51 protein-coding genes and 1 tRNA gene (2 of these 52 running past the window's edge) are annotated in these 57,671 nt (G+C 60.6%); 27 read left to right on the forward strand and 25 right to left on the reverse strand.

The genetic code is table 11. From position 1 onward, the window contains the following. On the reverse strand, window positions 1-439 hold the 5' portion of the coding sequence (locus PZ897_RS00600; protein WP_275748941.1) for a hypothetical protein. The gene continues 20 nt to the left of window position 1, outside the view; 439 of the gene's 459 nt are visible here — the first part of the coding sequence; it begins with the start codon at window positions 437-439; its stop codon lies off the left edge, out of view. Window positions 440-537: 98 nt separating this feature from the next. Between PZ897_RS00600 and PZ897_RS00605 the strand changes: the two genes are divergently transcribed. Next, window positions 538-807, forward strand: a complete 270-nt coding sequence (locus PZ897_RS00605; protein WP_275748942.1) for a glycine zipper domain-containing protein — start codon at window positions 538-540, stop codon at window positions 805-807. A 132-nt stretch (window positions 808-939) separates the two neighbouring features. Here the strand turns inward: PZ897_RS00605 and PZ897_RS00610 are convergent, their stop codons facing one another. Continuing rightward, window positions 940-2,046, reverse strand: coding sequence for a hypothetical protein (locus PZ897_RS00610; RefSeq protein ID WP_275748943.1), 1,107 nt, complete (start codon window positions 2,044-2,046; stop codon window positions 940-942). Between the two features lie 260 nt (window positions 2,047-2,306). Between PZ897_RS00610 and PZ897_RS00615 the strand changes: the two genes are divergently transcribed. From PZ897_RS00615 to PZ897_RS00635, 5 genes are all read left to right on the forward strand, one after another. Beyond that, window positions 2,307-3,497, forward strand: a complete 1,191-nt coding sequence (locus PZ897_RS00615) for an NAD(P)/FAD-dependent oxidoreductase (protein ID WP_275748944.1) — start codon at window positions 2,307-2,309, stop codon at window positions 3,495-3,497. Window positions 3,498-3,519: 22 nt separating this feature from the next. Next, window positions 3,520-4,404: an NAD(P)-dependent oxidoreductase gene (locus tag PZ897_RS00620; protein ID WP_275748946.1), complete on the forward strand. Its 885-nt coding sequence runs from the start codon at window positions 3,520-3,522 to the stop codon at window positions 4,402-4,404. Window positions 4,405-4,893: 489 nt separating this feature from the next. Next, on the forward strand, window positions 4,894-7,560 hold the full coding sequence (locus tag PZ897_RS00625; RefSeq protein WP_275748947.1) for an EAL domain-containing protein: 2,667 nt from the start codon (window positions 4,894-4,896) through the stop codon (window positions 7,558-7,560). A gap of 399 nt (window positions 7,561-7,959) precedes the next feature. After that, window positions 7,960-8,036, forward strand: a tRNA-Arg gene (locus PZ897_RS00630). Between the two features lie 97 nt (window positions 8,037-8,133). Beyond that, complete coding sequence (locus PZ897_RS00635) at window positions 8,134-8,538, forward strand: tyrosine-type recombinase/integrase (protein WP_275748948.1); 405 nt, start codon at window positions 8,134-8,136, stop codon at window positions 8,536-8,538. 318 nt (window positions 8,539-8,856) lie between these two features. Here the strand turns inward: PZ897_RS00635 and PZ897_RS00640 are convergent, their stop codons facing one another. Then, window positions 8,857-9,723 (reverse strand): SMP-30/gluconolactonase/LRE family protein, encoded by an 867-nt coding sequence (locus PZ897_RS00640; RefSeq protein ID WP_275748949.1) that lies wholly within the window; start codon window positions 9,721-9,723, stop codon window positions 8,857-8,859. A 147-nt stretch (window positions 9,724-9,870) separates the two neighbouring features. Between PZ897_RS00640 and PZ897_RS00645 the strand changes: the two genes are divergently transcribed. The 4 genes from PZ897_RS00645 to PZ897_RS00660 are packed head-to-tail and all read left to right on the forward strand — an operon-like array spanning window position 9,871 to window position 13,401. After that, on the forward strand, window positions 9,871-10,851 hold the full coding sequence (locus PZ897_RS00645) for a C4-dicarboxylate TRAP transporter substrate-binding protein (protein WP_275748950.1): 981 nt from the start codon (window positions 9,871-9,873) through the stop codon (window positions 10,849-10,851). A 53-nt stretch (window positions 10,852-10,904) separates the two neighbouring features. Continuing rightward, window positions 10,905-11,342: a TRAP transporter small permease gene (locus PZ897_RS00650; RefSeq protein WP_275748951.1), complete on the forward strand. Its 438-nt coding sequence runs from the start codon at window positions 10,905-10,907 to the stop codon at window positions 11,340-11,342. 15 nt (window positions 11,343-11,357) lie between these two features. Further along, the gene (locus tag PZ897_RS00655) at window positions 11,358-12,641 is read left to right on the forward strand and encodes a TRAP transporter large permease (RefSeq protein ID WP_275748952.1); all 1,284 of its coding nucleotides are present in this window, start codon (window positions 11,358-11,360) and stop codon (window positions 12,639-12,641) included. Window positions 12,642-12,684: 43 nt separating this feature from the next. Beyond that, on the forward strand, window positions 12,685-13,401 hold the full coding sequence (locus tag PZ897_RS00660) for a GntR family transcriptional regulator (RefSeq protein ID WP_275748953.1): 717 nt from the start codon (window positions 12,685-12,687) through the stop codon (window positions 13,399-13,401). 29 nt (window positions 13,402-13,430) lie between these two features. On the opposite strand, the gene PZ897_RS00665 is transcribed toward PZ897_RS00660, so the two are convergent. Then, window positions 13,431-14,156, reverse strand: a complete 726-nt coding sequence (locus PZ897_RS00665; protein ID WP_275748954.1) for a GntR family transcriptional regulator — start codon at window positions 14,154-14,156, stop codon at window positions 13,431-13,433. 129 nt (window positions 14,157-14,285) lie between these two features. Between PZ897_RS00665 and dctP (PZ897_RS00670) the strand changes: the two genes are divergently transcribed. From dctP (PZ897_RS00670) to PZ897_RS00695, 6 genes are all read left to right on the forward strand, one after another. Continuing rightward, entirely contained in the window at window positions 14,286-15,308 is a 1,023-nt protein-coding gene (gene dctP, locus PZ897_RS00670) for a TRAP transporter substrate-binding protein DctP (RefSeq protein WP_275748955.1), read from the forward strand. Window positions 15,309-15,379: 71 nt separating this feature from the next. Next, window positions 15,380-15,901 (forward strand): TRAP transporter small permease, encoded by a 522-nt coding sequence (locus PZ897_RS00675; RefSeq protein WP_275748956.1) that lies wholly within the window; start codon window positions 15,380-15,382, stop codon window positions 15,899-15,901. Beyond that, a complete protein-coding gene (locus PZ897_RS00680; protein WP_275748958.1) occupies window positions 15,882-17,207 on the forward strand; it encodes a TRAP transporter large permease subunit in 1,326 nt (441 codons plus the stop codon). The genes PZ897_RS00675 and PZ897_RS00680 overlap by 20 nt, the downstream gene beginning before the upstream one ends. A gap of 10 nt (window positions 17,208-17,217) precedes the next feature. Continuing rightward, window positions 17,218-17,385: a hypothetical protein gene (locus tag PZ897_RS00685; RefSeq protein ID WP_275748959.1), complete on the forward strand. Its 168-nt coding sequence runs from the start codon at window positions 17,218-17,220 to the stop codon at window positions 17,383-17,385. A 4-nt stretch (window positions 17,386-17,389) separates the two neighbouring features. Next, window positions 17,390-19,123 carry an L-arabinonate dehydratase gene (gene araD / locus PZ897_RS00690; protein WP_275748961.1) on the forward strand — a complete coding sequence of 578 codons (1,734 nt, stop codon included), beginning with the start codon at window positions 17,390-17,392 and terminating at the stop codon, window positions 19,121-19,123. Window positions 19,124-19,132: 9 nt separating this feature from the next. Then, window positions 19,133-19,858 (forward strand): ribonuclease activity regulator RraA, encoded by a 726-nt coding sequence (locus PZ897_RS00695; protein WP_275748963.1) that lies wholly within the window; start codon window positions 19,133-19,135, stop codon window positions 19,856-19,858. A gap of 507 nt (window positions 19,859-20,365) precedes the next feature. Here PZ897_RS00695 and PZ897_RS00700 read toward each other — a convergent pair. The 6 genes from PZ897_RS00700 to PZ897_RS00725 all read right to left on the reverse strand — a co-directional run bounded on the left by PZ897_RS00700 (window position 20,366) and on the right by PZ897_RS00725 (window position 28,134). Next, a complete protein-coding gene (locus tag PZ897_RS00700) occupies window positions 20,366-22,837 on the reverse strand; it encodes an arsenate reductase (azurin) large subunit (protein WP_275748964.1) in 2,472 nt (823 codons plus the stop codon). An 11-nt stretch (window positions 22,838-22,848) separates the two neighbouring features. Then, window positions 22,849-23,370, reverse strand: a complete 522-nt coding sequence (locus PZ897_RS00705) for an arsenate reductase (azurin) small subunit (protein WP_275748966.1) — start codon at window positions 23,368-23,370, stop codon at window positions 22,849-22,851. A 152-nt stretch (window positions 23,371-23,522) separates the two neighbouring features. Next, complete coding sequence (locus PZ897_RS00710) at window positions 23,523-24,860, reverse strand: sigma-54 dependent transcriptional regulator (protein ID WP_275748968.1); 1,338 nt, start codon at window positions 24,858-24,860, stop codon at window positions 23,523-23,525. Next, window positions 24,853-26,301, reverse strand: coding sequence for a HAMP domain-containing sensor histidine kinase (locus tag PZ897_RS00715; protein ID WP_275748970.1), 1,449 nt, complete (start codon window positions 26,299-26,301; stop codon window positions 24,853-24,855). The genes PZ897_RS00710 and PZ897_RS00715 overlap by 8 nt, the downstream gene beginning before the upstream one ends. Before the next feature lie 2 nt (window positions 26,302-26,303). Continuing rightward, the gene (locus PZ897_RS00720; RefSeq protein WP_275748972.1) at window positions 26,304-27,203 is read right to left on the reverse strand and encodes a PhnD/SsuA/transferrin family substrate-binding protein; all 900 of its coding nucleotides are present in this window, start codon (window positions 27,201-27,203) and stop codon (window positions 26,304-26,306) included. 262 nt (window positions 27,204-27,465) lie between these two features. Beyond that, window positions 27,466-28,134 carry a GntR family transcriptional regulator gene (locus tag PZ897_RS00725; RefSeq protein ID WP_275748973.1) on the reverse strand — a complete coding sequence of 223 codons (669 nt, stop codon included), beginning with the start codon at window positions 28,132-28,134 and terminating at the stop codon, window positions 27,466-27,468. A gap of 145 nt (window positions 28,135-28,279) precedes the next feature. Between PZ897_RS00725 and dctP (PZ897_RS00730) the strand changes: the two genes are divergently transcribed. The 7 genes from dctP (PZ897_RS00730) to PZ897_RS00760 all read left to right on the forward strand — a co-directional run bounded on the left by dctP (PZ897_RS00730) (window position 28,280) and on the right by PZ897_RS00760 (window position 37,154). Beyond that, window positions 28,280-29,275 carry a TRAP transporter substrate-binding protein DctP gene (gene dctP, locus PZ897_RS00730; protein WP_275748975.1) on the forward strand — a complete coding sequence of 332 codons (996 nt, stop codon included), beginning with the start codon at window positions 28,280-28,282 and terminating at the stop codon, window positions 29,273-29,275. Window positions 29,276-29,351: 76 nt separating this feature from the next. Then, window positions 29,352-29,849, forward strand: a complete 498-nt coding sequence (locus PZ897_RS00735) for a TRAP transporter small permease subunit (RefSeq protein ID WP_275748977.1) — start codon at window positions 29,352-29,354, stop codon at window positions 29,847-29,849. After that, window positions 29,846-31,162, forward strand: coding sequence for a TRAP transporter large permease (locus tag PZ897_RS00740; protein WP_275748979.1), 1,317 nt, complete (start codon window positions 29,846-29,848; stop codon window positions 31,160-31,162). Before PZ897_RS00735 ends, PZ897_RS00740 begins: the two co-directional genes overlap by 4 nt. After that, the gene (locus tag PZ897_RS00745) at window positions 31,159-32,496 is read left to right on the forward strand and encodes a malonyl-CoA decarboxylase (protein ID WP_275748981.1); all 1,338 of its coding nucleotides are present in this window, start codon (window positions 31,159-31,161) and stop codon (window positions 32,494-32,496) included. Before PZ897_RS00740 ends, PZ897_RS00745 begins: the two co-directional genes overlap by 4 nt. Beyond that, window positions 32,486-34,033 (forward strand): malonyl-CoA synthase, encoded by a 1,548-nt coding sequence (locus tag PZ897_RS00750; RefSeq protein WP_275748983.1) that lies wholly within the window; start codon window positions 32,486-32,488, stop codon window positions 34,031-34,033. The genes PZ897_RS00745 and PZ897_RS00750 overlap by 11 nt, the downstream gene beginning before the upstream one ends. A 347-nt stretch (window positions 34,034-34,380) precedes the next feature. Continuing rightward, complete coding sequence (locus PZ897_RS00755) at window positions 34,381-35,676, forward strand: 4-aminobutyrate--2-oxoglutarate transaminase (RefSeq protein WP_275748985.1); 1,296 nt, start codon at window positions 34,381-34,383, stop codon at window positions 35,674-35,676. Beyond that, a complete protein-coding gene (locus PZ897_RS00760; RefSeq protein WP_275748986.1) occupies window positions 35,676-37,154 on the forward strand; it encodes an NAD-dependent succinate-semialdehyde dehydrogenase in 1,479 nt (492 codons plus the stop codon). Before PZ897_RS00755 ends, PZ897_RS00760 begins: the two co-directional genes overlap by 1 nt. Before the next feature lie 145 nt (window positions 37,155-37,299). Here PZ897_RS00760 and PZ897_RS00765 read toward each other — a convergent pair whose 3' ends face one another. Continuing rightward, a complete protein-coding gene (locus PZ897_RS00765; protein ID WP_275748988.1) occupies window positions 37,300-38,379 on the reverse strand; it encodes an endonuclease/exonuclease/phosphatase family protein in 1,080 nt (359 codons plus the stop codon). Next, entirely contained in the window at window positions 38,376-38,657 is a 282-nt protein-coding gene (locus tag PZ897_RS00770) for a hypothetical protein (RefSeq protein WP_275748990.1), read from the reverse strand. The genes PZ897_RS00765 and PZ897_RS00770 overlap by 4 nt, the downstream gene beginning before the upstream one ends. Before the next feature lie 158 nt (window positions 38,658-38,815). Between PZ897_RS00770 and gntA the strand changes: the two genes are divergently transcribed. Both gntA and PZ897_RS00780 read left to right on the forward strand, forming a co-directional pair. Further along, window positions 38,816-39,475 (forward strand): guanitoxin biosynthesis heme-dependent pre-guanitoxin N-hydroxylase GntA, encoded by a 660-nt coding sequence (gene gntA, locus PZ897_RS00775; protein WP_275748992.1) that lies wholly within the window; start codon window positions 38,816-38,818, stop codon window positions 39,473-39,475. After that, window positions 39,475-40,065, forward strand: coding sequence for an urea carboxylase-associated family protein (locus tag PZ897_RS00780; RefSeq protein ID WP_275748994.1), 591 nt, complete (start codon window positions 39,475-39,477; stop codon window positions 40,063-40,065). The genes gntA and PZ897_RS00780 overlap by 1 nt, the downstream gene beginning before the upstream one ends. 6 nt (window positions 40,066-40,071) lie before the next feature. On the opposite strand, the gene PZ897_RS00785 is transcribed toward PZ897_RS00780, so the two are convergent. The 7 genes from PZ897_RS00785 to hutI all read right to left on the reverse strand — a co-directional run bounded on the left by PZ897_RS00785 (window position 40,072) and on the right by hutI (window position 48,535). After that, a complete protein-coding gene (locus tag PZ897_RS00785) occupies window positions 40,072-41,622 on the reverse strand; it encodes a TRAP transporter large permease subunit (RefSeq protein ID WP_275748995.1) in 1,551 nt (516 codons plus the stop codon). Continuing rightward, window positions 41,619-42,131: a TRAP transporter small permease subunit gene (locus PZ897_RS00790; RefSeq protein ID WP_275748997.1), complete on the reverse strand. Its 513-nt coding sequence runs from the start codon at window positions 42,129-42,131 to the stop codon at window positions 41,619-41,621. The genes PZ897_RS00785 and PZ897_RS00790 overlap by 4 nt, the downstream gene beginning before the upstream one ends. 64 nt (window positions 42,132-42,195) lie before the next feature. After that, the gene (locus tag PZ897_RS00795) at window positions 42,196-43,293 is read right to left on the reverse strand and encodes a TRAP transporter substrate-binding protein (RefSeq protein ID WP_275748998.1); all 1,098 of its coding nucleotides are present in this window, start codon (window positions 43,291-43,293) and stop codon (window positions 42,196-42,198) included. A 22-nt stretch (window positions 43,294-43,315) separates the two neighbouring features. After that, on the reverse strand, window positions 43,316-44,998 hold the full coding sequence (gene hutU / locus PZ897_RS00800; protein WP_275749000.1) for a urocanate hydratase: 1,683 nt from the start codon (window positions 44,996-44,998) through the stop codon (window positions 43,316-43,318). After that, complete coding sequence (hutG, locus tag PZ897_RS00805; RefSeq protein WP_275749001.1) at window positions 44,995-45,795, reverse strand: N-formylglutamate deformylase; 801 nt, start codon at window positions 45,793-45,795, stop codon at window positions 44,995-44,997. The genes hutU and hutG overlap by 4 nt, the downstream gene beginning before the upstream one ends. After that, window positions 45,792-47,333, reverse strand: coding sequence for a histidine ammonia-lyase (hutH, locus tag PZ897_RS00810; protein WP_275749002.1), 1,542 nt, complete (start codon window positions 47,331-47,333; stop codon window positions 45,792-45,794). The genes hutG and hutH overlap by 4 nt, the downstream gene beginning before the upstream one ends. Beyond that, complete coding sequence (gene hutI / locus PZ897_RS00815) at window positions 47,330-48,535, reverse strand: imidazolonepropionase (protein WP_275749004.1); 1,206 nt, start codon at window positions 48,533-48,535, stop codon at window positions 47,330-47,332. Before hutI ends, hutH begins: the two co-directional genes overlap by 4 nt. A 63-nt stretch (window positions 48,536-48,598) precedes the next feature. On the opposite strand from hutI, the gene PZ897_RS00820 reads away from it, so the two are divergent. Further along, complete coding sequence (locus PZ897_RS00820; protein WP_275749006.1) at window positions 48,599-49,963, forward strand: formimidoylglutamate deiminase; 1,365 nt, start codon at window positions 48,599-48,601, stop codon at window positions 49,961-49,963. After that, entirely contained in the window at window positions 49,960-50,661 is a 702-nt protein-coding gene (locus PZ897_RS00825) for a GntR family transcriptional regulator (protein WP_275749008.1), read from the forward strand. The genes PZ897_RS00820 and PZ897_RS00825 overlap by 4 nt, the downstream gene beginning before the upstream one ends. A 19-nt stretch (window positions 50,662-50,680) precedes the next feature. Here PZ897_RS00825 and PZ897_RS00830 read toward each other — a convergent pair whose 3' ends face one another. From PZ897_RS00830 to PZ897_RS00855, 6 genes are all read right to left on the reverse strand, one after another. After that, window positions 50,681-51,463, reverse strand: coding sequence for a carnitinyl-CoA dehydratase (locus PZ897_RS00830; protein WP_275749010.1), 783 nt, complete (start codon window positions 51,461-51,463; stop codon window positions 50,681-50,683). Continuing rightward, entirely contained in the window at window positions 51,460-53,532 is a 2,073-nt protein-coding gene (locus PZ897_RS00835) for an acetate--CoA ligase family protein (RefSeq protein WP_275749012.1), read from the reverse strand. The genes PZ897_RS00830 and PZ897_RS00835 overlap by 4 nt, the downstream gene beginning before the upstream one ends. 6 nt (window positions 53,533-53,538) lie before the next feature. Next, window positions 53,539-54,702, reverse strand: a complete 1,164-nt coding sequence (locus tag PZ897_RS00840; protein WP_275749014.1) for an acyl-CoA dehydrogenase family protein — start codon at window positions 54,700-54,702, stop codon at window positions 53,539-53,541. 104 nt (window positions 54,703-54,806) lie between these two features. After that, window positions 54,807-56,240 carry a carnitine 3-dehydrogenase gene (locus PZ897_RS00845; protein WP_275749016.1) on the reverse strand — a complete coding sequence of 478 codons (1,434 nt, stop codon included), beginning with the start codon at window positions 56,238-56,240 and terminating at the stop codon, window positions 54,807-54,809. Then, on the reverse strand, window positions 56,237-56,857 hold the full coding sequence (locus tag PZ897_RS00850; RefSeq protein ID WP_275749017.1) for an HD domain-containing protein: 621 nt from the start codon (window positions 56,855-56,857) through the stop codon (window positions 56,237-56,239). Before PZ897_RS00850 ends, PZ897_RS00845 begins: the two co-directional genes overlap by 4 nt. 21 nt (window positions 56,858-56,878) lie before the next feature. Next, window positions 56,879-57,671 carry the 3' portion of a 3-keto-5-aminohexanoate cleavage protein gene (locus tag PZ897_RS00855; RefSeq protein WP_275749018.1) on the reverse strand. The gene runs 125 nt beyond the window's last position, so the window shows 793 of its 918 coding nt (coding positions 126-918); its start codon lies beyond the right edge, outside the window — the gene reads right to left on this strand; its stop codon occupies window positions 56,879-56,881.

The raw sequence follows: 57,671 nt of genomic DNA on the forward strand, positions 1-57,671 counted from the left end.
GCGCGATCCGTCCCCTTCTCAACGCCACACCAGCACGCCTGCTCCGGTGGGCTGTATGCGGTTCAGTTTTGCCAACTGGAACCATGGCGCCATCGCCGAGCTTTCGCGTGTCCGGCCTGATCATCGTAAAAGCCACGCGCCGGCGCAAGTGGCTTTTGCTCGGGTGGACAGGCTCACGGCATTCGCCGTCACCTCCGGTGGGGTCGCAGCCGCTTTGTCGGGTTCTCGTGCACAAAGGCTTGATTTCGTGCAGCGCAGACTGCACCAGGCCCGGCCTGAATGGCAGCCACGCAGTTTGAACCGCTGCATGCCAAATGGAACCAAATCCGGATTGCGACGTTGATCCTTTGAAATAATGACAGATCGACGCGAAAGGACTGACCATGTTGATTTCAACGCTTGCCCTCGCAATGAGCATCGCCATGATGGTGTCGGCCATCGTTATCCTGTATAATGAATCGGTGGCCGGAAAGCACCGGTCCGCGTTTGAGTAAACCTGCCTCCGCTTAGCTGGTGCGCATCATTATGGAGCCTTTGATGACTAAACTCATTCTTTCCACCGTAGCAGCGGTAGCCCTTCTCGCGGCATCTGGCTGCACAACAACTGAAAAGCGGGCAGGAACCGGTGCGGCTGTCGGCGCAGGAACGGGTGCCCTGATCGCCGCGGCGACAGGCAGCAGCGGTCGCGGCGTAGCTACCGGTGCACTGATTGGCGGCGCGGCAGGCGCATTGATCGGGGCTGCCACAACTCCGGGCCAGTGCCGTTATCGCGACGCCTATGGCCGGATTTACGAAGCCGCCTGCTGATTTCGTAACGGGTCAGACTTTCAGGGCCGTATCCCGGTGCAAGCCATGGGATACGGCCTTTTTGATTCTGGAGCAGGCTGTTGGACAAAGCCGTGCCCGGAACACCTTCAATGCGCCTTGCGATTGATGGGATCAGCCAGCGAGAAACGCGGAATCGTAGCTCAGACGGCGTATGCGGCCATTGCCAAAATGCAGTGTCAGCACGTCCGTGTCGGCCGCCACCTTGAGCACGCGGCCCTCCCCCGGCTCGGCTGAACAGGCCCCGACCACCTGCCGGATCACGATTTTCCGCTCGGCGGCGAGATCAAATGCAGTGGCAATTCCTGCGCGGGTAAAATCATTCTCGCGGCAGGATTCGGCATGGCCAAGCGGCGACGCGCGTGCATCCTCAATCCCGAGAACACCTTTGTGCCGGCCCGACCATGGCGCGTAATCGCGTCCGCCATTGCTCATCCACAGCATGGTAAGCGGCAGCACCTCAGGACGCTTGAGCACGATGACATGATCGCGTTCGGCCCTGCGGCTGACCACCGTCCAGCCCAGCGCGTCGGGTGCAGAGCCGCGCCGCTTTTCGGCCAGGACAACAAAATCCTCGTGATTGAGGCCGATCGGATAGGCTGTGAGATCCGCTGTTCCGCCATCGGCCAGCGGGAAGACTGTCAGGTCCGAACCCGACGCCGGATAGGCAAGAATGGAGCGGCCGCGGGCGGGATCTGTTTCCAATGGCTCAGCCGGCGACTGAGCGTTTTGCTTGGGCGAGAACGCCAGTGAACCTCCAGCGGCCATGTGCACCATGACGTGATGGGCAGCGGAGACAGCCCCTGCCCCGCCGGTAAAACTGTGCTCCTGATAGAGGAATGGATGACCGGTAACGAGCGTGAGCCGCTTTTCAACGCGGGCACCCATGACCCGCTTGCGGAGCCGGAACACCAGGCTCGCCCGGCCATCCTGGCTGACAGTCTCGATGTGATCCCATTCGCTGTTGGCGGGCCACCCGTGCGACGGCGCCGGTTCGAGATCGTTGCGCCCGAACGGGGCGCAGAAGAAATCGCCCGACAGATGCTTTACATTCGGGGCCGTTGCATGGGGAAACTCAGCATTCGCGTCATCCACCCAGGCTGCCCGATGCAGCGGGGTGAGAGTCCGATCGCCGTCCTGGATCTTCAACTCCGCGATATGGCCAACGCTTACGTCAATGCTCACGGCAACAGGGCCAAGATCGAGAGTGGGATTGGTCATCGTGAATTCCGCCGTGAACTTCTCACTTACTACAGCTCCATCCGTAACCGTGGCAACCGCAGTCTCTGCGCCAGGGTTGGCCTGGACAGGACCCTGGGCTGGATATCAAGGGTTTGTAGTCCGAGCCGGATCTGGTATTGGCTGCCTCTTGCCGAATACCTGTCGCCGCAGACCGTCGTCGGGCGGACGATCTGCTGCTTGCATAGATCCACAAAGATGCAGCATCCGCATGATCGGGACGGGGCCAAACCGGAGTGTTTATGACACCAGTGCTCAAATCGGACGTCGTGGTGCTGGGCGCAGGTGCTGCCGGCATGATGTGTGCCATCGAAGCCGCCCGCCGCGGCCGCTGCGTAACCGTGATTGATCATGCGCGCGCACCCGGCGAAAAAATACGGATTTCCGGTGGCGGCCGCTGCAACTTCACCAACATGCACTGCACCCCGGCCAATTTCATCTCCAGCAACCGGCATTTTGCCATCTCGGCGCTTGCCTCGTTCACCCAGCATGATTTCATCGACCGGGTCAGAGCCCGCGGCATTGCGTTTCACGAAAAGACACTGGGGCAGCTGTTTTGTGACGGATCGGCGCGCGACATCATCACCATGCTGACCGATGACATGCGTGATGCCGGGGCGCGGCTGGAACTGGCGACTGATATTCACGAGGTCGGCAGGCTGGACACCGGCTTCGAGATCCGGACCAGCGGCGGCACCTGGCAGGCACAATCGGTGGTTGTCGCCACAGGCGGCAAATCGATCCCGAAGATGGGAGCCACCGGCTTTGGTTATGACATTGCCAACAAATTCGGACACGCCATCACCGAGACCCGCGCCGGGCTGGTGCCTTTCACCTGGGCTTCGAACATGCATGACAGCTGGGGCGGCCTGTCCGGTGTATCGCTTGACGTGCACGCCGCGTGCAACGGCACCTCGTTTGATGAGGCGATGCTGTTCACCCATCGGGGCCTGTCCGGCCCGGCAATGCTGCAGGTCTCATCCTATTGGCGCGAGGGTGACAGCGTTACCATCGATCTGTCTCCCGGCTTCGATCTGGCGGGCCACGTGAAGGCCGAGCGCGCCAACCGGCCGAAAGTCTCGATCTGGACGGTGCTGAGCGAGGTCCTGCCCAAGAGACTGGCGCAGCAACTGGGCGCAAAGGCGGGCACGGAAGCATGCAGGCTGGCGGACTTGAGCAATGCTGCGATTGAAGAGATAGTGGACGGAGTCCGGGCGTTCAGCATTGTTCCCGGCGGCACCGAAGGTTACCGGACGGCGGAGGTGACGCTGGGCGGCGTCGACACTGCCCAGATCAATCAGAAGACCATGGAAAGCCGGCACGTTCCGGGCCTGCATTTCATCGGTGAAGTCATGGATGTGACCGGACATCTGGGCGGACATAATTTTCAGTGGGCGTGGTCCTCAGGGGCCGCTGCAGGGCGGAGTGTGTGACCGCACGATCAAGGAGACGAAAATGCGCATATTGTTCACCGGAGGTTCCGGCAAGGCCGGACGGCATGTGGTTCCCTATCTGGTTGACCGCGGCCACCATGTGGTCAATGTCGACCTGACACCGCTTGACCATCCCGGCGTCGACAATCTGACCGCCGACATCACCGATTCCGGACAGATGTTCAACGTCATGTCGAGCTACGCCAATTTCGAAGAGCTGGAACCGGGAACCGGCGTCCCGAAATTTGATGCAGTGGTGCATTTTGCCGCCGTGCCGCGCATTCTCATCCGCCCGGACAACGAGACATTCCGGATCAACACCATCGGCACCTACAATGTGCTCGAAGCGGCGGTGAAACTCGGCATCGGCAAGATCATCATCGCCTCATCGGAAACAACTTACGGCGTCTGCTTCGCTGACGGAGAGGCGAGCCCTCAATCGCTGCCGGTCGAAGAAGACATGGATGTCAATCCGATGGATTCCTACGGCATGTCCAAAGTCATCAACGAACAGACAGCACGCGGCTTCCAGCGTCGATCGGGGTTCGACATCTATGCGCTGAGAATTGGCAATGTGATGGAACCGGACGAATATGAGCGGTTCCCCGGCTTCTTTGCCGATCCCGGCGTCCGCCGGCGTAACATCTTCTGCTATATCGATGCGCGCGATCTGGGCCAGATTGTTGACCGGTGCCTGACCACGGACGGGCTCGGGTTCCAGATCTTCAACGCCGGCAACGACACCAATTCGGTTGACATGCCGACAGCCGAAATCGCCCGGCAGTTTTTCCCCGGCGTGCCATTCAGCCGCGAGATGGGCGAACATGAAGCGCTGTATTCAAACCGGAAGATCCGCGAGATGCTCGGGTTTTCCGAGGAGCACAACTGGCGCAAACACGTGAAGTGACGCATGCGGCCAGCGCCCACGCCTGCGATGGCAAGGGGACGTCCAGGGCAAGCCCGGGACGCTGGCCCACCTGCACCGCCGGGCGTCGACGCCGGAGCATCGAGCCCTGACTGCCAAGGGCGTCTGCCAACAAGGCTGCCGAGAAAACCGCGCTCACAGCCAATTCCCGCGGACGCTCCATCAGGAACACGGTGATTGCCGTTTCTTGCGCGTGAACGCGCGGTCAAGCGGCCGGACTTGCGGCCAGCGCCAGTTTCCTCAGGCGCGATGACCGCTTGAGCTATGTAATCCTTGGCTGATTGAGCCCGCACTTCCGACAGGCAGGCAGACACGTGCTTTGATGGCATGATCAAACGCGTCTGCCCCCTGACTTCTGGGTGCCGCCTTTAGGTGTTTATTACGTATTTCGAATTTACTGTTGGCCGGAAACCTCGTCCGCTCACGCCATGGGCGATCCATGGCCACCCATAGCCACACCATTGGAATGCTATGCCAGACAAGTCCCCACCCAGTTTCAACCGCGGTCTCTTCCTGCTAAGGCCGAGCGTCCTTGCCGCCGGCATTGCCCTTGTGGTCACGGTGGCCACCGGCATTTTCGCCGAACACCAGAATCGCCTGGTTCACCACCAGAGTGCCCGGGCTCAGGTCAGCGAGCAGCTTGGTCTGGTGCGCGCCAAACTGGAAGGCAATATCACCAGCAATATTCAACTTGTCCGCGGCCTCGTTTCAGTCATCGGCACCCAGCCGGACATGGACCAGGCACAGTTCAGCAGGATCGCCGCAGGCATTGTGGGAAAGCATTCGCAGCTGCGCAACATCGCGGGCGCCCCTGATCTGGTCATCAGCCTGATGTACCCGTTCAAGGGCAATGAGAAAGCCATCGGTCTGGATTATCGCCAGAATGAAAAGCAGCGTGACACCGCCCTGCAGGCAATCTACTCGCGCGAATTGGTGCTCGCCGGACCTGTCAACCTCCTGCAGGGCGGACAGGGGTTCATCGGCCGCTTTCCAGTGTTCATCGACGGCGCTGGCGGTGAGAGCAGACTGTGGGGTCTGGTGTCTGCGGTCGTCGACGTTGAACGTCTTTATGAAGAGAGCGGCCTGCTCTCGCCCGATCTGCCCATCAGCATTGCCATCGTCGGCGACAGTTCGACCGGCAAGGATGGCGAGGTGTTCTTTGGATCAGAGACGATCCTTGACGCAGACCCGGTGGTCTCGCAGGTTTCGCTGCCGAACGGCAGTTGGAAAATCGCCGCCATTCCCGACGCTGGCTGGGCCGAAACACCTCCAAATACCTGGCAGATAAGACTGCTCATCCTGACCGGCGGTCTGCTGGTCATTCTGCCAATCTCCATTGCCGGGCATCTCTATGATCAGCGGCGGGCCTATATTCAGGAACTCAACCGCCGTCAGGGCGAAATGGAGAGGCTGTCGCAGCGGCTCGAACTGGCGCTCAGCACCTCCAAGATCGGCATTTGGGAGCTCAATCTGGATACCTCCGAATTAACCTGGGACAGACGGATGAGGGAGCTTTACGGCGTGCCGGAGAGCACCGATCAGGTGAGCATGGAAAGCTGGCTGTCTGCCTTGCACCCGGATGACCGGATCAAGGTCAAGGAGGAATTTGATCAAGCCATATCGACAGACGGCCTTTACAATTCCGAGTTTCGACTTCTGACGCGCGAGGGCAATATCCGGTGGATTCGCGCCAGCGGCGCCGTCAACCAGAAGCTTTCCGGCGAGCGCTATATTGTCGGCGTCAACTGGGATGTCTCGGCTGATATCGAACTCAAGACCCATTTGCTGGCAGCCAAGCAGAATGCGGAGTTACGCAACAGCGAGCTCGAACAGGCACGTGCCCTGATGGAGCGCAACTCCCTGCATGACAGCCTTACCGGTCTGCCAAACCGCCGCTTTCTCGATGAGCAGCTTCTGGGCGGCCGCGCCGGCAAGACGGTCACGGCCCTGCTTCACATTGATCTGGACCGCTTCAAGCAGATCAACGACACCATGGGCCATGCGGCCGGAGACGCCATGCTTTCCCATGCGGCGTCGGTGTTGACCTCCAGCGTCCGTACAGGTGATTTTGTCGCCCGAATTGGCGGCGACGAATTCGTGATCGCCACCACGACGGAGGTTGGCGAGGAGCAATTGGCCTCGCTCGCCAACCGGGTGGTTGTAAAGATGCGCGAGCCGGTGGCCTATGAAGGCCATGAATGCCGGTTCGGTGTAAGCATCGGAATTGCGATGGCAGACCCGAAGGAACCTGACTGCGGCAGGCGCCTGCTCGTGGACGCCGATATCGCGCTCTACCGTGCCAAGAGCAACGGCCGCAACCGGTTCGAATTCTTCACCTCCTCGCTCAAGGCTGAAATCATCCGCAACAAAAGCATTGCCGACGATATTCTCAACGGCCTCGAGCGGGCCGAATTCATCCCTTATTTCCAGCCGCAATTCGACGCCAGGACACTCGATATCGTGGGCGTGGAGGCTTTGGCGCGATGGCAACACCCGAGTGAAGGTGTGCTCGCTCCGGACGCGTTCTTGAAGATTGCCGACGAACTCAACGTCGTGCCGTTGATTGACCGGGCGATCCTTGAACAGACCCTCTGGCAATCGACGCGATGGAAAGCGGCGGGCATTTCGATTCCGAAAATGTCGGTGAATGTTTCGTCGGGTCGGCTTTATGACGCCGATCTGATCGAGAGCTTGAACGGGCTGACATTCGACCCCGGGACGCTTTCGTTCGAACTGCTCGAATCGATTTTCCTTGATAGCAACAATGAAACCATTGTCGCCAACATCGCCGAACTCAAGGCACGGGGCATCGACATTGAAATCGATGATTTCGGCACCGGGTTTGCGTCTATCATCAGCCTCATTCAGGTCAAGCCGGCCCGGCTGAAGATCGACAGGCAGCTGATTTCGCCTATCGTCGACACGGACGGTCAGCGCAATCTTGTGGCCTCGATCATTGATATCGGCCAGTCCCTGGGGATCGGGGTGATCGCCGAAGGGGTCGAGACGATGGACCACGCGGCGATCCTCAGAGATCTTGGGTGCGACACGCTGCAGGGCTATGCCCTGGCCCGCCCGATGACGTCGGATCATCTGATGGATTTCGTTCGTGCACAAAGCTGGCGCAAGGTTGCCTGAATTTAACCGCCATGCCTGGCCAGGCAAGCGCCATGCAGGCGATCATGGCAACGCCACCGGGTCGCACGGCACAGATGTGGGTTGCCGCTCATAAGCGCACCGGTCGCCGCCTCTACGACCCCGGTCACGTTCGAGAGCCGCTGGCGCGCAGCAGGGTCCCGGGTGATGAATTCCTCATCATGCACCTTCCAGCTTGCCGGCACGGGCGACGCCGGCACACCCGGCGCGCCCGACAGGACTTGACCCTGTGATGGCTGCCTGAGGAGAAGTCGGAAATCGGCCTGATAAATACATTGATGCGCCGCGCATGATCAGCTAGAAGTCCGTTTGTCAGCTGCTTCGCGGCCCGGATTTCATCGCTTCACCAGGCATGAACCCCGCCCGCCAGGCGCCACGGATGCACCCGTAGCTCAGCTGGATAGAGTGCTGCCCTCCGAAGGCAGAGGTCACAGGTTCGAATCCTGTCGGGTGCGCCATATTTTTCAATGACTTAGTGCAACACCAAAGGCTTCGTACGTACTTGGTACGGAATACAAGGCGCCTTGATTGCCGGTTGCGTTCTGGCACTGGCGCATGAGCAGGAAACAATGGGGGCTTGCCGGGCTCGGCAGACCAGCATGGAACGCCGGTCGAACGGTCGGTGTCAAGAAGCCCTTCACGCAACGCCAGATTCGGGCGATCCGCACACGCGCCATGGCCGTTCAGCAGAAAACTGGTCGCCCGGTCCAATTCGAGATCACCGCGGATGTGAGGGCGAGCCTGCGCGCCTGGTTGGAACGGAGAGGCGGGACGGTGGAGGACGCTGACAGTCACGCACTGCGCAGGACAAAGGCGGCGATGATCGACAAGGCGACTGGCAATCTCCGAGCGATCCAATTCCTGCTTGGCCACACCAAGATCGAAAACACTGTCCGATACCTTGGTGTCGGCATCGAAGATGCTCTGGACGTAGCGGAACATACCGAGATTTGGTCGTGAGCGGCCCCGCGCAACGTGGGGCCGTACATCACCCTAAATCAGCAAAGCTGCGCGGCGGCAACGCGCCCCTATTTCCGTCGTTGACGATCACCTCTGCGAATCCTGGACGCTGACAGTCACGGCAGGGGCATCACAGGCTGATGTTTCGGAGGTTGAGACGTTCGGCATGCAGGACAGACCTTGCGCGATCGGCTGAAAAGCAACGTATTCGCAGAACGCACCTCAGGTGGGAAACGAGGACAAGCATCAGCCCTGCCAGCACGGTCGGGGCTCAGCGTTTTATCGAACGACTGTTGCTGAGCGCCTTCGGTATGGCAGCTACTGGCGGCTCCATCGAGTCTGGCGCGTGCCTCTCACATTCTCTTTGGCGCAGGAAAGGAAAGTCAGACCTCCCCCGTGTTCGCCGTCGCGTTTGGATGTGACGACGAGGTTTTCGCAATGCTCGCCATAAAAGGCCAGTTTCGTCGGAAAGGTCACGGGCAGCGCGACCTCAGACAGAGGCTCGCCGTCGGGCGAAAAAACCTTCAGTGCCGCGCCGTCGACGGCTGCAATCCAGTAGCGACCGTCGGCATCCAGCGCCGCACCATCAGGCCGTCCGGACATCGGTTTCATGTCCGCGAAGACAGCGGATTTGCCTATCTCGCCGTGACCGACAAGGGAAGCGGTCCAGATCGTCTGCACGTCCGGATGCGAGTCCGAATAATAAAGCCGGCGCCTGATCCGGTCGACGGCCATGCCATTGGGAATGGTCAGACCTGCTGCGACCGGAAGCAGTGTCAGATCATCGCTCACGCACCAGATTGCGCCCGCGCCCCTGGCAGCATCGCGCGCCATGGTTGAGACCCACAAGACGCCCGTGGAATCGACGGTTGCGTCGTTGAACCTGTGGCCGAAACGCGTCTGATCCAGCAGCTTCTTCAACGATCCGCTGTGCGGATCAAAGGCGAAAAGGCCGGTTTCCATGCCGACGATGGGCTGTCCGGATGCAGCCTGAACAACAAAACCCGGCTCTTCCGGCAGGCCCCAGGACGCCGTGACACCGCTCTCCAGACCGGACCGATGGAGCCCTCGCCCTGTAATATCCACCCACCAGACTTCACCCGCGTCATGATCTACCGCCGGACTTTCGCCGAGTTCGGCTGCCGGGTCAGGCGCGGTTCCCAATCTGATGGCAGGTGTGATCATGGGATGCTTGTCTGCCCTGCATGAGTGGAAGAGCGCTTCTGTCGCGACAGCAATAACAATCTTGACTTCGGGGAAAATATCAAATTAATACTTTAGCGCAACTAATATTTCAGTTAAGCAGTTCAATTGATTTCGGGAGGATATCAAATGAGAATCACCACTGGTGCGCTCGGCCTTTGCATGGCCGCTGCCCTGTCGCTGGGACTGGCGATGCCGTCCCATGCCGCTGTTACACTCAAGATCGGAACCGTTCTGGCGCCTGAGGATCCGATGGGCCAGGGCCTCGAAAAATTCAAATCCGATGTCGCGGCGGCCACATCGGGCGACGTTGTGGTCGAAATTTTCCACAACTCGCAGCTGGGTGACACGACCGAGATGATCGACCAGGCGCGAGCCGGCGCCAATGTCGGCACGATCACCGACGTTGCCCGCCTGTCAAGCTTCGTGCCGTCGCTGGCGATCATGTCGGCGCCGTTCCTGTTTGACACCTACGAGCAGGCCGACAAGTTTGCGCTGTCTGAGGAATATCTCGGCTGGGGTGACGAATTGAAGGAAAAATCCGGCCTGGTGATGCTGGCTTCCAACTGGTACCAGGGCCCGCGTCATCTGCTGACCCAGAAGCCGATTGCCTCTCCCGCGGACCTCAAGGGTGTGCGGATGCGGACGATCGGCGCCCCGGTGTGGATCGAAACGATCAGAGCCATGGGCGCAGAACCTACTCCCATAGCCTGGGGTGAAGTCTACTCCGCCCTGCAGCTTGGCGCCATCGACGCCGCCGAAGCCCAGCCGACAGCCATCACCGGCGCCAAACTCTTCGAAGTGGTGAAGAATGTCACCAAGACCGGGCACATCCAGCTGGTCACGGCGCTGGTCGTGTCATCGGCTTCGTGGGACGAAATCTCCGCGCAGAACCAGAAGATCGTCCGCGACCTGGCCGTTGAAGCGGGCCGACACGGCTCCAACCTCACGATCGAGATGGGCGCGGCATCGCTGGAAAAGGTAGCCGCTGCAGGCGTTGGTGTCACAGATGTGGATCTCGCCCCGTTCAAAGATGCGGTCAAGGGGGTCTATCCAATGCTGAACCTTGAGGCCGAAGCCAAGATCGTGGACCGTGTCCTCGGGCGCTAGGCCTCTGGGCTCACATGGCGATCACGGAAACTGATAGATACAAGGACAGTGAAATGCTGAGACGGATCGAGTTTGCATCCGCTTCGCTGCTGCTGGTGGGCATTGTCTTGCTCGTCGGCGGCGGCTCACTGGCCCGCGTGTGGGGCTGGCCAATCATCTGGTCGGTGGAAATCGCGCAACTGATGTTCCTCTGGCTGTGTGTCCTGGCAATTGATCTGGCCATGCAGGATGGGCGGCATTTCGGCCTCGAGATCATTCTCGACAATGTGCCGCCACGGATGCGCGGCCTGATGGAGGCGGCCAATATCATGATCATGATCGGCCTTTTGATTTTCCTGCTGCGCTATGCGTGGAAAAACATGATCCTGATGCATCCGCGCCTCGACGGGGCATTGCAGATTCCCGGATCGGTCTTTCACGCCTCTATGGTGCTCGGCTTCGCGCTTCTGGTGCGCACGCTCGTCACCAAGCTCATTCACCGTGCGCGATAACTGGCGGACCAAGACATGTTGCTTCTGATCGCCGGGCTGTTCGCCTTCTTCCTGTTGGTGGGAATGCCGGTTTCCTTTGCTCTTGCACTGGCGTCGATCCCGGTCTTTGTGCTGACCGGCACGATGCCAGCGACGGTTGCCGTCCAGAAGATGGTGACCGCGACACAGAGCTTTCCACTGCTGGCGGTTCCGTTCTTCATTCTTGCCGGCAATCTCATGAATGCGACTGGCATCACCAACCGCCTGGTCAACTTTGCCAGGCTTCTGACCGGCTGGATGGCAGGCGGACTTGGCCAGGTCTCGATCGTGCTGAGCTTGCTGTTGGGCGGCATATCCGGTTCGGCCGTCGCCGATGCCGCAATGGAATCCCGCCTGCTTGGCCCGGGCCTGATTAACCAGGGGGGCTATTCGAAAGCCGCAGCCGCAGCCGTGATCGCCTTCGGATCAATCATTACCGCGACAATTCCGCCAAGCATCGGGCTCATCCTGTTCGGCTTCATCAACGAAGTCTCGATCGGGCAGCTGTTTCTCGCCGGCGTCGCCCCCGGCTTCCTGCTGACCGTCGTCCTGATGATCACGGCCTGGCTCGTCGCCAAGAAGAACAATTATGCGCCCGACCTGCAAGCCCTGCCTACGTTCAGGGAGTTGCTGGCAAGCTTCTTCGACAGCATCTGGGCGCTCGCCTTTCCAATTATCCTCATCGTTGGCTTCCGCTTCGGCTTTTTCACGGCCACCGAGGCCGGCGCATTCCTGGTGTTTTATGCCCTGTTTGTCGGTTTTTTTATCCACCGTGAGCTGACGCTTGAGGCATTTTACGATGCGATCAAGGGGTCCATTTCCGATATCGGCATGGTCATGCTGCTCATCATGATGGCGGCCATCCTGGGTTACGCGGTGACGATCGAGCGGGGACCGCAGCAAATCACCGATTTCGTCACCGCCTTGACCAGCGAGCCGATCCTGATCCTGCTGTTGATCGTGATACTTCTCGTGATCAGCGGCATGTTCCTGGAAGGCGTTGCGAACATTCTGCTGATCACGCCGATCGTGCTGCCCGTTCTCGTTCATGCCGGATATGATCCCGTCCACATGGGTATTCTCATCGTCAGCCTGATCAATCTGGGAGGGCTGACGCCCCCGGTCGGGATCATCATGTTCACCGTCTGCGGAATTCTCGACGTCAAGACCGGGGCTTTCGCCCGTGCGTCCATCCCCTATTTCGTGGCGGTCACGGGATTCCTGGCGGCCATCGTGGCTTTTCCTCAACTGTCGCTACTCTTGCCGGGAAGGCTCATGTAATGGGCACCCGAGAGCGATCAACGAAACAACCAATGAGCTCAATATGACAAGCACACCGCTATCGGCGGCACTGACCAGTGCACAGGAGGACCAGTTCCGGCCTAGCGCGCAGGGATCTGCGGCAGCTCGCGTGTATTCCGGCCTTCGGGCACAGATCATCTCGCTGGAACTGGAACCCCATTCCAACCTAGTGCGGACCGAAATCGCCCAGAATTACGGCGTCAGCCAGTCGCCGATCCGCGAGGCGATGCACCGGCTCGAGCAGGAAGGACTGGTTGTCTCCTATCCGCAGTCTCGCACTGTCGTGGCGAGGATCGACGTCGACCATGCGCGCGAGACCCAGTTCCTCAGAATGGCGATCGAATTGGAGGTTGCCCGCAGCCTGACGAAGCTGGGTCAACCCGATACTCTGCGCACCGCCAGGCGCATCCTTGCCATCCAGAAGATGGCGGGGGACGACCGGGATATCGACGAATTCACCGCGCTCGACAGGCTGTTTCACCTGTCGCTGATGGAGCCGGTGGGTGTCGTGTCGCTCTATCATCTGGTTTCCAGCCGATCAGGCCACATCGACCGGCTGCGCCGGCTCAACCTGCCGGACCCCGGCAAGATGGCCTCGGTTCTGCAGCACCACACCGAAATACTGGATGCGATAGAAGCCGGAGACCTGGCAAAGACCGAGGACGCTGTGCGCAGACATCTGGGCGGAACGCTGGCTGCGGCACCGCAGATCATGGAACAGTATCCTCACTATTTCTGAACGAGCCAGGCAGTCAACAGCAGCAGCTCTCAGAAATAGTCCGGATGACGCGCGATGATCTGGTCGACAGCTGCAAGCGTCCCCGAAAGATGCTCCCTGACAGTCTTTTCCACCGCCGCAGCGTCTCCCGCCTCGATCTTGTCGAGAATCTGGGTGTGATACTGGAGAATATTGGCCGTCTTGCCCGGATTCGGCAGGTTGAGGTTGCGCAAGCGATCGATATGACCGGAGTGGGAATGAATGATTCTCCAGAGGTTCCGCACACTGGCAGCCTCACACAGGGCGCTGTGAAACAACTTGTCGAGACGAGCGAAACGTCCGAGGTCGTCGGTGACAAGAGCGGCTTCCTGCATCGACAGGACCTTGCGTGCAGTCGCAAGCCGGCCCTTTCGGGTTTCGATCGTCAAACACCTCGTCACCTCCAGCTCCAGTGAGAGCCGCAGAAACTGGGTTTCACGCGCCTGGTCTATATCGATTTTCGAAACTTCCGTTCTGGACTGCGGGAAGATGATCAGAAGCCCTTCTTCCTCAAGCTTGAGCATTGCATCACGAACCGGGGTCTGACTGACACCGTAATAGCCGGCAATCTCCGCCCGTGAGAGCGCCTGCCCCGGAACGAGTTCCAGCGACACGATTCTGTCGCGCAAGGCGCCATGGATCTGCTGGCTGGCGGAGATACGCTTGATGCGTGGATCCTCAGAGGGGCCGAATATGGTGCTGTCTTCTTCGACCAGCAAACTGCTTTGCGTGTTCATTTCCTCGCTCCTTGCGACGCGGCTGACGAATCCCGGCTCGAGACCATACAACGGCCTTGCGCAAGATGCACTAATATATTAGTACATCAGAAGGGGGAGGACCCCGCCGGATTTCAACAGGAGGACACCATGAAATTCACCAAGATCGCCCTGCTGACCGCCTCTGTGTCGGTCATCGCGAGCCTTGCGCAAGCGGAAACACTGAATATTCAGACGTCATTCAACGCAGGTGATTTCTCGACCCAGTACCTGACCGATACCTGGCTGCCGAAAATCAAGGAAATGACCGATGGCCGTATCGAGATCATCCTGACACCGAACGGTTCTGTCGTACCTGCCAGAGAGACCCCCGAGGCCGTGGCGGCCGGGGTACTTGACGGCGACTTCACCTCGGTGAACTATTTTGCCGGTCTGGAGCCCGCCTATGCGATCATGGGCGATCTTATCTCCGGCTACGACACGCCTGAACAAATGCTCGGCTTCTGCAAGGACGGCGGCGGCGAAGCGATGATGCAGAAGGCAGCGGACTCGGTAACCGGTGGCGAAGTCCATGTCGTGGCTTGTGGTCCCTATTCACGGGAAGCGCTGCCGGCCCGAACACCGATCCGGACTTTCGCCGACCTCGCCGGCAAAAAGATCCGTTCGCCTGAAGGGCTCGCCGCAGCGGTGTTTCAGGCAGCAGGGGCTTCACCGGTTTCAATTCCGTTCTCGGAAGTTTTCGGTGCCCTGGAAAAAGGCATCGTCGATGCCGCTGACGCCTCTGCCTATGTGAACAATGACGCCACCGGCCTTCACGATGTGGCGCCCTTCCCGCTCTATCCCGGCATCCATTCGATGCCGTCGATGCAATTCACGATCAACACCGAGAAATGGCAGTCTTTCTCGGGTGAAGACCAGCAGGCTCTGCAAACATGGTGGTACGACGCGATGTCGGCGATGACTGTGGAAGTCGCCAAGAAAGACATGGAACTGGCTGCCCGCGACCATGCCGGTGACAAGATCGAGGTCATCGACTGGGCTCAGGAAGACCGTGACCAGTTGCGCGAGGTCGCCCGCAAGCAGTGGGAAGCCTATGCGGAAAAGTCCGATCTCGCCAAGGAAGCGCTCGACGCCAATGTCAAGTACATGACCGAGATCGGCCTCTTCAAGTAAGAAGAACCGTATTCTTGGACGCGTCACCCGGTCCCGGGTGACGCGCAAACCCTCTTTGTGGAGACGAGGCGATGGGTCGGTTGCTTGCCCGATACGCCCAGGTGATGGACCGCATCAGTGTGTTCATAGGCCAGGCCTGTTCGATGTTACTCTTTGCCTGCGTAGCGGTTTCAGCCTTGGAAGTCGTCATGCGCTACGGCTTCGACAAACCCACCGTGTGGTCGACCGAGCTGGCGATGACCTTGTGCGCGAGCGCCTGGGTGCTGTCAGTGGGCTATGTGGTCGAACGCCACCGGCATATTTCGATCACAATGGTGGAAATGCTGGTCAGTGCGAAAACGTGGCGGCTGATGCGGCTCGTCCAGATGCTGATATCAGTCGGTGCGATTTTCGTTCTCACACTCGCCCTGTGGGGACCCGCGGTCAAGGCGCTGCAGCGGATGGAACATTCCGGCACCGCCATGAACTCGATCCAGCCCACCTATCTCAAGATCCTGCTGGTGGTCGGCTGCCTTCTCTATCTCTTGCAACTCGCCGCCAACATCATTCGATGGGCACTCCATTCCGAAGAGGATGTCATCGGTGGGCATTGAATACATCACGCTTCTTATCGTCCTCGCGCTTCTGGCCCTGATGGCGATCGGGGTGCCGCTGGGCATCACCACACTGACGGTCTCACTTGCAACGGCCATCCTCTATTTCGGTGAGCGGGCCGGCTACTTCGTCGTTGCGGCGAATGTCAGCGAAGTGCTGCACAAATATGAGCTGATTGCCGTTCCCTTCTTCGTCTTCATGGCAAATGTGCTCGAGCGATCCGGCATCGCCAGATCCCTGTTTGATTCCATGGCCATCATGGGGGGCCGCTTTCGTGGCTCGGTGGCTGTGCAGACCTGCATCGTCGCAGTGGTCCTTGCCGCCATGTCGGGCATCATGGGCGGCGAAATCGTGATGCTCGGCCTGATCGCTCTGCCGCAGATGCTGCGCCTTGGCTATGACCGCAAGCTGTCGATCGGTATCATCTGCGCGGCCGGTGCACTAGCCACGCTGATCCCGCCATCGGTCGTGCTGATCATCTACGGACTTGCCGCGCAGGTCTCGATCACAAAGCTGTTTGCCGCCTCGGCCATTCCCGGCCTGATCCTCGCGTCGCTGTATATCACCTACATCATGTTCCGCGTGCGCCTGAACCCGTCTCTCGCACCGATCTACGACATTCCGGAGACAGGGCTTCCGTTCTTCCGGCGGCTTCGGTACCTGAAGGGAGTCATCCTTCCCGGACTGCTGATCGCTGCCGTCCTCGGGGTCATCTATTCGGGGATAGCCACCGTTACCGAAGCCGCAGCCATTGGTGCGGTGGGTGCGCTGGTGGTCGCCGGAGTGCGGCGGGAGTTGAACTGGGTGATGGCACGTGATGCGATGCGGCAGACCGTGCTCACCGTGGGCTCCATCATCTGGCTTGTGCTTGGGGCGGTCTCGCTGATCGGTATCTACAACCGTATCGGTGGCGGAGAATTCCTCCGCGGATTGTTGACCGCGCTCGACGTCTCGCCGATCTGGGTGATTGTCGTGATGATGCTGATTGTCATGGTGCTGGGGACCTTCCTGGAATGGATTGCGATCATCTTCATCACGGTCCCGATCTTCGCACCCGTGGTGATCGACCTCGGCTTCGATCCAGTCTGGTTCGGCGTGCTCTTTGCCATGAATATCCAGATGTACTACCTGTCGCCGCCGTTTGGCCCAGCCTGTTTTTTTCTGAAGTCGGTCGCACCCAAGGATATCGAACTGCAGGAGATATTCGCGGCTGTCTTGCCGTTCATCGGGTTACAGGCAATCGGGTTGTTTCTGGTGCTGTTCATCCCCGAACTTGCCCTTTGGCTACCATCAATGCTGGAGTGAGGAGACTGCCATGGAGACCGACAAGAACGACCTCACGCGCCAGGATGAAGAGATTGCGGCACATGAATTCGAGGCTGAGGAAAAACGCGATCGCCACGACTTTGGCAATTGGCCGGAAGCCGTCGGACTGGTTGCGACGGTGATCGTCATTTGGCTGATTTTTGCCTTTACAGGATAAGACCATGACTCGAAAAACGCCTTCGCAACTGAGGTCCGCCCGCTGGTTCGCCCCTGACGATCTGCGCAGCTTTGGCCACCGGTCGCGGATGATGCAGCTCGGCTATGCCGAAGAGGATTTCATCGACAAGCCGCTGATCGGGGTGCTCAGCACCTGGTCCGAACTCAACACCTGCCATTCCCATTTCCCCGAGCGGGTGCAGGATGTGAAACGCGGCATCGCGCAGGCCGGCGGCTTCGGCGTCGAAATGCCGGCACTGTCAGTGGATGAAAGCTTCACCAAGCCGACCTCGATGCTCTACCGCAACATGCTGGCGATGGAGACCGAAGAGATGATCCGCTCGCATCCGCTTGATGGCGTGGTGCTGATGGGCGGCTGTGACAAGACAACGCCGGGACTGCTGATGGGTGCCGTCTCTGCAGGCGTGCCGATGATCTACCTGCCCGCCGGCCCGATGCTGCGCGGCAATTATGCCGGCAAGGTCCTCGGCTCCGGCTCGGACGCCTGGAAATACTGGGACGAGCGCCGCGCCGGCAACATAACGGACGAGGAATGGCTGGGCGTTCAGGGCGGCATCGCCCGCTCGGCCGGCACCTGCATGACGATGGGAACCGCCTCGACGATGACGGCCATCGCCGACGCGATGGGACTGACGCTGCCCGGCGCGTCCTCGATTCCGGCAGTGGACGCCAACCATCAGCGCATGGGGGCGTCTTGCGGCCGTCGCATCGTCGAGATGGTGTGGGAAGACCTCACCCCTGACCGGATCATCACGCCCGCTGCCTGCCGCAATGCGGCAATCGTCGCCATGGCCACCGGTTGCTCGACCAATGCTGTCGTTCATCTCATTGCCATGGCGCGCCGCGCCGGTGTCAACCTCACCCTCGACGACCTCGATGAGCTGGGACGGGTGACGCCGCTGATTGCCAATGTCCGGCCATCGGGTAAAGACTACCTGATGGAGGATTTCTACTATGCCGGCGGGCTGCGGGCGTTGATGACGCAGATCCGAGAGCGGCTTGATTGCTCCGCCATAACCGTCACCGGAAAGACCATGGGCGAAAACCTCGAAGGCGCAGAGGTCTACAATGCCGATGTCATCCGGCCACTGTCGAATCCGGTTCATGCGGAAGGGTCGCTTGCGGTGCTGCGCGGCAATCTCTGCCCCGACGGCGCAGTGATCAAGCCCGCGGCGTGCGATCCGAAGTACCATCTGCATGAGGGTCCCGCGCTGGTGTTTGACAGCTATCCCGAGATGAAGAAGGCGATCGACGACGAGAGTCTCGAGGTCACACCCGATCATGTGATGGTTCTGCGCAATGCCGGCCCGCAGGGCGGGCCTGGCTTTCCCGAATGGGGCATGCTGCCGATCCCCAAGGCGCTGATCAAGCAGGGCCACCGCGATATGCTCAGAATCTCGGACGCGCGCATGTCAGGCACATCTTACGGCGCCTGCGTGCTGCACGTGGCGCCGGAAAGCTATGTCGGCGGACCGCTGGCACTTCTGAGAACCGGCGACACCGTGCGCCTCGACCTGCCCAACCGCAGACTCGACATGCTGGTCGACGAGGCGGAACTTGCCCGCCGCCGCGTCGCATGGAAACCGCCCGAAAAGCGCTTCGAGCGCGGCTGGGGCTGGATGTTCTCGCGCCACGTCACCCAGGCCGACCAGGGCTGTGATTTCGATTTTCTGCAATCCGATTTCGGCCGCACCGCCGGCGAGCCGGACATTTTCTGAGGCCCCCCCATGACCACTTACATTCTTTCCGACGAGACCCGCGCCAAATTGAAAAAAGCCTCGACGGCGTCCATCGCCACGGCGCTGTACAAGCGCGGCCTGCGCAACCAGTTCATCCAGGGCGTCTCGCCAGTGTCGCCCAAACCCGAAACCATGGTCGGCCCGGCGTTTACGCTGCGCTATATTCCTGCGCGCGAGGACCGCAATCCGATCACGGTCTTTCGCAATCCGGAACACCCGCAAAGGGTCGCTATCGAGACCTGCCCGCCTGGCTTCGTGCTCGTCATGGACGGCCGCAAGGATGCCCGCGCGGCGACCGCGGGCTCGATCCTGGTCACCCGGCTTGCCATCCGCGGGGCGGCCGGCGTCGTTTCCGACGGCGGCTTCCGGGATGCGGCAGGCATCGGCGCACTCGACATGCCGTCCTTTTGCGCCAGGCCGTCGGCACCGACAAACCTGACCCTGCACGAAGCCATCGACATCAACGTGCCGATTTCATGCGGCGATGTCGCCGTCTTCCCTGGAGACGTGATGGTGGGCGATGCTGACGGCGTCATGGTTCTCCCGGCGCATCTCGCCGACGAGATCGCCGAGGAATGCGCCGGGATGGAGAGCTTCGAGGATTTCGTTCTGGAACAAGTAAACAACGGCACCCCGATCATCGGGCTTTATCCGTGCACGCTGGAAGAGAACCAGAAGAAATATGAGGCATGGCGCAAGCGCACCGGTCGTTGACGCCAAAGCTGCCACGCACATCTGTTATGCCGTTCTTGTCAAAGCACCCATCACAGATGAACTGCGGACACCACCGTTCCCTTTGCCAGGCAAGTCCAGCAGGCTCTACGCCATCTGTTGGCACCTGCATTGCGCCTGATCAAGTTGAACGTCTGCTTCTTTGACTCGGCTGCCCTTTCCTTGCGGGAGAGTTTGAAATAGCCGGGAAGACCCGGATCCATTTCAATGCTCGGTCGGCGCTGCAGCCACCTGAAGAAGGCGCCGCAGCTCGCTGCCGCGTCGTCACTGACGAAATTTCCTTCGCCATCTTGCCTTGCGGCCTTGGAGCTGTTCGCGACCCAACGCGAACGGCGGCGATCGCCTTCGCACCGGCGATATCGGCAGGCAGACCTTCACTTGACCTGGCAGGGAACCGGAAGCCGGCCGGTAGGGGTTTGGGTTGCAGGGCGCTGTATCTGGCATGGAATCAATCCGCCGCGACGGCCGCGGCGGATTGATTCAGGCGTGTCAGGCCGAGGTGTATTCCTTCGACTTGAACGACAGGTGCCGGACCGAGGCGGGGGCATCGGAGATCTTCCGGATGTTGGCCCAGGTCTGCTTGTAGTTGGGCAGGATCAGTTCGTTGACCCCGGCATTGATGACATTGCCCTGCGTCCCGCTCGGTGCACCGAACAGCATGAAGGCCTCTTTCCGGCGAGCCGTGGACGTCGGATAGACCATGGCCTGTGTCGCGCCGACATCGTTGTAGACTTCGACGAGGTCGCCTTGCTCGAGATCCAGTTCCGCCATGTCTTCAGGGTTGATCTCGATGAACGGGAACGGATAACGGTCCGAGACAAAATCATTGTCCTTGTCGAGGAACCAGTTCTGCCAGTTCAGGTTCGACCGGCCATTGTTGATCAGGAACGCGTAACTGTCCCTCTGGGCCGACTTGCCGGGCGCCTGCAATCCGCGCCATGCACCGGCACAGAATAGCGCCTTCTTGTCTTCGCGGCCATGCCGGTCAAACTGGCCATCGGCATAGAGCCGTTTGGTGCCAACCAGCTTTCCGTCCTCGAAGCCAACGACCGGTTCCTGGACGCCGTTGTTGCCCATGGCGCGCAGCCGGTCATAGGTGACAATCTCGCCGGTGTTGGCGTGATAGCCGTCCATGAAGGCGTCTTCCTCGGTCTCCCAGTCATACCCCTTGAACTGGTCAGCGTAGTCGCTGCGCCCTTCCTCGCGCAGAACCCGCTCGAGGCTCTGTGCCAGTCCTGCAGCAATCAGACAGTCGGGTTTGGCCGAACCGGGACCGTCCATGTATTTCTCGACCAGCCGCATGCGGCGTTCACCGTTCATCGATGTGAGGTTCATCTCTCCCGATTCCACCGCAGGCAGGATGACGTGCGCGGACTGGCCGATCTGGCTATGAATGATGTCGACATTGACCGAGAAGATGCCACCCGCCTCGATGGCACCAACAATGGCGTCGACCAGTTCCCCGCGGGTTGCGCCTGCGCGGGCGTCCATGGCTTCCTTCACCATGTTGGTGCGCTTGTTGTAGACCCGCTTGAACTCCGAGGCGTTCAGCGTCGTCTTGTAATGGTCGTTGGCCCAGATGTGGTGAACCTTGCCCTGTCCGGCAATAAGCAACTGGTCGATGTAGGGGGCGGGGCGCCCGACATGAGCATCGGAAGGACGCATATAGCCTTCCTGATGACCGCCCAGACGGCAGACGCCTCCGCCCTCGCGTCCGATGTTGCCGGTTGCCAGAGCAATGTTCACCAGCGCGCCAACGGTGCGGTAGTTGTCATTGCCCCAGATGATGCCCTTCTCATAGGCGCTGACGCATTTGCGCCGCGAGCCATCATCCTTCGGCTTGGCGATCCATTCCGCCGCCTTGATGATATCGGCTTCCGCCACACCGCAGATCTCCGCGCCTTCAGCCAGCGACATCCGGCACTCCTGCCGCGCCATCTCGAAGCTGCCAAGCGCTGCCGGATGGGCTTCGTCTTGTCCCTGGGCAACTTGGCCCTGGAAGGTCGATTTGGCGATAAAGTCGCTGTCGACCCACCCCTGATCGGCGATGTAGGTGAACAGCGTGTTGAAAAGTGCCAGATCGGTTCCCGACTCGATGGCCAACTGCAGGACATTTTCCTTGCCGGCTTCTATTTCGCACGCATTGACCGTGACGGTGCGGCGGGGGTCGACGATCACCACCTTGGCGCCATTGCGTATGCCCGGAACCATGTGATTGAGGAACAGGTTGGACTGGGTTTCGAGCGGGTTGGCGCCGATCAGGAAAATCGCATCGGTCAGCCCATAGTCTTCATAGGCGTAATTCAATTCGCCTACACCCATGTCGCGGGTCGAATGAACTTCGGAATTGTAGGCGGGGCGGTTGTGAATACGGCAGTTCTTCACCTTCATCGACTGGAAGTAGAGCTTGCCGGTGCCCCAGGTGTTCTCATAGCCGCCGGCGGAGCCGCCGTGGTCGAACATGGAGACAAACAGGTCGTCCTCGTTGTCCTTGTCGATAACGCGCGCGGTCACCCTGGCGACAAGATCGAGCGCGTCATCCCAGCTGGTCGGCTGCCACGTACCATAGCGCCAGACCATTGGATCGCTCAGCCGCTGCTGCTGCGTGCCGGTCTTGTCTGAGCGGCGGTTTTCGCCCATGCGTGCGCCGCGCACCGAGCCGAGACCGGAGTTCACGGAACATTCCTGGTCAGGCATGATGACCAGATGCACGTCCTTGCCGTCCTGTTTGACGACATTGTACATCGACGGCGCATACCACGCTTCGGTATCGGCGAACTGCTGCTCCGACAGGTCAACGCCGAATATGTTCTGACTTGCCTCGGTCCCGCCCTGCTTGTTGACCGGCCATGTGTAGGCATTATAGCCGCAACCGACGATGCAGTAGTGGCAGGTGACATTGTGCTTCCTGGCGTCTGCCGGGATGATCGGCAAGCGATCGATATGTCTCTTGTAAGCCATGTGATCCTCCCTCAGAGTACGTTTGAATGGCGCCCGTAGAGCAGCTCATCGACGCCTTCGGCATAGATGTCGCCCTTGTCGTCGACGCGCAGCATGTATTGCGGCAGGTTCTGGGTCGCATGACCCCACGTCTGCTGGCCGCCGGCCTCGCAATCGAAAACCGAATAATGGCCCGGACAGTTCATTGTCCGTCCTTCGGCGTGGTAGCTTAGCGGGAAGCCCTTGTGCGGGCAGATGGTCGAGAAGCCGACAATGTCGCCGTCAGGTCCGGCACCGCCTTCCACAGGCTTGCCGAGCTTGAGCAGAACCCCCGGCGCGTCCGCGTCGGGATAGGTCACATCAAATGGCTCGTTCGGTGCCAGATCAGCGATGTTGGCGATCCGGTTGGCTGGATACTCCACCAGCGCCATGCCGGCCGCCCTGGCCTGTTCGGCCGGCACCATGGTTGCCGTGGCGGCTCCAGCGGCGGCGATTGCGCCACCCCTTAAAAACTGACGACGGCCGACATCGACCATCCTTGTGCAGCGTGACATGCTTTCCTCCCGGGTATGTTTACGTCATCCCGAAATCAGCAAGCTCTATGCCAGTTCATTTTATGCAATGAATTCAATCATCCGCATCAATACAGACAGGATGACGTGTTTCACCTTGTTCGGGATTCCGGACATGATGCAGCGCCGAACGTTCAGGATTCCGGACGCTCGATCCTGACATCCAGCCGGGTCATTTTCTCCCAAAGCGTTGTGCGTGAGACGCCGAGCAAGCGGGCTGCATCCTGGATGTGACCGGAAGTTCGTGACAGCGCGCGGTCGATTTGACGCCGTTCCGCCGCATCACGGATTTCCGACAATGGCTGAAAGCTTGCAGTGGTGGATACGGTGTTCGGCATGTCAGGAAAGAGATCTCGGGGCATCAGCCACTCGCCGCCGGCAAGGGCAACGGCCCGTTCGATGCGGTTGCGAAGCTCACGGGCATTTCCCCGCCAGGGATGAGACAGGGCAGCCTCTTCGGCAAGTGTCGAGAAACCGCGAATATTCTTCTCCTGGCGATTGCAGGCTTCGGCCAGAAACAGACACATCAGCCAGGGAATGTCGTCTGGTCTGCTGCGCAACGGCGGAATGTGCACCGGCAGTACGGCGATGCGAAAATAGAGATCCTCGCGGAAACTTCCGCCATTCGAACTGCCGGCAAGATCCTTGTGGGTCGCGGTCAGAATCCGGCCGAGGAACGGGATCGGCTCCTCGCCGCCGAGACGATGAAAGCTCCGCTCCTCCACCAAACGCAGGATCTTGGCTTGCAGTTCCGCCGGCATGTCGCCGATCTCATCCAGAAAAAGCGTCCCCGTATCCGCGCGCTCGGCATAACCGAGATGGCGCTTTGCGGCGCCGGTAAAGGCGCCTTTCTCGTGTCCGAATATCTCGCTTTCGAGCAGATCGGCCGGAATCGCCGCACAGTTGACAGCCATGAACGGCGCGCCCGATTGCTTCGACAGCTCGTGCAGATGCCGCGCCGCAACCTCTTTGCCGGTGCCGGTCTCGCCGGTGATCAGGACAGGCAGATCGGTCTCGGCATAGCGATGCAACACAGCCTCAAGGTCCTGCATTTCGGGCGATACGCCGAGGGTGGTGCCGCCACGGCTCGTCGGCGCACGGCTTCGGGCGTTGTCGCGGATGCGTGACAGGAAATCCTCGAACTGAAACGGCTTGGTGACGTAGTCGGCAGCGCCGAGCCGCATCAGCCGGACCGCTTGGTCTATCTCGCCATACCCGGTTATGAAAATAACCGGCGGCACAGACATCTTGCCGGTCAGATGACGATACACCTCTTCGCCATTCATGTCCGGAAGCCTTATGTCGCACAGGATCAGGTCCAGCTCGGCGACCGTCCTGTCGGGTGCTTCCAACATTTCGTTGCCGGTTTTCCACCAGTGCACGGCACAGCCTTCCAGTTCGAGCCGCTGCACGATGGAGCCGCCCATGATGGGATCGTCCTCGATCAATCCGATGTTGAGCGCTTCAAGCAACCTTGCTTACCTCCGAAATGGTCCGGGGAACCGACAGGCGAACAACCGTATCCGATCCGGGTTCCCGGGAAACAGTGATCGCCGCACCGAGATCGCCGGCAATCTCACGCACGATCCAAAGGCCGAGCCCGCTGCCATCACGGGGGATCTGCTTGTTCGTCCGGTCGCTCAGGATTGATCTTGCAGAATCCGGCATGCCGCTGCCTTGATCCGAAACTGCGATCTCGAGCTCCCCGGGCGTTACCATGACCTGCAACCCAACGCGACCGCCCTCGGGCGTTGCTGCTGCCGCGTTGAGCAGAAGATTGAGTGTTGCCTGTCGAATGGGGCCGGCCGGCCACCCTGGTTCAGGATCGATCGTCCTATCAATGTGATAATCCAGCCGCTGTTGTTTGCGCCGCAGTTCCGGCCGAACCAGCAGCCTCAAATCGGCAAAATCCTGATCCGCCAGAGGCCGGGCCAGCCGTTCGGGGCGATAAGTGGCGAGCGCCGCCTCTACGACCTCGCGAATTCCGTGCAGGCCCCGTTGGATGAGCTCGATTGACGAGTCACGCACCGTGCGGCGTTCCCCGTGCAGCCGCAGCGTATCGACCGCATTCATCAGTCCGCCCAGCGGATTGTTGATCTCGTGCGCCATGCCCGAGGCCAGACGCCCCAGACTGGAAAGTTTCTCTTCTTCTGCCAGTTGCCTGGCAAGCACCTGCCTTTCCATCTCGGATTGCACGAGCGCATTGTAGGCGCGGTAGACGCTCGCCGCCTCTGTGTTTGCCGCAGGAAACTCGCTGTCGGCGATCAGCGTCGAAGACCCGGCAGCCGCATCAATCATATGCGTTTCGAGCACATGCATCGGCCGGACCATTCTGCGCACAGTGACGAAACCGATGAGACCCAGAAACGCCGTGAGCAAAGTGTTGGTGGTGAAAAGCGTGGCGAGGATCTGCCGCCGCTCGCGGAGCAGCGAGGAAACATCGAACACGGCATAGACGGCGCCGATCAACTGGTTCTGGTAGATGATGTCGCGCCGAACATAACCGCTTCTTGTGTTTGCATCGATGCGCACGCCGGCTCCGTTGAATGCACCGATAAAGTCTGGATCAAGCGGCCTCAATGTTTCACGGGCCATCGGGTCGCTCGATGCGAGTACGATCTGCTTCTTTCCTGTCACCACGGTCTCCAGCGGAAGAATGTCATCCGCGCTCGGCTTCATGCGTTCAATGCCGTCGAAGACCTCCCAGCTATCTTCGCGCAACACCGATGGTGTGATCGAAGCGACAACCCCGTCGAGATAGGCCGATGCCAGCCGCTGAAGATATGTTTCCTGGGTCTTTGACAGCCGGTCCAGAACCCTCTCGGAGATGAGACCTGAAACCGTCACCATCAGAATCGCGACCATCATTGGAACACGGACGGTCAGCGGCAGACGGCGAAGGCGGGACAGCATGTTCACAGGACGCCTCGCAACAGGGCGACCTTGGCCGCGATGCCATCAAATATGCTCGGATCAGCGGCTTCGAACCCCGTCAGCCGAAGCATGCGCAGAACCCGTTCCCCTTCCGGCTTCTCCGCCATCGAAAGCAATGCTTTCGTCAGTGCCTCAATCCGCGGTGAATGCGAGAGAACCCTGCTGGTTGCGATCGGAGGAAAGCCAAGCCATTCCGATTTTCGCAGCGGCCGTGTCCGGTTGACCAGGTCCGGCTCGATTTCACGCATGACTTCCCAGACATAGCCGTCGACACTGCCCGATTGCGCTAACCCCGAAGCGACCGCGCGAATGACATTGCGGTGGCCATAGGTGAACATGGTTTTTCTGAAGAAAATCTCCGGTTGGCGCTCCTGTTGGTAAAGCAGCGTGCGCGTGACGAGGTAGCCCGAATTGGAATCGGGGTCGGAGAATGCATGGATGTCTCCCTCGAGATACGCCAGCGACGTCGCTTCGCGGTCTGCGCCGACAATGAGATAGGATTGATAGAGCGGCTTTCCGTTCCAATTCGGAACCGCGACAAGTTCGAGGTTGTCGCGATAGTGCACAAAGGGATAGCCGCAGATCCAGGCAGCATCGAGCTGGCCGGAAACCAGTAGCGCGGTGACTTCCTGGTAGGTGCGCCGCGTGATCAGCTCGATCTCATAACCGGTCGCGTGCGCAAGGTAGGCCTGCAGCGAATTGAGCAGTTCGAGATCGTTGGTCAGAAAGACCGGCGTCAGTCCGAACCGGATTGTGCCTTGGGCCTGCGCTTGTGCATGATCGGCAGAAAAAGCACAGAACGCAGCAATGCCCGCCAACCGCATTGCCGAGCGGCGGGACCAGGTCCTATCGACAGCATTGAGTGGTGGTGCACCGCTCAATGTAACTCCTCCCGTATTTTCGCATACCGTAACCGAAAGAACCGATCGTTTCCATGTCGCGTTTGAGTGGATGACCTGCCGGATTAAGCACTGTCGATATGACAGCCGTAAAGCATGGCTGTTCGTAGCCCTATCGAGAGCTGACACTGCGCGGCTTGGCCATTGTCATGACAGCGATTGAGCACCAGCCGTCAGCGGATCAAATGAGTCCGGCGCACGGCCCCGTGGCTTTCAGGCCAGGGGTCTGCGCGCCTGGGTCTGCTCAGCCGGTCTTGAGTGCGGCCAGTTGACGGTAGCTGGCCATGAGGTCGTTGAAGCGCTCTCCCTGAATGGCGACATGCAGGCGCAGCGTCGCTGCGGCGGCCTTTGAATCGGAGCGCTTGAGCGCCGCGAAGACCGCCCGGTGCTCGCGCATCGACTGCAGCATGCGGCCGTTGGCGCGCAATTGCAGCCGCCGGTAAGGTTTGAGGCGCTTGTGCAGCCTTGCTGCCTCGCGAGCCAGAAAACGGTTGCCGCTGGCCTCGTAGAGCAAGTGATGGAAGGTTTCGTTCTCGCGGTAATATTCGTCGAAATCGCCTTCCGCAATGGCCGCTTCACAGGCCTCGATGGTCACGCCGATGGCGGTCATCTGGCTTTCGGTCACGTGCCGCGCAGCCCGAAACCCGCACATCGCCTCGATTTCGGCCATCACTTCGAACATCTCGACCAGCTCGACAAAATCCGGATGCCGGATGAAGGCGCCACGGTGGGCCTTGAGCGTGAGCAGCCCCGAGGCCGCCAGGGACTGAAACGCTTCGCGCAACGGTGTCCGCGAGACGCCAAACTGCTCGGCCAGCTTGACTTCGTCGAGACGCTCGCCATCGGCGAAATCGCCGGTGACAATCATCTGCTCGATGCGTTCGCGAACGGAATCTGCAATGCGTGTGCTCATGAGCCCATCATCGCCAATCCACACCGAAATGCAAATTCAATCTTTTTGTATACAAGAGGTTTGACTTTGCATCGCAAAAATGATCCGTTCGAGTGTTGCCAGGGCCGGAGGAGGTTCTGCGAGCACATTCTTCTGGGAGGTAGACATGAAACTAGGATTATCAACGTTTGCGGGCGTCTTGGCCGCATCCCTTGCTTTGACCGGTCTTGCACAGGCCGAAACCCTGAAAGCATCACACCAGTTTCCCGGCGGCAAGGGCGATGCGCGAGACGAAATGGTTCAGCTCTTCGCCAAGGAACTGGCAGCGGCCGATGTCGGTCTGGATGTCCAGGTCTATCCGGGGCAGTCGCTCTACAAGGCCAAGGAGCAGTGGGGAGCGCTGACCAAGGGCCAGCTCGACATCACCTCGTTCCCGCTGGATTACGCTTCGGGCCGGGTGCCGCAATTCTCGGCAACCCTGATGCCTGGCCTGGTGCGCAACCATGATCGCGCCAAGCGGCTCAATTCTTCGCCGTTCATGACCGAGATCAAGAAGCTGATTGAAGACAATGGCGCCATCGTCATCGCCGATGCATGGCTCGGCGGCGCTTTCGCCTCGAAAAAGAACTGCATCACCTCACCGGATTCGATCCAGGGTCAGGTGACCCGTGCGGCCGGTCCTGCCTTCGAGCAGATGCTGGTGGGCGCCGGCGCATCGATTTCCTCGATGGCGTCATCGGAAGTCTATACCGGCATGCAGACCGGCGTGCTGGATGCCGCCAACACCTCATCGGGCTCCTTCGTGTCCTACCGGCTTTTCGAACAGGTCAGCTGCCTGACAGAGCCGGGCGAAAATTCGCTCTGGTTCATGTATGAGCCGATGCTGATTTCCAAGGAAACCTATGAGCGCCTGACCCCCGAACAGCAGGCAGCCGTCATGGCCGCCGGCAAGAAGGCGGAGGAATATTTCGACAAGGAAGCCGCAGGCCTCGACGACAAGATGGTCGAAACCTTCAAGAAGGCCGGCGTTGAAGTCGTTTCGATGTCGAAGGATGACTACGACGCCTGGTTGGCGATCGCCAAGGAGACTGCCTACAAGGAATTTGCCGAAAATGTTCCTGGTGGACAGAAGCTGATCGAAGACGCGCTCGCCGTCGAGTGAGCCTTTAGGGGGAGCTTCGCCTCCCCCTTTTCTTGCCGCCTGGCCTGCCCATTTTTCGATCCAAGGATTGCTTGTAATGAAACGTTTTGTTTCGGTCGTCGAGATGTTGTCGCGGCTGTGCGGATTGACATCCATGCTGCTGATTGCCGCCTCCACGCTTGTGGTCTCGCAAATGGTGTTCATCCGCTATTTTCTCGGCGCGTCCACTGTCTGGCAGACCGAATTCGTCGTCTACGCCATGATCGCCTCCACCTTCATCGGCGCACCCTATGTGCTGATGCTCAAGGGCCATGTTTCCGTCGACCTGCTGCCGACCCTGCTGGGCGGCAAGGGCAAGCGCCTGCTTGATGTGGTTGCCGCCCTTCTGAGCCTGGCGTTCTGTGCCCTGCTCGGCCGGTCCGGCTGGGATTATTTTCACGAGGCGCTGTCAAAGGGCTGGACCACCGATACGGTGTGGGCGCTGCCGCTGTGGATTCCGCTGCTGCCGCTGCCGCTTGGCATCGGTATCCTGTGCCTGCAATACATCGCCGAAATCTACAAGAACTGGACCACCACCGGGGAGAATCCCGCATGAGCCCGCTGGAAATCGGTCTTCTCATTCTCGTCGTGCTGATCGTGCTGTTCGCGATCGGCATGCCCATCGCCTTTGCGCTTGGCGCTGTTTCGATCGGAACCCTGCTGCTCATTGACGGCTTCCGCTCGCTCGACATTCTCGGCGAAACCTTCTTCTCCGGGCTTAACTCGTTCACGCTTGTCTCGATCCCGATGTTCATCCTGATGGGGGCCGCGGTCTCCAACAGCCCGGCGGGCAAGGACCTCTACGAGGCGCTCGACCGCTGGCTCAACCGCGTGCCCGGCGGCCTGGTGCTGTCCAACCTGGGGGCCTGCTCGATCTTTTCGGCGCTGTCAGGCTCTTCGCCGGCCACCTGTGCAGCGATTGGTAAGATGGGCATTCCCGAAATGCGCAAGCGCGGCTATCCCGACGAAATCTCCGCCGGTTCGATTGCCGCCGGCGGCACGCTCGGCATCCTGATTCCGCCATCAATCACCATGATCGTCTACGGCATCGCCACCGAAACCTCGATCGGCAGGCTGTTTCTCGCAGGCTTGGTCCCGGGAATGATGCTGACGGCCATTTTCATGGCCTGGACACTGTTTTCATGCTGGCGCAGCGGCCTGACATTGTCCGATGTGACGCAACATTACTCGCTCAAGCAGAAACTCGAGATCCTGCCGAGGGTGCTGCCGTTTCTGGCGATTGTCGCCGGCATCCTGTTCGTGCTCTACGGCGGCGTTGCCACGCCCTCGGAAGCTGCCGGTGTCGGCGCCCTGTTCTGCCTGGTGCTGGTGGTCGTGGTCTACAGGATGTTCTCGGCCAGGCCGTTCTTCTCGATGTTCAAGGATTCAACCAGGGAATCGGTCATGATCATGATGATCATTGCGGCGTCGGAGCTGTTCGCCTTCACCCTGTCCTCGACCTTTGTCACCCAGAGCATGGCCAACTGGATCTCCGATCTGGAGGTCAACCGCTGGGTGCTGATGGGAATCATCAATGTCTTCCTGCTGATCGCCGGGTTCTTTCTGCCGCCGGTGGCAGTGATCCTGATGACGGCTCCGATCCTGCTGCCGATCATCACCAGCGCCGGGTTCGATCCCTACTGGTTCGCCGTCATCCTCACCATCAACATGGAAATCGGCCTGATCACCCCGCCGGTCGGGCTCAATCTCTACGTCATCAACTCGATCGCGCCGGATATTTCCCTCGGCACCATCCTGCGCGGCTCGCTGCCCTATGTGATGTGCATGATCCTTGCCATCGTGATCCTGTGCATCTTCCCCTCGATTGTCACCTTCCTGCCTGAACTGGTGATGGGGGCGGCACTTTGAATCGCTCCGGTTTCTTCTACGATCTGCTGTCGACGCTGTTCGAGCGGCCGGGCATCGCCCGCATCAAGGGCGACGGTCGCTCGATCACAGCGCTGTGCGAGGATCTGATCGCCAGCGCCGGCGAGGGGTCGGGCTACAATATGGGCCAGCAGATCCTGTCGCGCTTCAGCGAGTTGACAGCCGAAGAGGAAATCGCGTTCTTCGACTATCTCAACGAGCAGATGGACCTCGACATCGAGCGGCTACAGGCGCTGACTGCAGCCTACCAGACGGATCGTACGTCCGAGAATTTCGCCAATCTGCTCGATGCCGCCGAACCCAAACGGCAGGAGTTGCTGCGCCGTATCAACCGGGTGCCGGGTGCCACCGGGGATCTGGTGAAAATGCGCGCGCGCCTGCTTAAACTGCTCAGGGACAATCCGCGCTTCGGTCGGACAGATGTGGACTTTCAGCACCTTTTCAGCTCGTGGTTTAACCGGGGCTTCCTGGTTCCACGGCGGATCCACTGGCAAAGCCCGGCCAACATCCTCGAAAAGATCATCAAGTACGAAGCGGTACACGCCATCAATGACTGGGATGATCTGCGCCGCCGGGTCGAACCGTCTGACCGCCGCTGCTACGCGTTCTTCCATCCCGCCATGCCCGACGATCCGCTGATCTTTGTCGAGGTGGCACTGGTCAAGGGCGTACCGGCTTCGGTGCAGGACATTCTGGCGGAAAACCGCGAAATCCTCGCTCCCGAGTCTGCCGACACGGCAGTGTTCTACTCGATCTCCAACTGTCAGGCCGGGCTTCGCGGCGTATCGTTCGGCAATTCGCTGATCAAACAGGTGGTGGGCAATCTGCAGGCCGAGGTGAAATCGATCAGCAAATTTGTCACCCTGTCTCCGATTCCGGGTTTCAATCGCTGGCTGCACCAATCCATCGCTCAACATCCCGATCCCGTTGTTGCAGCACAGGACATCGATCTTGCCATCGAGACTGGTGAACTTGGCGGACTCGCCGAACAGTCACAATGGCTGCGGCGGCAGGCGGCGGATTACCTCATCAACCAGAAGGGCCGAAATGGCATGCCGCTGGACCCGGTGGCGCGCTTCCATCTCAACAACGGCGCGATGGTGCATGACATCCACGCCGGCGCGGACCTGTCGCCAAACGGGGTCCGTCAGGCCTGCGGCTTGATGGTCAATTATCTCTACGATCTCAAGAAGATCGACCAGTTCCACGAAGGCTTCGCCGAGGCACACACGGTGTTCACTTCCAAGGACGTCAAGACATTGGCCGATGCAGCGGCCACAAACAAGAATGGCAGGAAACTGAAAAATGGCTCGTAATTTTCTCTTTGACGGATTGCTCGCCGACAAGCTGGACACCCCGGAAGGCCGGAGCAAGCTGTTTGCGACACTTCCCGATGACGGGCGACATTACTCCTATGGCGATGTCGAGGATGTCTCCGGCCGTTTTGCCAATGTCCTTGTCGGTCTCGGGGTCAAGCCTGGCGACCGGGTGGCGGTGCAGGTGCAGAAATCCATCGAAGCGATCATGCTGTATCTGGCCGTGGTGCGCGCCGGAGCCGTGTTTCTGCCACTGAACACCGGCTACACGCCGGCGGAGGTCGAATATTTCCTCGGCAATGCGACGCCGCGAATCTTTGTCTGCGACCCGGCAAAGCGGACCGATTACGAGGCGCTGACGGCCAAGCTCGGCATCGGGCTTGAAACCATGGGCGTGTGGCAGAACCACGACATCAGCGCCGGATCGCTCAGTGATGCCGGACTGGCCGCACCAACCGCGTTCAAGACCGTCCCGCGTGCGGCTGACGACCTGGCAGCAATTCTTTACACCTCCGGCACGACCGGGCGGTCGAAGGGCGCGATGCTGACCCATGACAATCTGCTGTCCAATGCCGAGACACTGGTGCAGTTCTGGCGCTTTAGCAGTGGTGATGTGCTGCTGCACGCGCTGCCGATCTTTCACACCCACGGCCTGTTCGTTGCCACCAACACGGTACTGAGCGTCGGCGCATCGCTGATCTTCCTGCCGGCTTTCAGCGCCGAGGCGATCATCGCCAACATTCCCGATGCCACAGCGCTGATGGGCGTCCCGACCTTCTACACCCGGCTGCTTGATGATCCCGGCTTCACCGCCGACCTGGTTCGCCACATGCGGCTGTTCGTATCCGGCAGCGCGCCATTGCTGTCCGAGACCCATGTCCAGTTCGAGCAGCGCACCGGCCACCGCATCCTTGAGCGCTACGGCATGACCGAAACCAACATGAGCACGTCCAACCCCTATGAGGGCGAACGCCGCGCCGGTACGGTCGGCTTTCCGCTGCCCGGCGTGGCGCTGCGCATTGTCGATGCCGAGAGCGGCAAGGCATTGCCGCAAGGCGAGATCGGCATCATCGAGGTCAAGGGGCCCAATGTGTTTGCCGGCTACTGGGAGATGCCGGAAAAGACGAAGGAGGAGTTCCGCGATGACGGCTTCTTCATCACCGGTGACGTCGGGGTCATCGACGCTGATGGCTATGTGCAGATTGTCGGCCGCTCCAAGGACCTGATCATTTCCGGCGGGTACAACATCTATCCCAAGGAACTCGAACTGCTGCTGGACGAGGAAGAGGGCGTGCTTGAATCGGCTGTCATCGGCGTGCCGCAGGCCGATTTCGGCGAGGGCGTGGTGGCTGTGCTGGTGCCCAGGCCGGGGGCGCAGCTCGAGGAGGCGGTGATCCTCGACAGCATCAAGCCCAAGATTGCCCGCTTCAAGCAACCCAGGCGCATTATTGTGCTGGATGAGCTGCCACGCAACACCATGGGCAAGGTCCAGAAGAACGTGCTGCGCGAGGCCTACAAGAGGTTGCTGCAAAGCTGAAGCGGCGTGCGCTGTGATGCCTCCCGCTGCGAAAGGCACAACGAACATCGGCGCTGGCTGGTGCTGATGGGAACAGCCTGGCCCGTGGCTCGGATGTTTCCGGTTCGACGGCTGTGATTCCTTCATGCTCAGCCCCGTCCTGGGCCGATGGGGATAATTCTGCACGCGGCAAGATTGACGGCGGCGACCTGTACGAGGCGGCTTTGCGAGTCGCCTCGAAACCGATATACCCAATCTGGAACCAGACTTCCCAGGGGCGGACACACTGCCCACTCAGGCTCAATCGGGCGGCGCGGCTGGTCGCAATTGGCAAGCAGCGCGTTCAGAACACGTAGAAAGTAGCAAAAATGGGTAAAAACGCGGCCATTCAAACGCGCAAGACGGACGCCATTGCGCGCGGCGTGGGCATGATGACTCAAATCTATGCCGACCGAGCGGAGAACGCCGAAATCTGGGATGTCGAAGGAACCCGTTACATCGATTTCGCCGCAGGAATTGCCGTGGTCAATACCGGCCACCGCCACCCCAAAATCATCGACGCGGTGAAGGCACAGCTCGACCGGTTCACCCACACCTGCCATCAGGTCGTGCCCTACGAGAATTATGTTCATCTGGCCGAACGGCTGAACACGCTGGTGTCCGGCGACTTTGACAAGAAGACCGTATTCGTGACCACCGGCGCGGAAGCTGTCGAGAACGCCATCAAGATTGCCCGCGCCGCCACCGGCCGCGCAGCCATCATCTCCTTTTCCGGCGGCTTTCACGGCCGAACCTTCATGGGCATGGCGCTGACCGGCAAGGTGTTTCCCTACAAGGCGGGCTTCGGTGCGATGCCGTCCGATGTCTATCACGTCCCCTTCCCGGCCGAGCTGCACAATGTTTCGGTCGAGCAATCGCTGGCAGCGCTTGAAACCCTGTTCAAGGCGGATGTCGATCCGGCGCGGGTGGCAGCAATCATTCTGGAGCCGGTTCAGGGCGAAGGCGGCTTTTACGAAGTGCCGGCAGGCTTTTTCAAACAGCTGCGCGACATCTGCGACAAACACGGCATCCTGCTGATCGCCGACGAGATCCAGACCGGGTTTGCCCGGACCGGCAAGATGTTTGCCATGGAGCATCATGGCGTCGCGCCGGATCTGACAACAATGGCCAAGGGGCTGGCCGGCGGCTTTCCGCTCGCCGCAGTCACCGGTCGCGCCAGCATCATGGATGCGGCCAACCCGGGCGGGCTCGGAGGCACCTATGGCGGCAATCCGATCGGAATAGCCGCAGCTCATGCGGTGCTTGACGTGATCGACGAGGAAGGGCTTTGCGAACGCGCCATGCTGCTCGGCAACAGGCTGAAGCAGCGACTTCAGGGCATTCGCGAGGACGTGCCGGAGATCGTCGACATTCGCGGTCCCGGCTTCATGAATGCCGTCGAATTCAACGACGCCAAATCGGGAAAACCAAGCCCGGACTTCGCCAATGCGGTCAAGAACCGCGCCCTTGAAAAAGGCCTGATCCTGCTCACCTGTGGTGTGCATGCCAACGTCATCCGCTTCCTGTCACCGATAACCATTCAGGATCCGGTGTTCCAGGAAGCGCTGGACCTTCTTGAAGCGTCCATTCGTGAAGTTCACTCAGAAATCGGAGCCAATGCCTGATGACCAACACTCCTCTTGCAGAGATTTTGAAAAACCCCGAACTGCTGGTCAGCGCGGCGCTGGTCGGTGGCTCCTGGATGGAAACTGCACCCAGCGGCAAGACCTTTGAGGTCCTCAATCCTTCCACCGGCGCCGTCATCACCACGCTGCCCGATCTGGGTGTGGAGGAAGCGCGGACTGCAATTGATGCGGCCTATGCAGCGCAAAAGGACTGGGCCAGGAAGACCGGCAAGGAACGCAGCGCAGTCCTTCGCAAACTGTTTGATCTGATGGTCGCAAACGCCGACGATCTGGGCGCCATCCTGACCGCGGAAATGGGCAAGCCCTTTCCGGAAGCCAAGGGCGAGGTGCTTTATGGCGCCAGCTTCATCGAGTGGTTCGCCGAGGAAGCCAAGCGCGTCTATGGCGACGTCATTCCGGGTCACCAGCCGGACAAGCGCATCATCGTGATCAAACAGCCGGTCGGGGTCGTCGCCGCCATCACACCGTGGAATTTTCCCAATGCGATGATCGCGCGCAAGCTTGGACCGGCGCTTGCCGTCGGTTGCGGCTTCATTTCCAAGCCCGCCGGCGAGACCCCGCTGTCAGCCCTGGCGATGGCGAAGCTTGCTGAAGACGCCGGCCTGCCCAAGGGGCTGCTGAGTGTCATCACCTCGAAGTCCAGCGCAGCGATCGGACAGGAGTTCTGCTCCAACGACAAGGTCCGCAAGATCACATTTACCGGCTCCACCGAAGTCGGACGGATCTTGATGCGGCAATCAGCCGACCAGATCAAGAAGACATCGATGGAACTGGGCGGCAACGCGCCTTTCATCGTGTTTGACGACGCCGATCTCGATGCCGCCGTCGAAGGCGCCATGATCTCGAAATACCGCAACAACGGCCAGACCTGCGTCTGCGCCAACCGGATCTACGTCCAGTCAGGCGTTTATGACGCATTTGCCGAAAAACTCGCAATTGCTGTCGGCAAGATGAAGATCGGCGACGGCTTTGGCGACGGTGTCACCACCGGACCGCTGATCAGCGAAGATGCGGTGAGCAAGGTCATCGATCATATCGCCGACGCCACCGACAAGGGCGCCAAGGTGTTGACCGGCGGCAAGCGTCACGAACTTGGCGGAACCTTCTTCCAGCCGACAATTCTCACCGGTGTGACCCGCGAGATGAAGGTTGCGGACGAGGAAACCTTCGGCCCGGTGGCACCGCTGTTCAAGTTTGACAGCGTCGAGGATGTGATCGAGCAGGCCAATGACACGATCTTCGGACTGGCGTCCTATTTCTACGCCAATGACCTGTCCAAGGTCTGGCAGGTAGCCGAAGCGCTGGAATATGGCATGGTCGGCGTCAATACCGGCCTGATCTCGACCGAGGTCGCGCCGTTCGGCGGCGTCAAGCAATCAGGTCAGGGCCGCGAAGGCTCGAAGTATGGCTGCGACGACTATCTGGAGATGAAATACATCTGCCTCGGCGGTATCTGATTTCCTGATCATGGCCAGGGTGCGGGTTCAGTCTCCGGCCCTGGTCAACAGGATCGGCCATGCGGCCTTGCCACGCTGCGCACCCAATCGGATGCGCGGCGTTGTTTCGCTTTGACACAGCGCATCGGGCATTGACGGGAATTTCCTATTCCCAATCAGTCCCGGCCGGAGGCCGGTCACGGCTGGCTTCAACCTTGATCGCCTCATCGGCCTCGGCGATATCATCGGATGACGGTTCGGGGGGTGGATCATTGTGATCCGTGCCGGTCAAAGCCAGACGATAAAACATCGGGAAGTGATCGGAACCGACAAACCGCTGCCGGGCGAGCGAAACCAGTTCAAAATGATGCGAATGGAAAATATGATCGAGCGGCCAGCGCAGGAACCAGTACCGGGCGTCGAACGAATTGAACATGCCGCGACCCTGGCGCGGATCGAGAAGTCCTGAAATCCGCAGGAACCGGCGGGTTGTCCGGGACCAGGCGACGTCATTGAGATCGCCGGTGACGATGACCGGCAGGTTTTCGCCCCGCGCCTTCTTGGCGACGATCAGAATTTCTGCATCGCGGCCGAGCGTATCGCGGTTTGGCAATGGCGGCTCCGGGTGGAGTGCGATCAGCCGGACCCGCCGGCCTCCGGGCAATTCGACCAGGCAGAAAATGCTCGGCACTTCCTCATTGAGCAAGAACTGAACCTCGTGCGCGGCAAGCGGAAAACGGCTTGCCAGGATCATGCCGTAGCTGTCTTGCTGTGGCTGCTCGATCCTCTCGCGATACCCGGAAAGACATGGCCGGAGCGCATCCGCCCAGGCCTGGTCGGTCTCCATGAACACAGCTATGTCGGGTTCGGTGTCGCGGACCAGGTCGATGACGCGCTGATAATCGCGGTTGCCCTGTTTGACGTTGCAGGCGAGCACCGAAATCATCGGCACGGCATCGCTGTCTCCGGCAAAGCTTGCCGTCTGCACCGGCCATAACGGTGTGAACCGCACCACATAGACAAGCTGAATGGCGCTTGCCACACCGGCCATGATTACCGCGGCAATCAGCGGCGGCGTCAGTGATCCGAAAAGCACCGCCACGATGATGACAGATGCCGATACGCCGATCACCTGCAACCGGCCAAAATCGAAAGATCTCACCAAGCCGTGGCCAAACGGCAAAAGAGGAACCAGGCTGGCCACCAGGCAGACAGCAGCCAGACCGCCAAGAATGATGTCGATCACGCGCCTGCCCCGGCTCCCGGCATCCGGAACCTCATGCCAAACACCAATATGCGCTCGCGATCTTCAACAGCAAGGTCGCGGTCGACGGGATCCAGGGACTGTCTGCCAGCCAGAGTAGCGCGCAAGCTTTTGCTGGTTGGCGCCAGCAACGGGTCGATCTCGACGCGGGCTGCAGTGACCGCGCTGTCGCGCCGTGTGTACGGCCCGGTGTAGCGGCTGCCCAGCTTGTAGTACCAGCCGCCTCTCCAGTTTTCGATTTCGAACAAAGGCTCGTTCATCGCGCTCGCTCCAGTAACAGGATTGTGCCTGTCAACGCCGTATCCGGCCGCTTGTTCCCCCCGATCATCCGTCGATGTCGATGGGAACTTCCTTGTCCCTTGCCCGTTTAGCTCTGCAACCCGCCTGTTGAGACCCTTGGAGAGTGAGTGACGTACCAATGAGCGACATATCCAACTCATTTCAGCAATTCATCCAGAGTGCAGAATTTCCCTGTGTCGGCGCCAAATCGGCGCTGGCGCGCGACGCCCTGTCCGTCTTTTCGGTGGGCAAGATCGACAGCCCCGCCGATGATGTCGAAATCCACCGTGCGCTGCACGACTTCAGCGAAGACCTCGATCTCCAGAGTCCGGTTGTCCGGTCTTTCGTCGTCATCTTCGATGGACCCGATGAACTTGATGAAGAAGCGTTTGAAAAGGCGTTGTGGAACCGGCTGCAGTCGCTGCACAATCTCGATGTCGTCAGCGGTCAGTCATGGAACCAAGCCGTGGATCACGATCCCGACTCGCCGCATTTTTCGCTCAGCATCGGCGGCGAACCGTTTTTCGTCATCGGCCTGCATCCACATGCCTCTCGCCCGGCGCGGCGGTTCGAAAAGCCGGCGCTGGTGTTCAATTCACATCTGCAGTTCGAGAAGCTGCGCGCCGACGGGCGCTTCGACAAGATGAAGGACATCATCCGCAAGCGCGATGCGGCGCTGGCCGGCAGCATCAACCCGATGCTCAGCGACCATGGCGATGCCTCCGAAGCGCGCCAGTATAGCGGCCGCGCCGTCGACCCTGAATGGAAATGCCCCTTTTCACACAAGGACGTAGCCTGATGACGTACCGAATTCCACCCCGCAGCGGCACCGCTTTCGAGCTGAAGCAGGGGCAGATGCTGAGCGTTGTCGATCCCGAAGGCGAGCAGGTCTCAGACCTGGTGGCTTTCAATGCAGACGACACACGCGAGTATCTTTCCTCCGGCCGTTCGATCGACTACGCCGGGCGGATCTTCCTGACCACCGGCGACATCCTCTACTCGAACCGGTCCGTGCCGATGCTGCGCATTGTCGAGGACGAAGTCGGGCGGCATGATTTCAGTCTGACGCCCTGCTCGCGCGACACCTTCCGCATCATCTATGGCGAGACCGATCCGCATCATGGCTGCCAGGGCAATCTGGAAAACGCTCTCGCACCCTATGGCATCGGACCCGACACGATCCCGATCGCGTTCAACGTGTTCATGCATGTCTCGGTGGACAGCGACAGCGGCGAGATCAAGGTGCTGCCACCCAGAAGCAAGCCGGGGCAGAAAACCGTGTTCCGGGCTGAGATGGATCTGATCGTTGCGATGACCGCCTGCTCCGCCGGGCAATCGAACAATTTCCGCTACAAACCCATCGACTACAGGGTCGAGGGTGCAGCCTGAGCCGTTCTAGAAAATCACCCCTGGCAGCCAGGTGGCCAGTTGCGGCAACAGCCAGACCAGCGAGACGCCGACAATCTGCAACCCGATGAACGGCATCACGCCGGCGTAGATCTGGCCTGTGGTGACTTCGGGTGGTGCGGCGCCGCGCAGATAGAACAGCGAGAAACCGAAGGGAGGGGTGAGGAAGCTGGTCTGCAGGTTGATCGCCAGCAGCACACCGAGCCAGATCGGATCATGTCCCATCAGGATCAGCGGCGGCGCGATCAGCGGCAGAACAATCACCGAGATTTCGACGAAATCGAGGAAGAAGCCGAGCACGAACACAAAGGCCATGCAGAAAAACAGCGCACCTGCCGGACCGCCGGGCATACTGCTCAAAACATGGGCCACCCGCTCCTCGCCGCCGAGTCCGATGAAGACCAGCGAAAACATGCCGGCGGCCAGAATGGTGGCAAAGATCATCGCCGTCATGGTCAGCGTTGAATCAACAGCGGCGTGAAGGGACCTGGTGCGCAACGTTGCGCGAAGGGCTGCCAGGATCGCCGCGGCACCGACGAGGGTGAGCACGATATAGAAACTGCCTGTGGCCAGAGAACCAAGGCCAAGGTCATTGCGTTGCAGGCGGACAGGAAACAGCCCTGCAAGAATGCCGAGACCGATCAAGGCGGCTGCCCCCCAGAGGATGATCCGCGGGTTCCTGCCGACCCGCATGCCGGCCATCAGCAAGGCACCGATGGCACCGACGGAAGCGGCCTCAGTGGGCGTTGCAACGCCGCCGAGGATAGCACCGAGAACCGTGAAGATCAGCAGTACCGGCGGTATGATTGCCGAGATGATTTCGCGCCGGTCAGGCTTTGGTGTGTCGAGCGTCGCCGGCGGCATGTCGCCGGGGCGGATCAGACCGTGGGCCAGGATGTAGATCAGATACAGCGCCACCAACGTCAGACCCGGGATGAGTGCAGCGGCGAAAAACTGACCGACCGAGAGCGCCTCTACCGAGAACTTGCCCTGCTCATACTGCGCCTGCTGAAACGCATTCGACATCACGTCGGCCAGAATGATCAGCAGCGTTGAGGGCGGGATGATCTGTCCCAGCGTGCCGGCAGTGCAGACAATGCCCGAGGCAACACGGGGATCATAACCGGAGCGCAGCATGGTCGGCAGCGCGATCATGCCCATGGCCACCACCGTGGCGCCGACAATACCGGTGGAGGCGGCGAGCAGCGCGCCAACCAGCACCACTGAAATACCCAGGCCCCCGCGCAATTGCCCGAACAACCGGCCCATGGTGTCGAGCAATTCCTCGGCGATACGGCTTTTCTCCAGCACCGCGCCCATGAGCACGAACAGCGGGATGGCAATCAGCACCTGATTGGAAAGCAGGCCGAACACCCGTTGCCCGGTGGCACCCATCAGCGTGATGTCCATCACCCCGAGCGCCCAGCCGAGATAGGCGAACACGACCGCCACACCGGCAATCGAGAATGACACAGGAAAGCCAAGCAGGATGGCGCCCATCAGCGCCGCAAACATGACGAGATCGAGATATTGGCTCATGCATCGGCCTTTGGCGCGGAAGTGTCAGGCAGAACGAGACGGATCAGCAGGGACAGCGATTGCAGCACCAGGAGGATGCAGAAGGCCGGGATCAGCGTCTTGAGCAGAAACACGGCTTCTATTCCACCGACTGATATCGGGCCTTCAAGGATTTTCCAGGAATTGCGCACTGATGGCCAGGACCAGTACAGCAGCACCAGCATCGACGGAATCAGCAAGAACAGATGGCCGAATATGTCGATGCGGCGACGGGTTGTGTCCGTGGCCTTGGAATAGAAGACATCGACCCGGACATGCTTGTCGACCAGCAGGGTGTAGGCAGCGCCGAGCATGAACAGCGTCGCATGCAGATACAGCACGCTCTCCTGGGCGGCGATGGAGTTGACCCCAAACACATAGCGGCCGACCACGATGGCGAATTGCACCAGCACCATCAACAGCGCCAGCCAGCGAATGACGCTCGCTGTTACCCGGCTGATCGTGTCGAGAATGTCCGCCAGACGCTGCATGCAGTTCCCTCGTTTTGTGGATGTCCGGCGCGGGACAGGATCTCGCGCCGGACGGTATTCGCTATCAGTACCCCATGACCGAGGCGCGGGCATTCATCTGCCCGTTATCGGCATAGGTCATATAGCCACCGACCAGATCGCGATAGGCGACATAGCTCTCGGTAATGCGCTTGACCAATTCATCATCATTCTGACGCAGTTCGTCAACAACCTCTTCGGCTGCCTTGCCCATCGCCACGATGACATCATCAGGCAGTTTGCGGACGGTGACGCCATGCTCGGAGACCAGAGTCCGGAGCGACTGGGCGTGCTTGGTGGTGTATTCGGTCCAGACCGGGTTGTAGAGGCTTTCGCAAGCCAGCGAGACCACCTGCTTCAAATCGTCGGGAAGCTCTTCGTAAGCCTTGGTGTTGACGCCGCATTCTTCCGCCGAAGAGGGCTCGCCGACGCCGGGCCAATAGTAGTTCTTGGCGACCTGGTAGAAGCCGAGTGCGGAATCGGTCCATGGTCCGATGAATTCGCCGGCATCGAGCGCGCCGGTCTGCAGCGCCTGGAACATTGCCGGGCCGCTCATGGCTTCCGATGCCATGCCGAGCTTGTTGGCCATTTCAGACGCCAGACCCGTGGTGCGGTACTTGAGGCCCTTGAGATCTTCCACCGAGTTGATCTCGTTGCGGAACCAGCCGGCCCATTGCGGGCCCGAGTTGCCGCAGAGGAACGGCTTGACGCCGAAGCGGCCGTACATCTCGTCATACAGCGCCTGACCGCCGCCGTGCTGCATCCAGCCGAACTGCTCGTCGGCGCGAAGGCCGAAAGGCTGCGATCCAAACAGCAGGATTCCCTTGGATTTGGAGCCCCAGTAGGCCGGGACCGCATGGTAGAGTTCGGCAGTGCCTTCGGACACGGCATCAAACACACCGGGGCCGGGAACGATTTCACCGGATGCGTAGAGCTTGACCTCGATACGGCCGCCCGACAGCGTGGTGATGCGATCAGCCAGAAGCTGGGCGGCTACACCGGGGCCAGGCAGGTTCTTCGGCCATGCGGTGACCATTTTCCACTGGCGCTTTTCCTGCGCGATCGCAGGTGTGGCAAGTGTTGCGGCTGCGGCTGCACCGGCGACACCGGTGACGCCTGCTTTCAAAAATTTTCTTCTCTGCATAATCATTCCTCTCCGTTTAAATTCACCCAAGTATTGCGGGCAGATTGAGCCCGTGTTCGCGCGCGCAATCGAGCGCGATATCGTAACCGGCATCGGCGTGACGCCAAACACCGGAAGCCGGATCGTTCCACAGCACCCGCTCCAGCCGCCTGGCCGCGGCGTCGGTGCCGTCGGCGACCACGACCATGCCCGAATGCTGCGAGAATCCCATGCCGACGCCGCCGCCATGATGGAGCGACACCCAGGTGGCGCCGGACGCGGTGTTGACCAGCGCATTGAGCAGCGGCCAGTCGCTGACGGCGTCGGATCCGTCCTTCATGGACTCGGTTTCGCGGTTGGGCGAGGCGACGGAGCCGGAATCAAGGTGGTCGCGGCCGATGACGATCGGCGCCTTCAACTCTCCCGAGGCGACCATTTCGTTGAAGGCCAGTCCGGCGCGATGACGATCACCCAGTCCGATCCAGCAGATTCTTGCCGGAAGCCCCTGAAAGGCGATGCGCTCGCGGGCCATGTCGAGCCAATTGTGCAGATGGGTGTTGTCGGGGAACAGCTCCTTCATCTTGGCATCGGTCTTGTAGATGTCTTCCGGGTCGCCCGAGAGCGCGCACCAGCGGAACGGGCCGATGCCGCGGCAAAACAGCGGACGGATGTAGGCGGGTACGAAGCCAGGGAAAGCGAAAGCATTGTCGAGACCTTCATCCTGCGCCACCTGGCGGATATTGTTGCCGTAATCAAGGGTCGGCACACCCGCGTTCCAGAAATCAACCATCGCAGCCACGTGGGTCTTCATGCTGGCGCGCGCCGCCTTCTCCACAGCCTTGGGGTCGCTCTCCTGCTTTTCGCGCCATTCGGCGACGGTCCAGCCCTGCGGCAGATAGCCATGCAGCGGATCATGCGCCGAAGTCTGGTCAGTGACGATGTCGGGGCGAACACCGCCGGCCTTCATGCGGGCGGCCAGCTCGACGAAGACATCTGCGGCATTGCCGAGAAGGCCGACTGATTTGGCCTCGCCTGCCTTGGTCCACTCATCGATCATGGCGAGCGCTTCATCAAGCGTATGGGCCTTTGCGTCGACGTAACGGGTGCGCAGACGGAAATCGATGCGGGTTTCGTCGCATTCGACAGCAAGGCAGCAGGCGCCGGCCATCACCGCTGCGAGCGGCTGGGCGCCGCCCATGCCTCCCAATCCTCCGGTAAGTATCCACTTACCTTTGAGATCACCGCCATAATGCTGGCGACCAGCCTCGGCGAAGGTTTCAAACGTGCCCTGCACGATGCCTTGCGTGCCGATATAGATCCAGGATCCCGCGGTCATCTGGCCGTACATGGCGAGCCCGCGCTTGTCGAGTTCGTTGAAATGGTCCCAAGTGGCCCAGTGCGGCACCAGATTGGAGTTGGCGATCAACACGCGGGGCGCATCGACATGGGTGCGGACAACGGCCACCGGCTTTCCTGACTGCACCACCAGCGTCTCGTCGTCGCTGAGGCTCTTGAGGCTGGCGACGATCTGGTCGAAATCCTTCCACGTGCGGGCCGCGCGGCCGATGCCACCATAGACCACCAGTTCATGCGGGTTCTCGGCGACATCGGGATGCAGATTGTTCATCAGCATGCGCATCGGGGCTTCGGTGAGCCAGCTCTTGGCGGTGATCTCTGAGCCCGTTGCCGGATAGATGTCGCGCTGGTTGTGTCTCGGATTGGTCATGATTTGCCTCCCAATGAAGCTGCCAGATCGGCAAGTGATGACAGAATTGTCTTGAGGTGCACACGCAGCCTGTCTGCCTTTGCCTGATCAAAGGCGAAGGGTAGCGCTTCAGTCTGCAGATGCGTGATTTGTGCCAGTTCCATCTGGATGGCGTGAACATTGTCCGCAGGGCGGCCATAATGGCGCGTGGTCCAGCCGCCCTTGAAGCGCCCGTTGACGATGCTCGAATAGTCTTCCGCGCCCGCACAGATACCGCTCACAACCGCTTCGATCACAGGAGCGCAGGTCGCACCATTGTTGGTGCCGATGTTGAAATCGGGCAACGTGCCCTCAAACAAAAACGGAATGTTGGAGCGGATCGAATGGCAATCATAAAGGATGGCCACACCATGGTTTGCACGCGCGCGCTCGAGTTCCGCTTCCAGCGCCGCGTGATAGGGCGCGTGCCAGGCGATGCGGCGGGCCTCGATCTCTGCCGCGTCGGGCGGTTCAAGCCATAACGGCTCGCCGTCAAAATTGGTCATCGGCACCAAGCCAGTGGTATTCTGACCGGGATAAAGGCTTGCACCGGATGGGTCGCGATTGGCGTCAATGACGTAGCGGTGAAAATTGGCGCGCACCGTGGTCACGCCGTCAAGCAGGCCCTCATAGAGACGATCCACATGCCAGTCCGTGTCACCCAGTGTCTGGCCGAGCGGAGTCAAGCGAGCGAATATGTCCTGAGGCACATGGGTTCCGGTATGCGGCAGCCCCAGCACCAGCGGACCCTCACCGCGCGTTACCTCCACTGGAGTCATGCCACCTCCCCTTCAAGCAGACCGGCCACATTGCATTCAGCCTGAACCCGGCCCTCGGCCACCAGGGAAGCGGCAATGGCGATGTCACCGGCCATGAAGCGGTCGTCTTTCAGGGTGGCGATCTCGGAGCGGATCAGCGCCAGAGCCGACTGCAATGCCGGGCTTGTCTCGAGCGGGGCGCGAAATTCGACGCCCTGCGCCGCGCACATCAGTTCGACGCCAATGATGACGTTGAGATTGTCGTTCATGCGCAGCAGACGCCGCGCGCCATGAGCGGCCATCGAGACATGATCTTCCTGATTGGCCGATGTCGGGGTGGAGTCGGTCGAACAGGGATTGGCGAGATGCTTGTTCTCGCTCATCAGGGCTGCCGTGGTGACTTCAGCGATCATCAGGCCGGAATTGAGGCCCGGCTCCGGCGTCAGGAACGGCGGCAGATCAAATGACAGTGTCGGATCGACCATCAGCGCCACACGGCGCTGGGCGATGGCACCGATTTCGGCAATGGCGAGCGCAATCTGGTCGGCGGCAAAAGCCACCGGTTCGGCGTGGAAATTGCCGCCCGAAACAATCTTGCCTTCGGCAACCAGCACCAGCGGATTGTCCGACACCGCATTGGCTTCTGTCTCCAGGGTCTGGCCGGCATAACGCAGCAGGTCAAGGGCTGCGCCTGCGACCTGAGGCTGACACCGGATGCAATAGGGATCCTGCACGCGGCTGTCCCCGTCACGGTGGCTTTCACGGATCACTGACCCTTCCATCACCGCGCGCATGGCGCGGGCGACATCGATCTGGCCACGATGGCCGCGGAAGGCATGAATGCCCGCTTCGAGCGGAGCGGTCGAGCCCATGATCGCATCGGTCGACAGGCAGGACGAGACCACGCTCGCCTCAAGATTGCGAATGGCGGAAAAATAGCCGGTCAGCGAGCAGGCGGTCGAAAACTGCGTGCCATTGATGAGGCCGAGGCCTTCCTTGGGCGCCAGCACAGCCGGCGCGATCCCTGCCATGGCAAGAGCCTTGCCCGCTGGCATGCGTGCGCCCTTGAAGATGGCTTCGCCTTCACCGATCATCGCCGCTGCCATATGCGCCAGCGGCGCAAGATCGCCCGACGCACCGACCGAGCCCTGGCTCGGAATGACGGGGGTAACTCCTTCGCGCAGCATGTGCTGGATGACCGACAGCGTGTTCCAGGTAATGCCGGACGCGCCGCGACCAGCAGAGAGCAGCTTGAGCGCCATCATCAACCGGGTGGTCGCGATATCAAGCACTTCGCCAACGCCACAGCAATGCGACAGGATCAGATTGCGCTGCAACTGGGCAGTGTCGCCGGGCTTGATGCGAACGCTGGCAAGCTTGCCGAATCCGGTATTGACGCCATAGACCGCCTCGTCTCCAGCGGCGGCCTTGCTGACCAGCTCGGCGGCAGCCTCAATTCCCGGCAAAGCGCTCTCATGCAGCACCACCGCCGCTTCGGTGCGCCAGATTTGTTCGAGTTGGTCGAGCGTCGCCCGACCCGGGACTAGTATGAGCGTCACAACTGGCCTCCAAAAATCCGCTTCCACAGCGGGTTGAACCCCATGCGGTAGGCCAGCTCGGCCGGGTGTTCGATATCCCATATGGCGAGATCGGCCCGCAGTCCCGGCTTGATCATGCCGGCGTCATCAAGGCCCAATGCGCGCGCCGCATGTCTGGTCACACCGGCCAGCGCCTCCTCCGGCGTCATTCGAAACAGGGTGCAGGCCATATTCATCGCCAGCAACAGCGACGACATCGGCGACGAACCGGGATTGCAATCGGTTGCCACGGCCATCGGCACGCCGCTCTGCCGGAACGCATCGATCGGCGGGGCTGCGGTTTCATGCAATGTGTAAAATGCGCCGGGCAGGATGACGGCAACGGTGCCGGAATTCGCCATGGCTGCCGCATCGGCGGCATTGGCATATTCGAGATGGTCGGCTGACAGCGCACCGTACTCCGCGGCCAACCTTGCGCCGCCGAGATTCGAGAGTTGCTCAGCGTGCAGCTTGACCGGAAGTCCCAGCGCGCGGGCCTTGTCGAAAACCCGGGCGATCTGATCGGGCGAAAAGGCGATCCCCTCGCAAAACCCGTCGACAGCATCGACCAGCCCTTCGGCATGGGCGGCATCGAGTCCCGGAATGCAAACCTCATCGATATAGGCGTCGGCGCGGCCTTTGTATTCGGGTGGCACCGCGTGGGCGCCGAGATAGCTGGTCCTGACCCGGACCTTGCGACGTGATGCGACCGCTCTGGCGGCCCGCAGCATCTTGAGCTCGTTTTCGATGTCGAGCCCGTAGCCGGATTTGATCTCGAGGCTGCAAACGCCTTCGGCAATCATCGCGTCAACCCGGCTCAGCGCACCAGCAAGCAAATCGTCCTGGGTGGCAGTCCGGGTTGCTGCGACTGTCGAAACGATGCCGCCGCCGGCCCTGGCAACCTCCTCGTAGGACGCGCCTTCGAGCCGCATCTCGAATTCCTTGGCCCGGTTGCCGCCATGCACAACATGGGTGTGGCAATCGATCAGGGCGGGCGTCACCAGCCTGCCTTCGAGATCGACCGGTTCATGTGTGCGGAATTCGGCTGGCAAATCGTCGGCCGGCCCGGCCCATGCCAGCTCGCTATCCTGCATCACAATCGCACCATTTCTCACCAGCCCGTAAGCCGATGGGCCGTCCATCGTCGCCAGTGTCGCGTTGGTCAGAAGCATGTTTTTCGCCATTGTTATGTCCGCCTATTTGAACTATAAGTATGTACATATTATTTTGTCAAGGGGCTTCAAAACATGGCGATAGTGTGGGCCGAGAAGGCATTGTTGCAGGATGGCTGGGCAGAGAATGTCCGGATTACAATTGGCGCGGACGGCTTGATCGAGTCGGTCCAGGCCGGCGCGCCGGCGCAGGGATATAAAGCCGGTGTGCTGCTGCCTGCACCATCCAATTGCCACAGCCATGCCTTCCAGCGCGCGATGGCCGGGCTGACCGAGAAGCGTGGTCCCGACCCGTCGGATTCATTCTGGACCTGGCGGCAGTTGATGTTCCGGTTTCTCGACCGCCTGACACCCGACCATGTCGAGGCGATCGCCGCCTTCGTGCAGATGGAGATGCTCGAAGCCGGGTATTCCGCCAATGTCGAATTCCACTACCTGCACCACCAGCCGGGCGGACTGCCCTATGCCAATCTGGCAGAAATGGCGCAGCGGATTGCTGCGGCCAGCGCCACCACCGGCATGGGGCTGACGCTGTTGCCTGTGCACTACCAATACGGTGGCTCAGACAAGCGCGCGCTGGGGCCGGGACAGATCCGTTTCGGCAATACGCTCGACGCCTATGCCGAGCTGCACGCCAAATCAGCCGAAGCGCTGGCCAACCTGCCTGCAGACAGCCGCATCGGCGTGGCGCCCCACAGTCTCAGGGCCGTGGCGCCCGAGGATCTGGGCCACCATGCCCGTCTGGCCGGCAACACCCCGCTGCACATGCATCTGGCCGAGCAGATCGCCGAAGTCGAGGAGATCACAGCCGCCTATGGCAAACGCCCGGTGGAATTCGTGCTCGATACGATGGAACTGAGCGAGCTGCGCTGTTTCATCCATTGCACCCAGATGTTGCCGCATGAAACCGAAGCGCTGGCAAAAAGCGGGGCGGTTGCCGGACTTTGCCCGATTACGGAATCAAGCCTTGGTGACGGCATCTTCGATGCTGTGCGCTGGCTTGAGAACGGGGGCTCGATCGCGATTGGCTCGGACTCCAACATCCGGATTTCATTGTCGGAAGAACTCAGGACGCTGGATTATTCACAGCGGTTGCGCGATCACTCCCGCGCCGCACTGGCCACACCGGACAAATCCACCGGACGCCGTCTGTTCGATGCCGTCAACGCGGGCGGCGCGACAACCTCTGCACGAAACAACGGCAGCCTTGCCGTCGGTAAACTTGCGGATATGCTGGCCCTGAAGGCCGACTCTGTCGATCTGATCGGCAGAAGCGGAGATACCATTCTGGATTGCTATGTGTTTGCCGGCGATGACCGCATGGTTGGGGACGTCTGGTCGGCAGGCCGCCACATGGTGCGAGATGGCAGTCATGTCAAACGCGAAGCCATCGTCTCGGCTTATGCCAAAGCGATGAAGGAGCTTGGAGAGGCGATTTGAGCGGGGAAGAATTCAAAACCTGGCAATCGGTGCAGGCGGAAGTCTTGCGCCGCATCAATTCCCGCCAATGGAAACCGGGAGACTTCATTCCCAACGAGGCCGAATTGTCGGTCGAATTCGGCTGCGCCCGGGCGACGGTCAACCGGGCGCTGCGCGCGCTTGCCGATACCGGCCTGCTCGACCGGCGCCGCAAGGCCGGCACCCGGGTGGCGCTCAACCCGGTGCGCAAGGCCACGCTCGACATTCCGGTGATCCGCTACGAGATCGAAGGCAAGGGCCAGACCTATCGTCATACGGTGCTGGAACACAATCGCGCGGTGCCGCCATCCGGAATAAGGGCGCGCATGCAGACCGAACCCGGTGTCAAACTGCTGCATCTGGTGACGCTGCATCTGGCCGATGGCAAGCCCTATGTCTTCGGCGACAGATGGATCAATCCTGCCGTGGTGCCGGGCATCGAGGCGGCCGATCTGAGCGCAAAAAGCGCCAATGAATGGCTGGTGGCCAACATCCCGTTCGAAGGCGGTGATTTCTCGTTTTCCGCGATGACGGCGGGACACCGCGAAGCCGAAATCCTCGCCTGCAAGGAAGGCGAAGGCCTGTTCGTCATTGACCGCAGCACCTGGAACAAGGGGCTGGTGATCACCTCCGTGCGGTTGACCTTCGCACCGGGCTACCAGATGCATACGAAGATCTGAGATCGAGGCCGGAGCCTGCCTATTTGCCCTTCCAGACCGGATCGCGCTTTTCCGTGAAGGCTCTGGAACCTTCAAGATTGTCTTCCGAGCCATAAAGCGTATCGACGGTGCGCAACTGCCGTTTGGTCACCTTGTTCATGGTGTCCTGGAACTTCTCTCCCTCGGCCTCCCGCACCACTTCCTTGATCGCGGCAAAAACAAGCGGCGGACCGGCGGCGAGCAATTCTGCCAGCTCCCACGCCTTGGCCATTAGTGCATCAGACTTGTGGATCTGGTTGACGAAGCCCCAACGATTGGCCTCCGTCGCATCGAGCCAGCGGCCGGTGAACAGCATTTCCATGGCGATGTGATAGGGAATGCGCTTGGGCAGTTTGATCGAGGCCGCATCGGCGACAGTGCCCGAACGGATTTCCGGCAACGCGAACGTGGCGTGTTCGGCAGCCAGAATGATGTCGCAGGACAGCGCGATCTCGAGCCCACCGCCGCAGCAGATGCCGTTGACGGCACAGATCACCGGCTTGTTGAGATGGGGCAGTTCCTGCAGTCCGCCAAAGCCGCCGACACCGTAATCGCCATCAACCGCATCGCCATCGGCAGCCGCCTTCAGATCCCAGCCGGGACAGAAGAATTTTTCGCCGGCGCCGGTCAGGATGGCGACGCGAAGGTCCGGGTTATCACGAAAATCGCGAAACACCTCTCCCATGATCCGGCTGGTTTCCAGATCAACGGCGTTGGCCTTGGGCCGGTCAAGCGTGACTTCGAGCACGTGGCCGACGGTGCGTGTCCTGATTGGTCCGGTCATGGAGAGATTCCTTTTTTCATGCAGGCATCATCGAGGCTGATCAGCGCATCGACGGCGATGGCATCCCCGACACGGGCGATCAGCGGATTGACTTCGAGTTCGATCAACTGGTCACAGTGAGCTGCAGCATAGTGGCAAATGGCCAGTACGGCGTCGACCAAGGCGTTCGGGTCGGCAGCCGGCTTGCCGCGATACCCGTCCAGCAACCGGTTGATCCTGAGACGCTTGAGCGCGGTTTCGATCTCGGTCCGGCTTGCGGGCAACACCAGACAGGTGGTGTCGGCCAACAGTTCGGTCAGCACGCCACCGGCACCCAGCGTCAACAGGAACGTTCCGGTCGGGTCCCGGGTGAGGCCGACAAGCACTTCGGCCAGTCCGCCCACCACCATTTCCTCGACCAGAAACCCCGTTGCAACCGTCTCCATCCTGCGCGCGGCGTGGACCAGTGCCGGCACACCGGAAATATCGAGCGCAACCAGTCCGGCCTCACTTTTGTGGGCAACACCGGTTCCCTTCAGCGCAACCGGAAAGCTGAGGTCAGCGGCGGCTTCGGCAAGTGCGTCGACTGTCTGCGCCGACACGGCGCGGGGCGTTCGCAGGCCGAATGCGGACAATGCACGCTTCGATGCGGCTTCGCTCAGCAGTGTTGCAGTCCCGGCGGGATCGCCCGCCACCAGCAAGGCTTCAGGATCGTGCGCAGGGGTCTGGCCGGCAGAAATGGCCGCACCGATTGCGGCGATGCCTTCACTCATGCCCTGCAGAACGGCAACGCCTGCGTTCATGAATTGCCGGGTGAAGGCCTCCGACATGTTCTCCGGCAGGCTGGCGAGCACGGCGACACGAGCTGAGGTGCGCGCCTTCGCGGCGATAATCGCGTCCACCGCGCAGTGATAGCCTGACGGGTCGCAGCGATCGGCGCGCGGCAAATCCAGAATGAAGACAGTGAGATCGAAGGTTTCCGCCATGACGGTCGAGAATACACGTGTCATGTGTGGCGTGTCGCCCCAGATGAAGGTGTGATAGTCGAGCGGGTTGGCGATGCTGACAAGAGGCCCAAGCTCGGTCTTCAACGCGGCGCGTTGCACAGGCGCAAACTCGACGAACTCGAGACTGCTGCCATGGCTCAGGTCGGCCATCAGGCTGGCTTCGCCGCCGGAGCAACTGACCGAACAAACCGCGGCGCCGGGCAGCGGCCCCAAAGTATGCAGCAGCTTGAGGGTCTCGAGAAACACCGCGATGGAGTCGACTTCGATGATCCCGAGCCGCTTGAGCAGCGCCGACCCCGCCGCCGCACTTCCCGCCAGGGAGGCAGTATGGGTCATGGTCGCCACACGCGCCTTGTCCGAACGCCCGATCTTGATGGCGACCACCGGCTTGTTCTTGGCCCTCGCCCTGGCGGCGAAGGTTTCCAGTTCGCGGATGTCGCCAAAGCCTTCCAGATAGAGACCGATTGCGCTCACCCGGTCATCATCGAGCAAAGCCGATGCGATACCACTGGCGCCAATCTGGGCCTGGTTGCCGGCGGCAACCACATAGGCAATCGGCAGGCCGCGGGCCTGCATGGTCATGTTGATGGCGATGTTGGAGGATTGGGCGACGATGGCGACGCCACTGTCGACCGGCAGCCCGCCATGCTGATCCGGCCACAGGGTCATGTTGTCGAGATAGTTGATCAGGCCGTAACAGTTGGGCCCGAGGATCGGCATGCCGCCGGCAGCCCGCACAAGCCGCGCCTGCAGGTCCGCGCCGCCGGCTGTTTCGCTCTCGCTTTCAAGAAAGCCGGAGGCAAAACAGGTGGCGCCCCCCGCCCCCATGGCGCTGAGCTTTTCAACCACCGCGATTGTCGCATCCCGGTTGACACCGATGAAGCTCGCATCAGGCACGCCGGGCAGATCATCAATGGAGGCAATGCAGGGCAGGCCGAGAATGTCGGCACGCTTGGGATGGACCGGCCAGATGTCGCCATCAAAGCCGGATTTCTGCAACTGCGCCACCACATTGGCAGCCCAGCCACCGCCAAACAGCGCGATAGATCTGGGTCTGAGGAGACGGGAGAGATCAGGCTTCATGGCTGGTCACGCGCCAAACGGCCGCAAGAGCGCGCGCGAGATGATGTGACGCTGGATTTCCGACGTGCCTTCCCAGATGCGCTCGATGCGGGCGTCACGCCAGATGCGCTCCAGCGGCAGCTCGTCCATCAGGCCCATGCCGCCGTGGATCTGGATCGCCTCGTCGGCGACCATGGCCAGCATTTCGGTGGCCTTGAGCTTGGCCATCGCCATGTCGGCATCTGACGCGGTGCCCTGATCAAATTTCCAGCCGGCCTCAAGGATCATCAGCTCGGCCGCCTTCATCTCCATCGCCATGTCGGCCAACTTGAAGGAGACGCCCTGAAACTTGCCGATCGGCTGACCGAACTGCTCCCGCGTCGCCGCCCATTCGACCGAGTGCTGGAAAGCACGGTCGGCGCGCCCCAGACAGGTGGCGCCGACCTGCAGCCTTGTGGCGCCAAGCCAGGCGTTGGCGACCTCAAAACCCTTGTGGACTTCGCCCAACACATTTTCGGTCGGAATGCGGCAATTGTCGAATTCGAGAATGGCGTTGGTGTAACCGCGATGGGAAACATTGCGGTAGCCGTCGCGGACCTGGTAGCCGGGCGTGCCCTTGTCGACGAAGAAGGCGGTTATCAGTTTTTTCGGACCGCGCGGCGTGTCCTCCTCGCCCGTGGCCATGAAGCAGATCGAAAAGTCGGCGATGTCGGCATGGGAGATGAAATGCTTGGTGCCATTGAGCACCCAGTCGGATCCGTCCTGTTTGGCGCTGGCCTTCATGCCGCGCAGATCCGATCCCGCACCCGGTTCGGTCATGGCCAGGCAGTCCCATTTTTTGCCCGCAACGCAAGGATCGAGATAACGGGCGCGCTGGTCAGGTGTTCCGGCGCAGAGAATGTTGGAGGGGCGTGCCACACAGGTCCAGTGCAGCGCATAATTGGCGCGGCCAAGCTCCTTCTCATAGAGCAGCCAGGTCGGTGTATCGAGACCGGCGCCGCCATACTCTTCGGGGATATTGGCGGCGTAAAGGCCTGCTGCGATGGCCTTCTGCTGGATCTCGCGCACCAGTTCCATGTCGAGATGACCTGTGCGTTCAACCTGGGCTTCGTGTGGATAAAGTTCATTTTCGACGAATGCCCGCGTCGTCTGGACGATCATCTCCTGTTCCTGGGTCGGTCCGAAATCCATAATCCTGCACCTTTGGGCCGGGGGTCAGTCTGGTTGTCCAAGGCGATCTTCCGGCCGAAAGACCCAGCCGTGCAATTGGTGACAAGCGCCGGCTTGCCCGCTGCCTAGCCTCGCATGCTCGCCGGTTTGGGCAGTTTCGACTGGGCCTCGCCCAGCGCATCAATTCTCGCGAGAACCGCGCCTTCCGGCTCGCAGGAACGGCGGGTTTGAAGCGAGACGTGGAGAAGAAGCTGGTTGCACGTCGCCAGCAGTTCGTTATCGGCGGTGCGGATCATCTCGTGATAGAGTCGGAGCTTCTTGCCACGCGCCTCGAGCACCTGCGTGCGCACGTGGATCACATCGCCCAGACGGGTTTCGTTGAGATAGCCGATTTCATTGGAGACGGTGAAATAGGAAAGTCCGCCAGCGATATAGGCCTGGTCGGCGCCCACCATCGCCATGACGATGTCACCGGCGTCAGAGAACACCTGGCCGTAGCGGCTTTCGTTCATGTGGCCGTTGTAATCCATCCAGTCGACCGGGATGACCCGCTCAAGCGTTGTCAGCGGCTGGTCGATACTGGTCGGCAGCGGCGGCTTGCTGCGCGCGTCCTGGGCATTGAGCAACTCGCCTGCCCCCCAGTTGCGCGGCTTCAATGCCCGCATGATCGACACCAGATTGTCATCGCGGATGCGCTCGAGTTGCCGGATCGAATACATGCCCGACTGCGCGTCCGACTGATCGGCAATCATATTGGTCAGTTCATCGGTCAGTTCGGGCACATCCATCAGCTTGGTCCAGGGCCAGGACAGGCAAGGTCCGAACTGGGCTATGAAATGACGCATGCCCGCCTCGCCGCCGGCAATCCTGTAGGTCTCGAACAGGCCCATCTGGGCCCAGCGCATGCCGAAGCCATAGCGGATGACGTCATCGATCTCCTGGGTGGTGGCGATGCCGTCCTTGACCAGCCACAGCGCCTCGCGCCAGACCGCCTCGAGAAACCGGTCGGCAATGTGCGCGTCGATCTCCTTGCGCACGATCAGCGGCTTTATGCCGATGTTGTCGAGCACGTCTCGCGCGCGCAGCAGAGTTGCCTCGACCCCGACCAGTTCAATCACCGGAAGCAAATAGACCGGGTTGAACGGATGGGCGACGAAGATCTGCTCCGGCCTGGCCGCGCCCTGTTGCAGTTCAGACGGCTTGAATCCTGAGGTGGACGAGCCGATCAGCGCATCTTCACGGCAATGAAGCTGGATTTCGGCAAGAATCGTGTGCTTGATGTCGAGGCGCTCAGGCGCACTTTCCTGAATCCAGTCCGCGTCGGCCACCGCATCGGCGAGCGAGGTGGCAAAGCTGAGCTTGCCCTCCTCCGGCACACTGACATCTGACAAGGCGGGCAATGACCGCCTGGCATTGGCAAGCACTTCACCAACCTTGCGTTCGGCTTCCGGATCAGGATCGGACACACTCACGTCCCAGCCGTTCAGCAGGAAGCGAGCGGCCCAGCCGCCGCCAATGACTCCGCCGCCAATGATGGCTGCTTTCAGAGTTTTGCTCATATGTTTCGCTCGTTGGCAATGGTTGCATCTGTCAGCTCCACCCGTTCGCCTGTCCGGATCACGGCCGGGTCATAGGCCTTGCGGGCAAAGACCCGTTCGACCTGAGCGCGGAAGAACTCGATGCCTTCATGCGGATAATCGGGGTCAAAGCTGCTCTGGTCCCAGCGCTCGCAGAAGGTGGCGCAGTCCTCAAAGTATGCATGCCCCTTGTAGACATCGCGGGCATGCGGGTTACCGCCGACATGGTGGGCATAATAGAGCTTCTGGAAGTCGCCGTGCTTTTCCACCACCCAGGCGCATTGCTCGCGCACAAACGGCCGCAGGATGGCAGCGGCGTATTCATCGTGATTGTAGGGCGCATAGATATCGCCGATATCATGCAGAAGTGCCGAGACCACCCAGTCGTCATCGGCACCATCGCGCCAGGCGCGGGTGGCGGCTTGCAGCGAATGACCGAGGCGCGTGACCTGATAACCCGACAGGCTATTGTCGAGATCCACCATCGCCGCGAGGAGCCGCTCGGCTGTCTTGGCGGCATAGTCGGTTTCGTGCTCGGTGAGGAACGCATAATCCTCCCGGTCGCCATCCTTCATCGCGGTGAACTTGACCTTCTCCATGACCTTCTCCCTGCCCTATGTTCAGTTTGCTTCAGGCGCGCGCTTGGTCAGGTTGAGCCGTTCGCGCACTTGCCGCGGACCGATGACCCGCGCCCCCATGTTCTCGACGATTGTCACCGCGCGCTCAACCAGTTGGGCGTTGGTGGCAAGTTGGCCCTTGCCGAGCCAGAGATTGTCCTCCAGCCCGACGCGGACATTGCCGCCGGCCAGCACGGAGGCTGCGACATAGGCCATCTGGTTGCGCCCAAGCGCAAACGCCGACCAGTTCCAGCCGTCAGGCACATTGTTGACCATCGCCATGAATGTGTTGAGATCATCCGGCGCGCCCCAGGGAACCCCCATGCACAGTTGCACCAGCGCGTCGGCCGCAAGCACGCCTTCCTTGACCAGCTCCTTGGCGAACCAGAGATGGCCGGTGTCAAAAGCCTCGATTTCCGGCTTGACGCCAAGCTCGGTCATCATGCCGCCCATGGCGCGCAGCATGCCCGGTGTGTTGGTCATGACGTAATCGGCTTCGGCAAAATTCATGGTGCCGCAATCAAGCGTGCACAGTTCGGGCAGACAGTCGCGGATATGGGCGATGCGCTCGCTGGCGCCGGCCATGTCGGTGCCAACCGGATTGAGCGGAAGCGGAGTCTCGGTGTCGCCGAACGTCATGTCGCCGCCCATGCCGGCGGTCAGGTTGAGGACCACATCAACGTCGGCATCGCGAATGCGCTCGGTCACTTCACGGTACAGCGCAATATCGCGGCGGGGCGCGCCGGTCTCGGGATCGCGGACGTGGCAATGGACGATTGCGGCGCCGGCCCTTGCT

The sequence above is a fragment of the Hoeflea sp. YIM 152468 genome, assembly GCF_029210485.1.
Taxonomy (GTDB): domain Bacteria; phylum Pseudomonadota; class Alphaproteobacteria; order Rhizobiales; family Rhizobiaceae; genus Hoeflea.

What these genes read in the sequence shown, in the direction of transcription:
- PZ897_RS00750 (WP_275748983.1), top strand. Translation starts at nt 32,486, where the DNA reads ATGGCTCGTAATTTTCTCTTTGACGGATTGCTCGCCGACAAGCTGGAC.
- PZ897_RS00625 (WP_275748947.1), top strand. Translation starts at nt 4,894, where the DNA reads ATGCCAGACAAGTCCCCACCCAGTTTCAACCGCGGTCTCTTCCTGCTA.
- PZ897_RS00790 (WP_275748997.1), bottom strand. Translation starts at nt 42,131, where the DNA reads ATGCAGCGTCTGGCGGACATTCTCGACACGATCAGCCGGGTAACAGCG.
- PZ897_RS00675 (WP_275748956.1), top strand. Translation starts at nt 15,380, where the DNA reads ATGGGTCGGTTGCTTGCCCGATACGCCCAGGTGATGGACCGCATCAGT.
- gntA (WP_275748992.1), top strand. Translation starts at nt 38,816, where the DNA reads ATGAGCGACATATCCAACTCATTTCAGCAATTCATCCAGAGTGCAGAA.
- PZ897_RS00645 (WP_275748950.1), top strand. Translation starts at nt 9,871, where the DNA reads ATGAGAATCACCACTGGTGCGCTCGGCCTTTGCATGGCCGCTGCCCTG.
- PZ897_RS00820 (WP_275749006.1), top strand. Translation starts at nt 48,599, where the DNA reads ATGGCGATAGTGTGGGCCGAGAAGGCATTGTTGCAGGATGGCTGGGCA.
- PZ897_RS00835 (WP_275749012.1), bottom strand. Translation starts at nt 53,532, where the DNA reads ATGAAGCCTGATCTCTCCCGTCTCCTCAGACCCAGATCTATCGCGCTG.
- PZ897_RS00725 (WP_275748973.1), bottom strand. Translation starts at nt 28,134, where the DNA reads ATGAGCACACGCATTGCAGATTCCGTTCGCGAACGCATCGAGCAGATG.
- PZ897_RS00840 (WP_275749014.1), bottom strand. Translation starts at nt 54,702, where the DNA reads ATGGATTTCGGACCGACCCAGGAACAGGAGATGATCGTCCAGACGACG.
- PZ897_RS00700 (WP_275748964.1), bottom strand. Translation starts at nt 22,837, where the DNA reads ATGGCTTACAAGAGACATATCGATCGCTTGCCGATCATCCCGGCAGAC.
- PZ897_RS00715 (WP_275748970.1), bottom strand. Translation starts at nt 26,301, where the DNA reads ATGCTGTCCCGCCTTCGCCGTCTGCCGCTGACCGTCCGTGTTCCAATG.
- PZ897_RS00785 (WP_275748995.1), bottom strand. Translation starts at nt 41,622, where the DNA reads ATGAGCCAATATCTCGATCTCGTCATGTTTGCGGCGCTGATGGGCGCC.
- PZ897_RS00850 (WP_275749017.1), bottom strand. Translation starts at nt 56,857, where the DNA reads ATGGAGAAGGTCAAGTTCACCGCGATGAAGGATGGCGACCGGGAGGAT.
- PZ897_RS00640 (WP_275748949.1), bottom strand. Translation starts at nt 9,723, where the DNA reads ATGATCACACCTGCCATCAGATTGGGAACCGCGCCTGACCCGGCAGCC.
- PZ897_RS00660 (WP_275748953.1), top strand. Translation starts at nt 12,685, where the DNA reads ATGACAAGCACACCGCTATCGGCGGCACTGACCAGTGCACAGGAGGAC.
- PZ897_RS00770 (WP_275748990.1), bottom strand. Translation starts at nt 38,657, where the DNA reads ATGAACGAGCCTTTGTTCGAAATCGAAAACTGGAGAGGCGGCTGGTAC.
- PZ897_RS00650 (WP_275748951.1), top strand. Translation starts at nt 10,905, where the DNA reads ATGCTGAGACGGATCGAGTTTGCATCCGCTTCGCTGCTGCTGGTGGGC.
- hutG (WP_275749001.1), bottom strand. Translation starts at nt 45,795, where the DNA reads ATGACTCCAGTGGAGGTAACGCGCGGTGAGGGTCCGCTGGTGCTGGGG.
- PZ897_RS00705 (WP_275748966.1), bottom strand. Translation starts at nt 23,370, where the DNA reads ATGTCACGCTGCACAAGGATGGTCGATGTCGGCCGTCGTCAGTTTTTA.
- PZ897_RS00610 (WP_275748943.1), bottom strand. Translation starts at nt 2,046, where the DNA reads ATGACCAATCCCACTCTCGATCTTGGCCCTGTTGCCGTGAGCATTGAC.
- PZ897_RS00635 (WP_275748948.1), top strand. Translation starts at nt 8,134, where the DNA reads ATGAGCAGGAAACAATGGGGGCTTGCCGGGCTCGGCAGACCAGCATGG.
- PZ897_RS00655 (WP_275748952.1), top strand. Translation starts at nt 11,358, where the DNA reads ATGTTGCTTCTGATCGCCGGGCTGTTCGCCTTCTTCCTGTTGGTGGGA.
- PZ897_RS00845 (WP_275749016.1), bottom strand. Translation starts at nt 56,240, where the DNA reads ATGAGCAAAACTCTGAAAGCAGCCATCATTGGCGGCGGAGTCATTGGC.
- araD (WP_275748961.1), top strand. Translation starts at nt 17,390, where the DNA reads ATGACTCGAAAAACGCCTTCGCAACTGAGGTCCGCCCGCTGGTTCGCC.
- dctP (WP_275748975.1), top strand. Translation starts at nt 28,280, where the DNA reads ATGAAACTAGGATTATCAACGTTTGCGGGCGTCTTGGCCGCATCCCTT.
- PZ897_RS00780 (WP_275748994.1), top strand. Translation starts at nt 39,475, where the DNA reads ATGACGTACCGAATTCCACCCCGCAGCGGCACCGCTTTCGAGCTGAAG.
- PZ897_RS00695 (WP_275748963.1), top strand. Translation starts at nt 19,133, where the DNA reads ATGACCACTTACATTCTTTCCGACGAGACCCGCGCCAAATTGAAAAAA.
- PZ897_RS00665 (WP_275748954.1), bottom strand. Translation starts at nt 14,156, where the DNA reads ATGAACACGCAAAGCAGTTTGCTGGTCGAAGAAGACAGCACCATATTC.
- PZ897_RS00615 (WP_275748944.1), top strand. Translation starts at nt 2,307, where the DNA reads ATGACACCAGTGCTCAAATCGGACGTCGTGGTGCTGGGCGCAGGTGCT.
- PZ897_RS00680 (WP_275748958.1), top strand. Translation starts at nt 15,882, where the DNA reads ATGTCATCGGTGGGCATTGAATACATCACGCTTCTTATCGTCCTCGCG.
- PZ897_RS00685 (WP_275748959.1), top strand. Translation starts at nt 17,218, where the DNA reads ATGGAGACCGACAAGAACGACCTCACGCGCCAGGATGAAGAGATTGCG.
- PZ897_RS00735 (WP_275748977.1), top strand. Translation starts at nt 29,352, where the DNA reads ATGAAACGTTTTGTTTCGGTCGTCGAGATGTTGTCGCGGCTGTGCGGA.
- PZ897_RS00620 (WP_275748946.1), top strand. Translation starts at nt 3,520, where the DNA reads ATGCGCATATTGTTCACCGGAGGTTCCGGCAAGGCCGGACGGCATGTG.
- PZ897_RS00755 (WP_275748985.1), top strand. Translation starts at nt 34,381, where the DNA reads ATGGGTAAAAACGCGGCCATTCAAACGCGCAAGACGGACGCCATTGCG.
- dctP (WP_275748955.1), top strand. Translation starts at nt 14,286, where the DNA reads ATGAAATTCACCAAGATCGCCCTGCTGACCGCCTCTGTGTCGGTCATC.
- PZ897_RS00760 (WP_275748986.1), top strand. Translation starts at nt 35,676, where the DNA reads ATGACCAACACTCCTCTTGCAGAGATTTTGAAAAACCCCGAACTGCTG.
- PZ897_RS00740 (WP_275748979.1), top strand. Translation starts at nt 29,846, where the DNA reads ATGAGCCCGCTGGAAATCGGTCTTCTCATTCTCGTCGTGCTGATCGTG.
- PZ897_RS00830 (WP_275749010.1), bottom strand. Translation starts at nt 51,463, where the DNA reads ATGACCGGACCAATCAGGACACGCACCGTCGGCCACGTGCTCGAAGTC.
- PZ897_RS00605 (WP_275748942.1), top strand. Translation starts at nt 538, where the DNA reads ATGACTAAACTCATTCTTTCCACCGTAGCAGCGGTAGCCCTTCTCGCG.
- PZ897_RS00795 (WP_275748998.1), bottom strand. Translation starts at nt 43,293, where the DNA reads ATGCAGAGAAGAAAATTTTTGAAAGCAGGCGTCACCGGTGTCGCCGGT.
- hutU (WP_275749000.1), bottom strand. Translation starts at nt 44,998, where the DNA reads ATGACCAATCCGAGACACAACCAGCGCGACATCTATCCGGCAACGGGC.
- hutI (WP_275749004.1), bottom strand. Translation starts at nt 48,535, where the DNA reads ATGGCGAAAAACATGCTTCTGACCAACGCGACACTGGCGACGATGGAC.